This is a genomic window from Amycolatopsis sp. NPDC049159, assembly GCF_040648295.1.
Taxonomy (GTDB): Bacteria; Actinomycetota; Actinomycetes; order Mycobacteriales; family Pseudonocardiaceae; genus Amycolatopsis; species Amycolatopsis pretoriensis_A.
On record NZ_JBEZDL010000004.1, the window covers coordinates 1 to 57,671 of the forward strand.

The following is a 57,671-nucleotide window of genomic DNA, read 5'->3' on the forward strand; positions in this document are numbered from 1 at the left end:
CGGGCCCGCCCCCCCACGTGTTTGTGGCGCGGCTCCCCCGCTCACTTTCACGTGAAAGTGCGGCCCCCAGGTGCGCACTTTCACGTGAAAGTGCGCGGGTTAGGTCGTCACTTTCATAGGGAAAGTGCGGGCTTAGGCCAGTGCGTGGCGGCCGTGGGCACGGGTCTCCGCGCTCTGGTCCAGGAGGCGGGCCGCTACCCGGCCGATCGCCGCGTCCAGCTCGGCCCGGTTGGTCGTTCCCCAGTCGCCGAGGCGGTCGGCCAGCCAGTCGTGCCAGGCCGCGACCACCTTCGCGAACTCCGCTCGGCCGGCGTCGGTCAGCTCCCAGCCCTCACGCGCGTACCGCAGGTGACCCGTCAGCTCCAGGCGGTTGAACGCCGGTTCGAGCACCGGGGCCGGGACGCCGAAGTGGTCGCCGATCGCTTTGAGCGTCGCCGGTTCGCCGCGGCGGTCGCGCAGGTGGACCTGCAGGAGGCACCAGATGCCGCCTTCGTCGAGGTCGCTGCCGGCGCGCTCGACGATCGCCGGGGCCACCTCGCGCCGCTCGCGGAAGAAGAGGGTCGCGACCGCGCGCTCCAGCTCGCGGTCGTCCGTCCGCGCTTCCGGCATCGCGAAGCCGTCGCCGAGGTCCGGGGCCGCCGCGCGGGCGGTGTCGCGCAGCGGGACCTCCTTGAGGAAGAACGCCAGCGCGAACGCGACCAGCCCGACCGGCGCGGCGGCGAGGAACACCACGTGCAGGGAATCGCTGTAGGCCTGGATCACCGGCGCCGACACCCCGGCCGGCAGCGCGTGCAGGGCTGTCGGGACCTGCAGCGCCCGCGGGTCGACACCCGGCGGCAACGAGGCCACCGCCGTGGCCAGGTTCGGCGTCAGCTGGTTCGCGTACACCGTGCCGAAGATCGCCGCGCCGAACGAGCTGCCGATCGACCGCAGGAACGTCACGCCCGAGGTGGCCACGCCGAGGTCGGCGTAGTCGACGGTGTTCTGCACCGCGATGGTCAGCACCTGCATGCCCAGCCCGATCCCGAGGCCGAGCACGGCCATGTACGCCGACGCCTCCCAGAAGCCCGTGTCGGTGTCGAGCCGGGACAGCAGGTAGAGCCCGATCGTCATGCCCGCCGCGCCGGCCAGCGGGAAGATCTTGTACCGCCCGGTCTTGCTCACCGCGTTGCCGGCCGCGATCGAGGCCACGAGCAGCGCCAGCACCATCGGCAGCAGCCGGACGCCGGACGAAGTCGCCGACGTGCCCTGGACGTACTGCATGTACGTCGGCAGGTAGGACAACGCGCCGAGCATGGCGAAGCCGACGACGAAGCTCATGATCCCGGCGACGGTGAACACCGGGTTGCGGAACAGCCGCATCGGCAGCATCGGTTCCTTCGCCCGCAGTTCGGCGAAGACGAACGCGGCGAGCAGCACCACCGAGCCGATCGCCATCCCGACGATCGTCGGCGAGCCCCACGCGTACTGCGTGCCGCCCCAGCTCGTCACCAGGGTCAGGCCGGTCGCGGCGAGGCCGATCAGCAGGATGCCGAGGTAGTCGATGACCGGCTTGACCGCGGCGCGGGCGTTCGGCATCGCCGAGGACGCCACGACCAGCACCACGACGACCAGCGGGATGTTGACGTAGAACGCCCAGCGCCAGGACAGGTGGTCGACGAAGAAGCCGCCGAGCATCGGGCCCGCGACGGTCACCACGCCGAACACCGAGCCGAGCACGCCCTGGTACTTGCCGCGCTCGCGCAGCGGGACGACGTCGGCGATGAGCGCGGTCGAGGTGACCATCAGCCCGCCGCCGCCGAGGCCCTGCACCGCGCGCCAGACGATCAGCCACACCATGCTGTCGGCGAACCCGGCGAAGAACGAGCCGATGCCGAACACGACCACGGACAGCTGGAACATCAGCTTGCGGCCGAAGAGGTCGCCGAGCTTGCCGACGACGACGGTCATGATGGTTTCGGCGAGCAGGTAGGACGTGACGACCCAGGACAGGTGCCCGGCGCCGCCGAGGTCGCCGACGATGGTGGGCAGCGCGGTCCCGACGATGGTCTGGTCCAGCGCGGCGAGCAGCATGCCGAGCAGCACGGCCCCGAAGACGGCGTTGACCCGCCCCTTGCTCAGCGGCGCGGGCGCCGGCTCGTGGGCGACCTCGGCGGTGGCCGTCATCCGCACCCTCCTCGCTCGGCCTCCGAGGCTAGTGCGCGGCGTCCACTGTGGATAGCCACCCGTTCCGGTGACGCAGCACCACTTCGAACGGCTCGAAGCCCTGTGCCCGGTAGAACTCCAGCGCACCGTGGTTGGCCGCGTAGGCCGCGACGGTGACGTCGTTCGCGGCGTTCTCCCTTGCCCAGCCGAGGAAAGCGGCGACCAGCTCGGCGCCGGCGCCGGACCGGCGGTGCTCCGAGGCTACCCGCATGCTCTCCAGCACCGCGCGGACCGCGGTGGGGCGCAGCGGGTCCGGCGGCCGCAGCCGCCCGATCAGGTGCCCGCCGGCGGCGAGCAGGCACAGGCAAGCCGGGTTTTCGACGAGGCTCGCGTAGTAGGCGTGGCCTTCGCGGGCGGGCCAGCCGGTGTCCATGAACGGATCACGGCGGCCGCCGTCCTCGGCGAACAGGGCCGCGGCCGACGCCACGAGCGCGGGGACGTCTCTCGGAGCACACACGGAAACAGTCATCCCGGCACCGTAACCCGGACGATTTTCCCGGTGCACCTCAAGTTTTCGGCAGCAGGCTCTCCAGCGCGAGCTGTTCCAGGTGCCCGGCGGCCGCGGCGCTCCCGCCCGCCGCGTGGAACGACGCCGCCACCGCCTCGGCCGCCCGGCGGTAGGACGGCTCGGTCAGCACTTCCTCGAGCGCCGACGCGATCCGGTCGCGGTCCGCGCGGCCGAAGCGCAGCCGGATACCCGCGCCCGCGGCGACCACCTGGGCCGCCACGATCGGCTGGTCGTCGCGGATCGGGGCGACCACCAGCGGCAGGCCGTGCCACAGCGCTTCGCACACCGTGTTGTGCCCGGCGTGGCACAGCACCGCGTCCACCCGCGGCAGCAGCGGCAGCTGCGGGACCGAGGGCCGCACGAGGACGTTCGGCGGCACCGCGCCGAGCACGCCGCCCGGGTCGGCGATCACCGCGCGGACCGGCATCCCGGCGAACGCTTCGGCCGTCGCGGCCAGGAATCCCGCGCCCGCGCCGGTGTTCGCGGTGCCCAGGGAGACGAGCACGGCCGGGCGGAGCGGGTCGAGCCACTCCCACGGGAAGTCGCTTGTGGACGGCCGGGTGCCGAGAGCCGGTCCGACCAGCCGGACCCGCGGCGGCAGCACGGCCGTGCCCAGCAGTTCGCGGGTGGTGAAGGCGAGCACGCCGTGCGGGGAGAACCGGGGGTCGGCCGTGCCGCGGCCGCCGGCGATCCGGGCGCGCAGGCCGTCGAGCAGCCCGCCGACCCAGTCCGCGACCTTCGGCATGCCGGCGAGCGGGTCGACCAGCTCGGCCGACGTCGTCGCCGAGGTGACCCACGGCAGGCCGTGGGCTTCGGCGAGCAGCCCGCCGGCGAGCGCCTGCTGGTCGGCGACGACGACGTGCGGCTCGAAGGCGTCGAGGGCGGTGGCCACGCCGGGCGCCATCGCGTCGGCGAGCGGGACGAGGAAGTCCTGCCAGAGGAACCGCAGCGCGGCGGGCCCCTTGAGGTCCGGCGGGCGCTCCGGCAGCTCGGCGGGCACCGCGCAGGGGAACACGAGCGCGTCCGGGCCGGCCAGCTGCCACAGCAGCTCGTCGTGGCCCGCCCAGGCGACTTCGTGGCCGCGCGCGGTGAGCTCGGCCGCCACGCCCGCCGCCGGGTTGACGTGCCCGACCAGCGGCGGGACGACGAACAGGAACCGCGCCACTACCGCGCCCGGGCCGGGGCGCGCGAGGTGTCGCGGACCCACTCGAAGACCAGGTCGATCACTTCGGCGGTCCGCTCCACCAGCACCGAGTGGCCCTGGTCGGGCAGCACGGCGCACCGGCAGCGGTCCAGGTTCGCTTCGAAGTCCGGGACCTGGGCGGCGAGGCCCGAGTCGCCGCCGAAGATCGCGAACACCGGGCAGCGCACGGCCGAGAGGTCCGCCGCGATGGTCGCGCTGCGCGGGACGTCCTCGGCGATGGTGGTGGTCTCCAGGATCCGGTGGGCGGCCTTCGACAGCCGCGCGGTGTGCGCGCCGTGGTTCTCCGCGATCCAGCCGATGACCTCGTCGATGGCCAGCCGGGTCTTGGCGTCCGCGAGCCCGTCGGCCATGTGCCGGGTCCACGCCTCGGTCGGCGGTTCGCCCTCGATCGCGATGACGCTCGCGACCCGGTCCGGGCGGGCGGCGGCCAGGCCGAACGCCACCGACGATCCGAAGGAGTTGCCGACGACGTGCACCGGCCGGGTCGCCCCGCAGGCGTCGAGGACCGCGACGAGGTCGTCGACGAACTCCTCCAGCCGGTACCCCGACGCGGGACGCGTGGTGCGGCCGTGGCCCCGCAGGTCGTACATCAGCACGTCGAGCCCGCGCGCGGCGAGGGCCGGGCCGAGCGTGAAGTAGTAGCTGGCCAGGCTGTCGGTGAGCAGGCCGTGGACGCACACCACGAGCGGCGCGTCCCCGTCGAGCGGCGCTTCGGCCGCGAGCCGCTGGACGTGCACGTCCAGCTCGCCCGCCCGGACGCGGCTCACGCGGTGGCCCGCAGCGAGGCGACGGTGTAGCGGACGAGCTCGCCGACGGTCAGCGCGATGATCTCGTCCAGGTCGCGCTCGGCGATGAAGGTCGCGAAGTTGACGCGGTCGCCGTAGTGCTCGCGCAGCTGCCCGGACAGCGCCACCAGGTCGACGCTCTCCAGTTCGAGGTCGTCGTGGAAGGTCGTGTCCATGGTGATCTCGGTGTCGTCGAGGCCGTACTCCTCGAGCAGCTCCCGCAGCATCCCGGCCAGCTGCGCGAGGACGGCGGCCTCGTCCGTTGCGGTGGTCTCGATGCTCATTCCGCGGTCTCCTTCGGGTCTTCGGTCCAGGCGACGACGTAGCGGCGCGGCGGGTGCGCGAGGTCGGCGCAGTGCACGAGGTGGTCCCGCCCGGCGGCGCGGACGGTGAGCTCGGTCGTTCCCGCCGCGACGACCTCGAAGTCGCGGGGCTCGCCGCGCAGGCCGGTGCCGAGCAGCTTCGCGACGGCCTCCTTCGCCGTCCAGAACCGGGCGAACCAGCGTTCCGGGTCACCGGGCAGGCCGGCGAACAGCGCCTGCTCGGCCGCACCCAGCGCGGCGTCCACCGTGGACTCCCGGCGCTTGCCGACCTCCTCGACGTCGATGCCGCACGGCCAGGGCCGGGCGATCGCCACCCCCGCCTCGGCCCGGTGCGCCACCGAGATCGTCAACGGCGGGAGCTCCCGGCCGTAGGCACCGGTGACGAACGGGCGCCCGGCGTCGTCGTTGCCGATCCGCAGCTCGGCCGGGAACATCTCGGGCTCGCCACGCGCCCAGAGGTACTGGCGGACGGCGTCCTTCGCGGCGATGCGGCCGAGCAGCCACTGACGGCGTCCTCGCGGTGGCCGGCTTTCGTAGGCGTCGCGCTCGGCGCCGGCGAGGTAGTTGCGCATGATCAGCTCGCGGGTGGCCAGGTCCGGCCACTGCTCGTGCACCAGCGCCCAGCCGCCGGGCTGCTCGATCGACAGCGTCGAGCGCTCGGGGGTCCGGTCGGCCTGCCGGATGTGCGGGGTGCTGTCGAACCGGCGGTCGCGCCAGCCGGTGAACTCGGCCCACACCTGGCCGTGGTGGACGAGCTGCATGTCGGCTTCGAGGAATTCGCCGGTCAGCCCGGTGATCTTGACCAGGCACTCCAGCCGCTCCCCCGGCGCCGGGTGCGGGCCGTGGAACCGGATTTCGCGCACGGCGACCGGAAAGACGGTGGTGCGTTCGGCCAGCCGGGACATGATCCAGTAACCGAGCACCTGGCCGACGTTGTCCAGCAGCGCGCCGGGCGCGGCGGGCGTGGTCAGCACCGCGCGGACGTGCCGCTCGCCGACGGCGGTCAGCTCGGTGACGCCCTGGAAGCCCGGGCCGTGGAACATCCAGCGGTCGGCGTACAGCTCGGCGGCCGTCGTCCGCGGGACCTGCTCCGCCGACGCGGGGAAGCGCCACGGCGCCGGCGCGTCGGCCGGGTACGCCGGGGCGAGTTCCACGACGGCCTGGGAGTAGCCGTCCAGCGCGGCGAGCACCCGGTCGGTGCCGTGCGGGCGGATCCGGACCCCCACGGTGACGGCCGGGACCGCGGTGATCCACTGCGTGAGCCGGACGTCGTGCACCGCGACCGCGCGGCGGCCGGGCGCGGCCTGCTCGGCGAAGCCCATCAGGTGGTCGATCACCGTGCTCGCCGGGACGACCGGCCAGCGGTCACCGGGGTCGGCCTGCGGCGGCTGCTTGAAGAAGCAGTGGTCGAGCAGGTATGGCATCGCCTCGACCGACACCACGAGCGTCGTGTCCAGCTCCCCCAGTGGCGGCACTTTCACGTGAAAGTGCGGCCCCTGGTCCGCACTTTCACGTGAAAGTGCGGACGCGGCGAGGGCGGTGGACGCCAGCTGGGCCGTGTCGGTCAGCAGGGCGGCGAGTTCCGCGGCGAGCGGGCCCTTCCGGGCCAGGTCGTCCACTGTGGACCGGTGAGCCGGGAGGGCGATGCGCGCGCGGACGCCTTCGTCGAGGGAGATGAGGTGGCCGCCCAGGTCCAGCTTGACCGCCTTCGACGGCGTCCCGCGTTCGCCCGGCAGCCGCGTGAAGTCGATGTCCGCACCGTCGGCCCACAACGCGGTCGCGACCCGCCGCAGCTGCGCGAGGCCGGGCCGGTGCGCCGAGTGCGCCGCCACGGCCAGGTGCTCCTCGCCGTGCAGGGTGTCGCCGACCAGGGAGCCGAGCTGGCCCGCGCCGACCTGGACGAACGCGCGGAACCCGGCGGCGTGCAGGGCCCGCACGAGCGGGCGGAACCGGACCGGTTCCAGCAGGTGCCGCACGAACAGCTCGCGGACGTCCGCTTCGGCGGCCGGGTACTCCGCCACCGTCGTCGCCGACCAGATCGGCAGCCGCGGCGGGTGCAGGGTGAACCGGGCGGCCGCGTCGCGGATCGGGTCCAGGTAGGGCCGGAGCATCGGCGTGTGGAACCCGGACCGGAACGGCAGCACCTGCGCGACGATCCCCGCGTCCCGGAACCGCGTGACGAGCGCGGCCACGGCGGCGGCCGGCCCGCAGACCATGGCCTGGTTGGGCGAGTTGTCGTGGGAGAGGACGACGTCCGTGCGCCCGGCCAGCTCCTCGATCACCTGCGGCGCGGGCGCGCCGATCGCGGCGAAGGCGAGGCCGGGGACGACGAGCGCGTCGGGGTCGAAGCCGGCGAGGAACGCGTCGACCTCGGCCTCGGCGTGCAGGCCGGCGACGGCCATCGCCGTCCACTCCCCCAGGCTGTGCCCGGCGACGGCGTCCGGGACGACGCCGAGACGCCCGAGCGCGGTGTTGAGCAGGCGGCCCAGCTCGAAGACCGCGGTGCCCTGGCGGCCGACGTCGCCGACCTCGACGTCCGCGTGCTGCCACGGGAGCCCGAAGTGGCGGGCGACGTCACCGCAGTTCAGCGTCAGTTCCGATTCCAGGCCCGGGAAGAGGAAGGCGACCTTGCCGCCGCCCGGCCCGAGCAGCGGGCGGTCGGCGAACCAGACGTCGTTGCGGCCCCGCCAGGCCCGGCCGCGGGCGACCGCCTTGCGGGCGAGTGCCAGGCGTTTCTCCGTCGGGTCGACGACGCCGAGCCGGACCGGGCCGTCGCCGGCCACCGGCGTCGCGGGCCGGTCGAGCAGGTCCCGCAGTTCGCCGACCGTCCGGGCGGCCAGGCGCAGCACCCGTTCCGGCTCCCGGACGACGACCGGCGCCGCCCGGCCCGGCGCTTGCTCCAGCACGACGTGGGCGTTGATCCCGCCGAACCCGAACGCGTTGACGCCGGCCCGGCGCACGGCCGCGTCCCAGTCCTTCGCGGTGTCCAAAGGGGAGAAACGAGTGCGCGCGAGGGCGGGGTGCGGGTCGTCGCAGTGCAGGGTGGGCAGCAGGACGCCGTGGTGCACGGCCAGCGCGGCCTTGACGAGCCCGGCGATGCCGGCGGCGGGCATCGTGTGCCCGATCATGGACTTCACCGAGCCGAGAACCGCTTCACCGCGCGCGCCGAACACCTCCGCGAGGGTGGCGAGTTCGGCGGCGTCCCCGGCCGGGGTCGCGGTGCCGTGGGCCTCCAGCAGGCCGATCGACTGCGGGTCGGCGGGGTCGAGCCCGGCCGCGGCCCACGCCTGGCGGACCGCGCGGACCTGGCCGCCGGAGTCGGGGTTGACGAGGCTCGCCGTCCGCCCGTCGGAGGCGACGCCGGTGCCGGTGACCACGGCGTACACGCGGTCGCCGTCGCGCTCGGCGTCGGCGAGGCGCTTGAGCACGACGATGCCGGTGCCCTCGCCGATGAGCACGCCGTCGGCGTCGCGGTGGAACGGCCGGATCCGCTCGCTCGGCGACAACGCGCCGAGCTGGGTGAACACGCTCCAGAACGTGATGTCGTGGCAGTGGTGCACACCGCCGGCGAGGACGACGTCGCAGCGCCCGGTGGCGAGCTCGCGCACCGCGTGGTCGACGGCGATCAGGGAGGACGCGCACGCGGCGTCCACGGTGTACGCCGGGCCGCGCAGGTCGAGGCGGTTGGCCAGCCGCGACGCCGCGAGGTTCGGCACCAGCCCGATCGCGGACTCCGGCGCCTCGGGGCCGAGCTGGTCGGTGAAGGCCTGCCGGACGGCGTCGAGCTTGTCCGCGCCGAGTTCGGGCATCAGCTCGCCGAGCGTGCGGACGAGCTGCGTCACCGTCCGGACGCGCTGGTCGAGCCGGACGAGCCCCGGCGTCAGGTAGCCGCCGCGGCCGAGCACCACGCCGACCTTGGCCCGGTCCGCGGGGAGGCGGTCCGGGCCGCCCGCGTCCGCGACGGCCTGGGCGGCGACGCGGAGCGCGATCAGCTGGTCGGGTTCGGTGGACGGCACCGACGTCGGCATGATCCCGAACCCGGCGACGTCCACTTCGGCCAGTTCGTCGACGAAGCCGCCGCGGCGGCAGTAGACGCGGTCGGCGCGCCGCTCGTCCGGCGCGTAGTGCGTGCCGTCCCACTTCTCCGGCGGCACTTCGGTGATGGCGTCGACGCCGCCGACGAGGTTGCGCCAGTACGCCGCCAGGTCCGGGGCGCCGGGCAGGAGCACCGACATCCCGACGATCGCAACACGCATCCCGGTCACCACCCGGAGGCGGTGTGGACGACGGCGGCGGAGCCGGGGCGGCCCCAGGCCAGCTCTCGCAGCAGGCCGAGGGTGCCTTCCTCGGGGTCGATCAGCGCGATGCCCCGGCGGGCGTAGTCGCGCACCAGCTCCCGCGTGACCATCCCGTCGTGCTCGCCGGCCGGGGCCCACGGTCCCCAGTGGACGGTCACCGCGCGCCCGGCAGGCCACCGCCGCCCGAGGGCTTCGAGCGCGTCGTTGGCGGCGGCGTAGTCGGTCTGGCCCCGGTTGCCGAGCGCGGCGGCGATGCTGCCGAAGAGGACGACGAACTTCGGCTCGTCCGGCAGGTCCGCGGTTGCTTCGAGGAGGGTCCTGGCCCCGTCCGCCTTGGTGCTGTAGACCCGGGTGAAGGACTCCGGCGTCTTGTCCGCGACGAGCTTGTCCTCGATGACGCCGGCCGCGTAGACGATCCCGTCGAGCCGGCCGTGCTCGGCGTGGATCTCCTTGACCGCGCGGTGGACGGCTTCGGCGTCGAGCATGTCGACGGACTGGTAGCGCACCGGGCTGCCGAGGGCTTCGAGTTCCCCGAGGGTCGCCCGGACCTCGCGCTCGCCCATGGTGCGCCGGACGGTCTTCTCGATCTCGGCGGGGTTCCTCAGTCCGTCGCCGATGAGGGCGGCGCGGAGGGCGTTGGCGTCTTTCGCTTGCGGGTGTTCGTCTTCCGCGGTCAGGGCCGTCCGGCCGAGCAGCTCGATCCGGCAGTGCGCCGCCGCGGCCACGGTGGCGGCGAAGCGGGCGGTGATGCCTTTCGCCCCGCCGACGAGGAGGACGACCGACTCGCGGTCGAGCCCGATGGCGGCGGCTTCGGCCACGCCGTCACCCGCGGGTCCGGCGCCGCTGCCGGCGAGGAGCCCGAGGCTCTCTTCGACCGGTTCGATGCCGTGCCTCGCGGTTCCGTTGTGGACGACGACCGGCTCACGGTCCACAGTGGACAGTTCGGCGACGAGGCCGGCGGCGTCCGCGCCTTCGACGACCCGGGTGAGCGTGTCCGGGTACTCGCGGGCGAGGCTGCGGTGGAAGCCGCGGAGGCCCTCCGCGGGCCCGGCGGAGAGCAGCCAGCGGGGGTGGCGGGCGAGGGCGTCCTGGTAGCGCGGGAAGGCGGTGGGCAGGACGGGGTCGAGGAACAGGTACCCGTCGAAGCCCGGTCGGACGTCGTCGCCGGTTTCGGCCTCGGCGCCGTGGCCGGTCAGCGCGGTGCGGACGTCCTCGGCGAACGCGCCGGAACCGACGACCAGGAGCCGGCGGCCCGCGATGTCGGGGGTGCCCGCCGGGGCGAGTTCGACGTCGGTCATGACGTACCGCTTCGGCGCGATGATCACAGGCTCGGGCTCGGCGGCCACCGGCCGGGGTTCGTCGCGACCGGCTTCGCCCAGCAGGTCCGCGATCCCCGCCGCGGTCCGGGCCCTCGCCAGCTCCTCGACGTCGCCGGTGCCCAGCCGGACGGTCAGCTCCCCGGCGATCTCGGCCCGCTTGATCGAGTCCACGCTGAGATCGGCCTCGAGATCGAGATCCGGCTCGATCATGTCCACCGGATACCCCGTCCGCTCCCCGATCACCGCGACCACGGTCTCCAGCACCGAGGTGCCGGCCTCGGGCTGCTGCGGAGTTCCGACCAGGTCGGCGATCGCGGCCGCCGTACGCGCCTTCGCGAACTCCTCCACATCACCGCCGGTGAGCCCGAGCCGGGACGCCAGCTCACCCGCGATCTCCGCCCGCTTGATCGAGTCCACGCTGAGATCGGCCTCGAGATCGAGATCCGGCTCGATCATCTCCACCGGATACCCCGTCCGCTCCCCGATCACCGCGACCACGGTCGCCAGCACCGACCGCTCGGCGGCAGCCACCACCGGCGCCGGGAGCACCTCCGGAACGACTGCGGGAACGACCACCGGTGCGGGCGGCTCGCCGGTGCCGAAGAACCCGAGCAGGACATCGCGCTGGGCGGCGATCATCTCCCGGCTCGTCCGCAGGAAGTCCGCGACCATCGCTTCCGACGTGGGTGCCTCCACCGCCGGCAGGCCCAGCGTGATCCGCGACGCCGGCCGCAGCGCGCCCGCCGGGATCGTGCCGTCCGCGGTCCGGACCAGGTGGCCGTCGACCGTCCACCCCGGGCGCTTCGGGCGCGGGGCCGTCGCCGCGTCGAGCGCGTCCCGGCCGCGGAACAGCCAGCTTGTCTCGACCGGGACCCCGGACACCGCCAGCCGCGCCAGCGCGCCGAGGAAGCCCGGCAGGCCGCGGCGGCCCGGCTGCTCGAAACCGACCGTCCGATGGGGACGGTCGCCGAGGATCGCGCCGACCTGCCCGGCCAGCACCGCACCCGGGCCCGCCTCGACGAACACCCGCGCCCCGGCCGCGTACATCGCTTCGATCTGCTCGACGAACCGCACCGGCGCGCCCAGCTGCGCGGCCAGCTCGCCGCGGATCTCGTCCGGCCCGGCCGGGTAGGGCGCCGCCGTCCGGTTGCCGTACACCGGCACCGACGGCCGGACGACGCCGATCGCGCCCAGCGTGCGGCCGAACGCGTCGCCGGCGGCCGCGACCAGCGGGCTGTGGAACGCGCACGCCACCTGGAGCCGTTTCGCGCCCAGCCCGGCTTCGCGCAGCCGCTCGATCGCCGCCGAGACGTCCGCCGTCGCGCCCGAAATCACCGTCTGCTTCGGGGAATTGTGGTTGGCCAGCACCACCGGCGACGAGCCGAGCACCGACTCGACCTCCGCCGCGGCCGCCGACACCGCCGCCATCGCACCCGGGTCCGCCGCCGGCACCGCGTCGAGGATCGCCCCCGCCCGGGCGTGGCTCGCGTGCAGCAGGCCCTCCGGGGTGAACGCGCCGGCCGCCGCCAGCGCGGTCAGCTCGCCGTAGCTGTGCCCGCCGAGCATGGCGGGCCGCACGCCGGCGCGGGTCAGCAGCCGGAACGCCGCCAGACCGGCGAGGCCGAGCGCGGGCTGGGCGACGCGGGTGTCGGTGACCCGGTCCACCGCGGCCCGGCGCGCGGGCTCGCCGAACACCGCCGGGCCGAAGACGACGCCGGCCGTCGCCGGGTCGAGGCGCAGGTACCGCTGCAGCTCCGGGAACGCGACGAACAGCTCGGCGAACATGCCCGGCCGCTGGCTGCCCTGGCCGGGGAACAGCACCGCCACTTCGCCCGGCGCGGTCCCGTCGCCGCGGAACACCCCGGCCGGCTCCTGCCCGTCGAGTGCCTGGCGCAGCAGGGAAACCAGCTCGTCCACAGTGGACGCGACCATGGCGAGCCGCGCCTGTCGGCCCTCCGCCCGCCGCGAGGTACTCAGTGCCAGGTCCCGCAACCGCCACGGCTCGTGCCCGGCCGGGACGTCCGACGCCAGCGCCAGCAGGTCCCGCACCGCCGCGTCGGTGGCGAAGGTGAACAGCTCCGCCGGCCACTCGTCGGCCGCCTGAGCGGGCGGGACGCTGTCGTGCGCGCCCAGCACCACGTGGAAGTTGGTCCCGCCGAAGCCGAACGCGCTGACCCCGGCGATCCGCTCGGCGGCCGGTGCCGCCCACGGCTGCGCGGCCGACTGGAACACGAACGGGCTGGTCTCGGCCTCCCAGGCCGGGTTCGGCGCCGAGATGTGCAGCGTCGGCGGTTTGACGCCGGTGTGCAGCGCGAGCGCGGTCTTGATCAGCCCGGCCAGGCCCGCCGCGCACTTGGTGTGCCCGATCTGCGACTTCACCGAGCCGATCGTGCAGCCGCCCGGCGCGGCGCCGGCCTCGGTGAACACCTTCGTCAGCGTGGCCAGCTCGGTCCGGTCGCCGACGACGGTGCCGGTGCCGTGCGCCTCGACCAGCCCGACGCTCGCGGGCGAGACGCCGGCGTTGCGGTACGCCCTGGTCAGCGCGGCGTGCTGGCCCTCCGGCCGGGGCGCGGTCAGCCCGAGCGCCCGCCCGTCGGAAGCCGCGCCGACGCCCTTGATCACCGCGTACACCCGGTCGCCGTCGCGTTCGGCGTCCGCCAGCCGCTTGAGCGCGACGCACGCGACGCCTTCGCCGAGTGCGATGCCGTCGGCCGCGCTGTCGAACGTCGCCGAGCGCCCGGTCGGCGAGAGCGCGTGCGCCGAGGCGAACAGGAGGTAGTCGTTGATGCCGTTGTGCAGGTCCGCGCCGCCGCAGAGGACGAGGTCGCTGGTGCCCGCGGTCAGCTCCTTGCAGGCGACGTCGACCGCGGTCAGCGACGACGCGCACGCCGCGTCGACGGTGTAGTTCGCGCCGCCGAGGTCGAGCCGGTTGGCGATCCGGCCCGCGATGACGTTGGCCAGCACCCCCGGGAAGGAGTCTTCGGTGATCTTCGGCAGCTGTTCGTCCAAGTCGGACGGCAGTTCGCCCACGTAGGCCGGCAGCACGGTCCGCAGCGACATCGCGTTCGACAGGTCGCTGCCCGCCTCGGCGCCGAACACCACCGACGTGCGCGAGCGGTCGAACGCGCGGTGCTCGTAACCGGCGTCCACCAGCGCGCGGTGCGCGGCCTCCAGGGCCAGCAGCTGCACGGGTTCGATGCTCGCCAGCGACGACGGCGGGATGCCGTAGCGCAGCGGGTCGAAGCCGATCTCCGGCAGGAACCCGCCCCAGCGCGACGGCGACTTCCCGCCCCGTCCCTCCGGGTCGTAGTACAGCGACGGGTCCCACCGCTGCGGCGGGACTTCGGTGACGGCGTCCACTCCGGACAGCACGTTCGCCCAGAACGACGCCAGGTCGGGCGCCTGCGGGAACAGGCACGCCATCCCGACGATCGCGATGTCGAGGGGCTCGGGTGCGGCGGGTTCCGTTGACGTGAAACCGAAAGCGGCGGCTCGCTCGCGCAGGAACGCGTCCGCGCCTTCGCCCACCGCGCGGTGCAGGTCGGCGATCGTGGTGACGGCCGAGCGCAGCACGGCGACTTCGCCTGCCATGAACATGCCTTCGGCGAGCTGCCGGTCCTCGCCGACGTCCCGCAGTTCGGCGCCGACGCGCTCGATGCCCTTGCTCGCCAGGCGGAGGCGGCCGACGTTGAGCGTCTCCAGCTGTTCCCACGCGTCGCGGCTCGGCACCCCGCGCTCGGCGAGGTCCGCCTTGATCGCCGCGTACTCCTCGGTGAACGGGCTGCGAACGCAGCGGGTGGCGTGCCCCGGCGCGGTTTCCAGCAGGTCGGTGTGCCCGGCGGCCAGCAGCTGCCGCTGGAACCCGGGCAGCACCGCGCCCGCTTCGACGGCTTCGCGCGTGAACAGGTACGCGGTGCCCATCAGCACCCCGATCGCCGCACCCCGCGCCGCCACCGGCCGGGCGAGCGCGGCCACCATCGCGGCCGAGCGCTCGTCGTGGACGCCGCCGGCGAACAGCAGCTGCAGCTGCCCGGCCGCGTCCGGGGTGCCGGCGAGGAAGTCGCCGAGGACGCCGAGCTGCGCTTCCCACAGGGGAAAGCTGGTGCGGGGCCCGACGTGGCCGCCGCATTCCGAGCCTTCGAAGACGAACTTGCGCGCCCCGGCTTCGAGGAACTGCTTCAGCAGCCCGGGCGAGGGCACGTGCAGGAACGTCGAGATGCCGGCGTCCTCGAGTGCCGCGGCCTGCGCCGGGCGCCCGCCCGCGATGATCGCGTGGGTCGGCCGCACGGCCCGGATCACCTCGAGCTGCGCGGTTTTGACGTCGTCGGCGGCGAACCCCAGCACGCCGACACCCCAGGGCGCGTCACCGACGGTGTCGCGGGTGCGTTCCAGGACGTCGCGGGTCTGGTCGGCGCCGGACAGGGCCAGCGCGATGAACGGCAGCGCCCCGCCCGCGGCGACCTCGGCGGCGAAGGCGGGCTGGTCGCTGACCCGGGTCATCGGGCCCTGCGCGATCGGCAGCGCCGTGCCGAACGCGCGGCCGCCCGCACTGCCCGGCCCCAGCACCGCCGTTTCCCCGCGCAACGCTTCTTCGACGGCGTCGGCGACGCCGCGCACCGCCGCCGTCACCGTGCCCCAGCGGTCGCGGAACCGCGTGGCGAGGAAGACGTCCTGCCCGGCTTCGAGCGGTTCGGCGCCGCGGCGGGCGAGCACGCGGACGCCGTCGACGACGGTCGTCTCCGACCCGTCGAGCCCGGCCAGCCCGGCGGTCAGCCGCGACGGCAGTTCGGCTTCCGGCAACAGGGCGAGCTGCGTGTCGAGCACGACGCCGGCGGCACCACCGGCGATCGCGGCCGCGGCGGTGTGCGGCCCGATCCCGCCCGCGGCCCACACTCCGACGTCCAGCGCGTCGTCGGCGAGCAGGGCTTGGAGCAGCACGAACGTGCTCAGTTCGCCGGTCCGGCCGCCGCATTCGTGGCCGCGGGCGATCAGGCCGTGCGCGCCGCCCTCGACCGCCCGCGCGGCCGACGCCCGGGACGTGACCTCGGCCAGTACCCGGCGGCCCGGGAAGTCCCGCGCTTCGCACTCGGCGTCTTCGGTCAGCAGGACCGTGGTGACGGCTTCGGGCAGTTCCGCGCCCGGCGGCGGCCCCGCGAGCCGGACCCCGAACGCTCCGATGCCCCATTCGCCCAGCAGCGCCAGCTCTTCCGCGCGGGCGGCGTGCCCGCCGGTCAGGTCGAGCACGCCGAGCCCGCCCCCGCGCGCGACGGCCGCGACCCCGCGCGCCGACGGCCACCGCAGCGGCGACACGGCGACGACCGGCCCGGCCGGCGCGGAGTCGTCTATCGAGAGACGCATGGGAACTCCCGCTCCAACGAAAGGGGGCATGGGCAACGGGGAGTACTTAAGCGGGTTCGGTGCACATCGTCAACAACCCACCACGATTTCATCGCCGCGGTTCAGAAAATTCGGGATGGACCAGGCGGGCGGTGCAAGAATTTAACGCCGCTGTCATGTTACCCGCGGTCCGGGATGCGGGACCCGATTGCCGCGGGCGGCCTCCGGACCGGTTCGCCGGGCGGCCCACCGGAAGCACGCCGCCAGACGGCGCAAGCCATCCCGCCTGGTGGACGCGTGCGATTGCCCACATCGGACCACTCCGACCGGCGGGTCCGGCGTTTCGACCGAGTCACCGCGGTGTATCGGAAACGGAATACCGACCGTCCGGTATCCCTTTCTCGGCAACCACACTCCGCGTCAATTGCAAGAAGGCTGACCGGAATTTGTCGATGCTATTCCTGGCGTTCGAACGAATGCAGTGAAGAATGCTCGATCCAATTCCGGGACCCCGGGGAGTCCACTGTGGATTCGGCACCCGGCCGGATTCCCGGTGCTCACGCGATCGCGATCGAACCTCCCGAAGCCGTCAGCCGGCCCGACACCGTCTCCCGGCCGCGCGACCGGCGGTATTCGGGCGAACACCATCGGTGCTCCGCTCGGCGCCCACGGGACGGCGGTGATCGCAATCTTCCCCCGTCGCGTTACAAATTTTCCCTGAGAAAAGCTGAAGACATTTCGCATACTCATCGGTAACAGTGGACACATCGTCTAGACTTGGACGAACTGTCCAGCGATGGAGGTGCTGTGGACTACTGGTACACCGACGACCGCTCGGGAACGCGGTACCCGGGCGACCCGCTGCGGTGGCGCGGGGACGACGGCGCCCCGCTCACCGTCGCCCCGCTGGCCGGGCTCGGCCCCGGCGACGTCGACACCGGGGTCCGGTCGCTCTGGCGGTACCGGGCCGCGCTGCCCGGCGACCTCCGCCCGGTCTCGCTGGGCGAAGGCTGCACCCCGCTGGTCACGCCGGACTGGGGTGGCACCGGCGTCCGGTTCAAGCTCGAGTGGTTCAGCCCGACCGGCAGCTTCAAGGACCGCGGCTCCAGCGTCATGGTCTCCGCACTGGCCGGCGCCGGGGTGAAGGAGCTCCTCGAAGACAGCTCCGGCAACGGCGGCTCGTCGGTCGCGGCCTACAGCGCCGCGGCGGGGATCGCGGCCACGGTCCTCGCCCCCGAGGGCACCTCGGCCGCCAAGGTCCTGCAGACCCAGGCGTACGGCGCGACCGTCGAACTGGTGCCCGGCACCCGGGACGACACCGCCGCCGAAGCCGTCCGGCGCTCGGCCGCCACGACCTACGCCAGCCACAACTGGCACCCCTTCTTCCTGCAGGGCACCAAGACCCTCGCCTACGAACTGTGGGAAGACCTCGGGTTCCGCGCGCCCGACGCCGTCGTCACGGTCGCCGGCGCGGGCAGCATCGTGCTCGGCTGCGACCTGGGGTTCGGCGAGCTCCTGGCCGCCGGTTCGATCGCGAAGCGCCCCCGGCTGCTCGTCGCGCAGCCGCGGAACTGCTCCCCCATCGACGCCGCCGTCCACGACCGGCCGCCACCGCCGTTCGCCCCGACCGTCGCCGAGGGCACCGCGATCCGGCAGCCGGTGCGCCTGCCGGAGGTGGTCGCGGCGATCCGGCGCTCGGGCGGTGACACGGCCGCGATCGACGAGGGCGCCATCGCCGCGGCCGCCCGCCGCCTGGCCTCGCTCGGCCTCTACGCCGAGCCGACCAGCGCGACCGCCGCCGCGGCCGTCGACGTGTTCCGCGACCGCGGCGCGATCCGGCCGGGCGAGACCACCGTCGTCGTGCTCACCGGTTCCGGCTTGAAGGCGCCCGGCAAGCTGCGGGAGCTGATCGGGTGACCGAGGACGAACTGCTCCTGCGCGAGGCCGAGAAGATCGCCCACGCGGTCGGCCGGATGTTCCCCGGCCTGTGCGAAGTGGTGCTGCACGACCTGCGCGACCCGGCCCACGCCGTCCGGGCGATCGAGGGCGGGCTGTCCGGACGCGCGGTCGGCGATCCGGCCACCGAGCTGGGCCTGGCGCGGATCGCCGACCCGGGCTTCCCGGACGTCCTCCAGAACTACCCGAACCGCTTCCCCGACGGCCGCCCGGCGAAGAGCACGTCGATCGGCCTCCGCAACTCGGCCGGCGAGTACGTCGCGGCGTTGTGCCTCAACCTCGACGTGTCCCTGCTCGGCTCGGCGGCCCAGGCCCTCACCCGCCTGACCGGCACCGCCGAGCCCGCGCCGCTGACCGAGAGCCTGCGCGCCCGCACGGGTGACGAACTCCGCACGCTGGTGGAAAACTACGCGGCCGAGCGCGGCCACACCCCGCGCAGCCTCCCGCCGACGGGGAAGAAGGACCTCGTCCGGTCGGTCAAGGAGCGCGGGTTCCTGGAGCTGAAGAACGCGGTGCCGGCGTTGACCGACCTGCTCGGGATCTCGCGAGCCACCGTCTACAACTACCTGCGCTGACTCAGAAGACCGACCAGCCGGTCAGCGTCGTGAACCGGTCCAGCGCCGACACCCCCGCCACCGAGTTGCCGCGCGCGTCCAGGCCCGGGCTCCACACGCACACCGCGCAGCGGCCCGGGACGATCGCGACGATGCCGCCGCCCACGCCGCTCTTGCCGGGGAGGCCGACGCGGTAGGCGAACTCGCCCGCCGCGTCGTACGTGCCGCACGTCAGCATCACCGCGTTGACCCGCTTGGCCGCGCTCTGGCCGAGCAGGCGGGTGCCGTCGTTGCGGATGCCGTGGCGGGCCAGGAACAACGCCGACCGCGCGACGTCCGCGCAGCTCATCGCGATCGAGCACTGGCGGACGTACTGGTCCAGCACCGACGGCACCGGGTGCCGCATGTTGCCGTAGGAAGCCATGAAGTACGCGAGGGCGCGGTTGCGGTCGGCGTGCCCCGCTTCCGACGCCGCCACTTCGGCGTCGACGTCGATTCCGGGGCGGCCACTCTCCTCGCGCAGGAATGCGAGCAACGCTTCGACCGCGTCGCCGTGCTGCGCGAGTTCGTCGGTCACCACCAGCGCGCCCGCGTTGATGAACGGGTTGCGCGGGATGCCGTCCTCGTGTTCCAGCTGCACGAGCGAATTGAACGGGTCGCCCGACGGTTCGCGGCCGACGCGCGTCCACACACCGTCGCCGCGGGAAAGCGTCAAAGCGAGCGTGAACACTTTGGACATGCTCTGCACCGAAAACGGGTGCAGCCAGTCGCCGACGCCGTGCAGCGCACCGTCCACTTCGGCCACCGCCATGCCGAACCGACCCGGCTCGACCCTGGCCAGCGCGGGGATGTAGTCCGCGACGGCGCCGCGGCCGACGTCGGACGCGACGTCGCCGGCGATCCGGTCAAGCAGCGCCGCGAGGTCCACCGCCGTAGCGTAGAAGGCCCGCGGTTCTGGGCGCGCGGCACCCCTGTCAAATCGAAACCGGGTAATAGCGGGAAAACCGCGCGGTGATCTCCGGCACACCTTAAGTCTTCCTTAGGCCGCTTGGTGACTTGCCGCACAAGCTCTAGCGTCCGGGAACCATGGATTCCTCGCTCCTCACCGAAAAAGGTGAAAGCTACTCGAAAGCGCTGGGCAACCGCCAAGTGCAGATGATCGCCATCGGCGGCGCGATCGGCGTCGGGCTCTTCCTCGGCGCCGGCGGCAAGCTCCACCAGGTCGGCCCGTCGCTGGTCTTCTCCTACGCGATCTGCGGGGTGGCCGCCTACTTCGTGATGCGCGCGCTCGGCGAGCTGGTCCTGCACGAGCCCAGCTCCGGCAGCTTCGTCACCTACGCGCGGAAGTTCATCGGACCGTGGGCCGGGTTCGTCTCGGGCTGGATGTACTGGGTGAACTGGGCGATGACCGGCATCGCGGAGATCACCGCGGTGGCGATCTACGTGCACAAGTGGCTGCCGGACGTCCCGCAGTGGATCACCGCCCTGGTCGCCCTCGGCGTGCTGATCGCGGTGAACCTGCTTTCGGTGAAGCTGTTCGGCGAGCTGGAGTTCTGGTTCTCGGTGGTCAAGGTGCTGGCCATCGTCGTCTTCCTGATCACCGCGATCGGGCTCGTGCTCACCAGCGCGGACATCGGCGGCGCGCCGGCCGGCCCGCACAACCTGACCGGCCACGGTGGACTCTTCCCGGCCGGGATCGGGATCGCGCTGATGACGTTGCAGGCGGTCATCTTCGCCTATTCGGCCATCGAGGTCGTCGGTATCGCGGCCGGCGAGACCAAGGACGCCCGCAAGGTGCTGCCGAAGGCGATCAACGGCGTCGTGTGGCGGATCGGCGTCTTCTACGTCGGATCCGTGCTGATGCTGGCGATGTTGCTGCCCTGGCCGTTCTACAACGGCGACGAGAGCCCGTTCGTCACGGTCTTCAGCAGGCTCGGGATCCCGGGTATCGGCGACGTGATGAACGCGGTCGTGCTCACCGCGGCGCTGTCCAGCGTCAACTCCGGGCTCTACTCCACCGGCCGGATCCTGCGGTCGCTGGCCGAGAAGGGCGAGGCGCCGTCGTTCGTCAGCCGGATGAGCGGCCGCCACGTGCCCTACGGCGGCATCCTGTTCACCTCGGTCGCCTACCTGCTCGGCGTGGTGCTGAACTACCTGGTGCCGAAGGACGCGTTCGACATCGCCATCGCGATCGCCTCGCTCGGCGTGATCACGACGTGGGCCACGCTCGTCTTCTGCCAGCTGCGCCTGCGCCAGGCCGCGCTGCGCGGCGAGCTGGAACGGCCGTCGTACCGGATGCCGTGGGCGCCGTACTCGGGATGGGCGACGCTCGGGTTCCTGGTGCTGGTCGTGGTGCTGATGGGCTTCTCCGACGGCGCCGAGAAGATCGCGTTCTACTCGATCCCGGTGTTGGCCGTGGTGCTCGCGGTGGGCTGGCGGTTCGTCTCGAAGCGGCGCGAACGCACCCCGGCCGGCTAGCGGCCCGGCCGCGGGCGGGCATACTCGAGCGGTGTCCACGAGCAGCACCGAACCCCGGCGGGTGACGATCCACGACGTCGCCCGCTCGGCCGGGGTCTCCCGGCAGACGGTGTCGCGCGCGCTGAACGACAAGGCCGAGATCGACGGCTCGACCAAGCAGCGCGTCCTCGACGCCGCCCGGGAGCTCGGGTACCGCCCGAGCCGCTTCGCCCGCGGCCTGGTCCGGCAGGACACCACCACGATCGGCCTGGTGGTGCCGGACCTGCTCAACCCCTTCTTCACCGAGGTCGCCTCCGGCGCGCTCGAGGCGGCCCGCGCCCGCGGCTGGCACGTCGTCGTCTACGACACCGCCGGCGACGCCGAGCAGGAACTCGCCACGCTGCGGGTGATCGGCACGCAGGTGGACGCGGTGGTCGGCTACTTCAGCCGGTCCGACGCGGACCTCGACCGCTTCACCCCCGGCATCCCGGTGGTGCTGCTCGGCCGCGAGCCGCACGTCGCGCGGTTCAGCGGCATCGCGATCGACGGCGAGGACGGCGTCCGGGAAGCCGTCGCCCACCTGGTCGGGCGCGGGCACCGGCGGATCGGGATGCTCGACCACGACGGCCGCCCCGAGCCGAGCGTCCGCCAGCTCTGGTTCCGCCGGGCCGTCGCCGAGCACGGCATCGCGCCGGCGCCCGGGTGGATCGTGCGCACTCCCCAGAGCGTCGACGGCGGGGGTGCCGCGCTCGCCACCCTGCTCGCCGCGCACCCCGACGTCACCGCCGTGTTCGCCTTCAACGACGTCATCGCCATCGGTGCCCTGCGCGAGGCCCGCCGGTTCGGCCTGCGCGTGCCCGCCGACCTCGCGGTGATCGGCTTCGACGGGCTCGCGCTCGGCACGCTCGTCGAGCCGGAGCTCTCCAGCGTCGCCCTCGACACCCGCGCGCTCGGCGCCCTCGCCGTCGAGCAGGCCGCCCGGCTCGTGACCGGTGCCGCACCCTTCGAACCCGGCGAGCTGATCGTCCGCGCCGCCCTCCACCTGCGCGAATCCGCCTGATCCCTTGACACGCCGACGCGGCGCCACGCACACTTCCGACCGTCCCGTGAACGTTCACGGGAGCGTTCACGGACCCGGTGCGAGGGGACTCATGTCGTACGTCGAAGACCCGGGCCCCGGCCGCGGGGCGGTCCCGCCGCGCGCGGCCTTCACCTCCGACGCGCCGTCGTTGCCGCTGAACGGCACCTGGCGGTTCCGGCTCTCGCCGAGCCTGGCGGCCGCTCCCCCGGACGTCGCCGATCCCGAGTTCGACGACGCCGCGTGGGACGAGCTGCCGGTGCCGTCGCTGTGGCAGCTGCACGGCCACGGCGAGCCCGCCTACACGAACGTGCACTACCCGTTCCCGGTCGACCCGCCGCACGTCCCGTCGGACAACCCGACCGGCGACCACCGGCTGCGCTTCGACCTGCCGCACGCCTGGCCGGCCGGGCCCGCGCTGCTGCGCTTCGACGGGATCGACTCGTGCGGCCGGATCTGGCTCAACGGCACCGAACTCGGCGTCACGAAGGGCAGCCGGCTTCCGTCGGAGTTCGAGGTCGGGCCGCTGCTGCGGCCTAGCGGCAACGTCCTGGTGGTGCGCGTGCACCAGTGGTCGGCGGGCAGCTACCTCGAGGACCAGGACATGTGGTGGCTGTCCGGGATCTTCCGGGCGGTCACGCTGCTGTCGCGCCCGCCCGGCGGGATCGGCGACTTCTGGGTCCGCGCCGACTACGACCACACGACCGGGCTGGGTACCGTCCGGGTCGAGACCGGCGCCGACGTCGTGCTGGACATCCCGGCCCTCGGCGTCGCCGGGCACCCGGCCGCGGAGCCGCTGGAGCTGCCCGTCGAGCCGTGGAGCGCCGAGTCGCCCCGGTTGTACGCGGGCACGTTGTCCACCGTGGCCGAACGAGTGCCGGTGCGGATCGGCTTCCGGACGGTGTCCGTCGAGAACGGACAGCTCAAGGTCAACGGACGGCGGCTGCTCCTGCGCGGGGTGAACCGGCACGAGCACGACCCCCGCACCGGACGGGTCGTCTCGCCGGAGACGGCGCTGGCCGACGTCCTGCTGATGAAGCGGCACAACGTGAACGCCGTCCGGACCAGCCACTACCCGCCGGACCCGGCGTTCCTCGAGCTGTGCGACGAGTACGGCCTGTGGGTGATCGACGAGTGCGACCTGGAGACCCACGGTTTCGGCCCGCTGGGCTGGGACCGCAACCCCGGCTCCGAGCCGATGTGGGCGGACGCCTGCCTCGACCGGATGCGGCGCACGGTGGAGCGGGACAAGAACCGGCCCAGCGTGATCCTCTGGTCGCTGGGGAACGAAAGCCACACCGGGGACAACCTGGCGCGGATGGCGGAGTGGGTGCGCCACCGCGACCCGACCCGGCCGGTGCACTACGAGGGCGACCACGAGTGCTCCTACGTGGACGTCCACAGCAGGATGTACGCGACACCCGGCGAAGTCGACCGGATCGGCCGCCGCGAAGACGACAACGAGCGGCGTCGGGACCTGCCGTTCCTCCTCTGCGAGTACGCGCACGCGATGGGCAACGGGCCGGGCGGGCTGCTGGAGTACCGCGAGCTGTTCGAGAAGTACCCCAACTGCCAGGGCGGCTTCGTCTGGGAGTGGATCGACCACGGCATCGCCGTCCCGGGCCACTTCGCCTACGGCGGCGACTTCGGCGAGCTCATCCACGACGGCAACTTCGTCATCGACGGCCTGCTCTTCCCGGACCGGACGCCGTCGCCGGGTCTGACGGAGTTCGCGAAGGTCATCGAGCCGGTACGCATCTCGGCCGATCCCGCCGGCATCCGCGTGGCGAACCACTACGACTTCGCCTCGACCGGGCACCTCGACTTCACGTGGCTCCTGGAAGAGGAGGGGACCGCTGTCGCGCAGGGAGTTCTCGCCGTGCCTACTGTCCTTTCCGGACAGACGACATCGGTGCCGCTTCCGTCGCTGCCCGCCACTTCCGGCGAGTCTTGGCTGACGGTCTCGGCAACGCTGGCTTCGGCGACGGCGTGGGCGCCGGCCGGGCACGTCGTCGGCTGGGGCCAGCTCCCGGTGTCGGCCGCCCCGGCCCGGCCGGCGCCGCCGGTGCGGGGACCGGTGTTCCGCACGGCCGGGCAGCTCCTCCTCGGCGCCGGCGAGTTCGACGCCGTAACGGGCGTGCTGACCGCGCTGGGCGGACACTCGCTCCACGGGCCGCGGCTCGACGTCTGGCGCGCGACCACCGACAACGACCGCGGTTCCGCACCCGGGCCGTCGGAAGCTTCGCAGTGGCTCGAGGCGGGGCTGCACCGGATGCAGCACCGGGTCATCGAGGTCGACGCCGACGGGGACGAACTCGTGGTGCGCACCCGGGTCGCCCCGCCGGCGCAGGCGTTCGGGCTGTTCGCGGACTACACGTGGACGGCGTTCGACGGCGGTCTGCGGCTGCGCGTCGACGTGACCCCCGACGGTCCCGTGCCGGCCACACTCCCCCGGCTGGGCCTGGCGATGGCGCTCCCGGGCACGTTCGGCTCGGCGGAGTGGTTCGGCGGCGGCCCCGGCGAGGCGTACCCGGACAGCTGCCAGGCGGTGCGGATCGGGCGGTTTTCGAGCAGCGTCGACGGCCTGCAGACGCCGTACGTCTTCCCCCAGGAGAACGGCAACCGCACGGCGGTGCGCTGGGCGGGTTTCACGGCTCCGGACGGCACGGGCCTGCGCGTCGACGGCGAGCGGGAGTTCGGCTTCACGGCCCGCCGCTGGACGGCCGCGGCCCTGGAAGCGGCGCGGCACACCGACGAGCTGGTGTCCGGTTCGCTGGTGCACCTGACGCTGGACGTGGCCCAGCACGGCCTCGGCACGGCGGCCTGCGGGCCCGGGGTCCTGCCGCGGTACCGGCTCGAGCCGAGGAAGACGTCGTTCGCGCTGACGCTGCGGCCCGTGGCGGGTGGTGTCGCAAATTGAGACCCCGGGACGCGCCCGGATGCGGTGTCGTTGGGGGATGTCCGCTTCCACGACAACCCCTTCGAGCGCCCGCCGGCTGGCCACCCCGGGTGCGCTGGGCCTGGCCGACCTCGTCGCGATCTTCGACGACCTCCAGTTCACCCTCAAGTGCTGCGAACGGCTCGTCGCGGAACTGGCCCATCCCCGCGTCGATCCGGTGCTCGTCGAGGCGCTGTGGGTGTCGGCGCTCAACTCCTACGCCCGCTGCTTCCGCACCGGCGACCGCGGCATGGGCCTGACGGTGGCCGACGTCGAAGCCACGGAGGTGCCGGGCGAGGTCGCCGAGTGGCACGCGCTGCTCGGCCGGATCCGGGACTTCTCGCTCGACGGGGCGGTCAACCCGCGCGAGACCTACTCGGTGGGCGTCTCACAATCCCCGGACGGAGCGGCGTCCGGCGTGGTCATCACGTCGGCCGCGCGGCCGCTGGTGGACGACGTCACGGTCCGCCAGACCGGTCGGCTGGCCTTCGAGCTGAGCCGGCTGGTGGACGAGCGGATCAAGGAACACCAGCGGAAAGTGTTCGAGGCGGCTTCGAAGCTGACCTCCGTACAGCTCGCGGCGTTGCCCGCCATCGAGGTCACGTCTCAATAAGTCTCATTAATGCGTCTCATTATTCGGCGCCGGGCAGGTGCCGGTAGATCGTGGCGCGGGAGACGCCCAGCGCCGTCGCGATGTCGGCCGGAGCGTGCCCGGCGTCGTAGAGGCGCCGGGCCGCCTCGATCGTCTCGGGGCTCATCACCGTCGGCCGGCCGCGACGGCCGCGGGGGCGGTCCTCGGGCCCGGCCGCCGCGTACAGCCGGTCGACGCCGTCGAGGACCGCGGCGCGCAGCTCGGCTACCGGGGCGTCGGCGAACAGCACCACCGGGTCGCTGAGCATCGCGATCGCCTGTGCGGCTCGGACCCGCCCCGCGAGGTCCGCGTCCGGGCCCGCCACCAGGTGGTTCGCCTTGAGCATCCCGTCGCGGAAGCGCTCGAACACCGTCTTCGACGCGGTCAGCCCGAGGTCGCGCAGGTTCATCCGCAGCAGGTAGCGGTGGCCGAGCCAGACGCCGAGGAGACCTTCGATCGCCGCCGCGCGCGGGTCGGCGGCGTCCGCGGCCTTCACCATGGCCGCTTCGAGGTCGTCCAGGAGCGGTTCGGCGAGCGCCGTGACGATGTCGGCCTTGCCGGGGAAGTGGTACAGCACCGCGGTTTTGGTGACGCCGACGCGTTCGGCCAGCTCCCGCACCGATGTCGCGTGGAAGCCGCGCTCGGAGAACTCCTCGAGCGCGGCGCGCAGGATCCGGGCGCGGGTGTCGTCGGTCATCGCCCGAGCCTAGCTCCTTGCCTGACCGCCGGACAGGAGCGTACGGTCGGAACTGACCGATGGTCAGGACCTTGATGGGGGTAGCACCATGACCGAACAAACCGCACTGATCTCCGGCGCGGGCGTCGCCGGGCCGACGCTGGCGTACTGGCTGGCCCGCGCAGGCTTCCGGCCGACCGTGGTCGAGCGCGCCGCCGGGCTCCGCTCGAGCGGCAGCCCGGTCGACGTCCGCGGGCCGGCGTCACGCGTCGCCGAGCGGATGGGCATCACGGCGAAGCTGCGCGAGGCGAGCACCGACGCGACGGCGCTGAAGTTCGTCGACGACGCGGGACGACGCACCGGCCGGGTCGCACTGGGCGGCGACGGCGGCATCGAACTGCCCCGCACCGACCTCGCGGCGATCCTGCACGAGGCCGCCGCCGAAGACGCCGAGTTCGTCTTCCACGACTCGATCACCGAACTGCGCCAGGACGGCGGCGGGGTGGACGTCACGTTCGAGCGGGGTGCGCCGCGGCGCTTCGACCTGGTGATCGGCGCGGACGGCCTCCACTCGAACGTGCGGCGGCTGGCGTTCGGGCCGGAGCACGCGTTCGTCGAGCACATGGGCGTGTACATCGCGACGCTGCCGCTGGCGGAGCCGCCGGCCGACCGGACGGAGCTGGTGATGTACAACTCGCCGGGCCGCGCGGTGGCGGTCCACCCGTCCCGCGGTCACGGCATCGCGGCCTTCATGTTCCGCGGTGACGCCGTGCCGGGCTTCGACCACCGGGATTCGGCGCTGCACAAGCGCATGCTCGCGGAGGCGTACGAGGGTGCCGGCTGGCGGGTGCCGGAGCTGCTGGAGCGCGTGCGCGAGGCGGACGACCTGTACCTGGACTCGGTGAGCCGGGTCCGGATGGACACCTGGGCGGCGGGCCGGATCGTCCTGGCGGGCGACGCGGCATCGTGCGTGTCGTTGTTCGGCGACGGTTCGACGTTGGCGATGGCGGGCGCGGACACGCTGGCCGAGGAGCTGGGCCGGACTCCGGGCGACGCGGTGTCGGCGTTCCGCCGGTACGAGGCCGCGCACCGCAAGCTGGTGGAACCCAAGCAGCGCAACGTCTCCACGGCGGCGGCCCTGCTGATCCCGGCCACGCGGCGCGGCTTGGCAGCCCGCAACTTCGGCACGCGGCTGCTGCCCCTGGTCACGGCGGCCCGGAAGCTGGTGCCGGCCCGGGCGGCCTGAGCCCGACACCTCCGACGCCGGACCGGCGGCTGCCGACCCGGCGGACGCTGGGTCAGCGACGCCGGCTCCGACGCTGGTCCAGCAGCCTGCGGCCCGCCTGACACTGGACCGGCAGCCCGCGACCCACCCAACACTCGGCCGGCAGCCCGCGACCCACCCAACACCGGACCGACAGCCCGCGGGCCGGTCCACTCGCGGGCCATCGGACCGGCAGCCGCCAGCCGGTCCGCCGGCTTGGCCTCGCCCGCGCAACGCCAAGCCGGCGGCCCGTCACAGGCGCCCCGCCGGCCAGCGGCAGACGCGGGTTGAGCGTGGATCCGGCCTGCCGCACGGCCCGCACGGCGACTGCCGGCCTGCTCCGGTTCCGGCGGAGCAGCCCAGCCTCACCGACCAGCCCCAGCCAGGCTCCACCGCGGTCAAGTCCGCAGCATCGGCGGGTACAGCAGCTCCGCCCTCCCCCGCCGGTACAGCTGCGCCGGCCGGCCACCATCGCGGGTCGTCGTGCGGCCGGTCGGGGTCAGCAGACCCTCCGTCCCCGTCACCTTCCGGTGGAAGTTCCGCGGATCCAGCCGCGTGTCCCAAACCAGCTCGTACACCCGCCGCAGCTCGGCCACCGTGAACTCGGCAGCACAGAACGCCGTGCCCAGCGGGGAATACTCCAGCTTCGCCCGGGCCCGCTCGAGACCGTCCGCCAGGATGCGGTCGTGGTCGAACGCCAGCCGCTCGGCCGCCAGCGATCGGACCGGGGCCCACCGGGCCTCCGCCGCGTCCGTTCCGGCGAGCGGAGTCGGCAGGTCCGGCGCCAACGCCAGGTAAGCGATGGTGATCACGCGCATCCGCGGATCCCGGTCCGGTGCCCCGTACCCCGCCAGCTGTTCGATGTGGACGGTCCCCGCCGCCAGCCCGGTCTCCTCCGCCAGCTCCCGCCGCGCCGCGTCCGACAGGTCCTCGTCGGCGCGGACGAACCCGCCCGGCAGCGCCCATTCCCCTTCGTACGGCGGGACTCCCCGGCGCACCACCAGCGCGCACAGCTCGTCCCCGGTCAGGGTGAGCACGACGAGGTCCACGGTGACGGCGAACGGAGGGTGACCCATGCCACCACCCTACCTCTTAATCGTCATCTTGACGATTACACCCGCGACCCCATATCGTCACCACGACGATAAGAGGAGGTCCCCATGGCCGACATCGACCGCCGCTTCGGGTTCCGGCACCTGCGGGGTGCGCCCACCGTGCACATCCGGCACTTCCGCCGCGGCCAGCTCGCCCACGACGGCGTCGGGCTGTCGTTCTGGTACCGGCCGCTCACCGCGGTCGTCTCGGAGGTGCCGGTCGACGACCGGGAGCTGCCGCTGCTGTTCCACGCCCGCACGGCCGACTACCAGGACGTCACCGTCCAGCTCGCGCTCACCTTCCGGATCGAGGACCCGACGCTCGCCGCGCAGCGGATCGACTTCTCCATCGACCCGGACACCGGACGCTGGCGGGGCGATCCGCTCGCGCAGATCAGCGGGCTGCTCACCGAGAACGTCCAGCAGTACGCCGTCGAGGTCCTGACGCGCACGCCGCTGGAAACCGCGCTGGTCGACGGCGTCCAGGCGGTCCGCGACCGGATCCGCGCCGGGCTCGCCGAGGAGGACACCCGGCTCGCGCAGACCGGCTCGGCGGTCGTCGACGTCCGCGTCGTCGCCATCCGCGCCGAGCCGGAAGTCGAGAAGGCGCTGCAGACGACCGCGCGGGAGAAGGTGCAGCAGGAGGCCGACCGGGCGACCTACGAGCGGCGCGCCCTCGCCGTCGAACGCGAGCGCGCCATCGGCGAAAACGAGCTGCAGAACCAGATCGAGCTGGCCCGGCGTGAGGAGCAGCTGCTCGCCCAGCGCGGTGCGAACGCCCGCCGGCAGGCCGAAGAGGCCGCGGCGGCGAACCGGATCGAGACCGAGGCGCAGGCGTTGCGCCGGGAACGCCTGACGCAGGTCGAGGCCGACGGCAAACGAGCGCTCGGCGAGGCCGAAGCCGCGGGTGAGGCCGCCCGGCTGGCGGCGTACCGCGACCTGCCCGAAGGCGTGCTCACCGGGCTCGCGCTCAAGGAGCTGGCCGGGAACCTGCCGAAGATCGACAGCCTCACGGTCACCCCGGACCTGCTCGCCCCGCTGCTGACCAAGCTGGGCGTGCGGTCGTGAGCCTCGCCCCGCGCGTCGTGCTCGTGCACCGGCGCACCGAACTCGACGAGCTGCTGGCCCGGCACGGCACGCGCGGCCAGGCGGAGTTCTTCCTGCGTACGCGCGGCCGAGACCTCGCCGAGGTGACCGAGGCGGACGCCGCCCTGCGCGCCGCGCTCAAGACGGCGTCGGCGGCCATCCCGCTGGACTGGCGGCGCGGCGAGGTCGAACGCGCGGACCTGGACCGGTTCCTGTTCACGCCGGAGGACGTCGTCGTGGTGGTCGGCCAGGACGGCCTGATCGCCAACGTGGCCAAGTACCTCGACGGGCAGCCGGTGATCGGGGTGACGCCGGGCCGGCCCGGTGTCCTCGTCAAGCACCCGCCGGCCGCGGTCGCGGAGCTCGTGCGCGCCACCGGCGACGTCGAGCACCGGACGATGGCCGAGCTCACCGCGGACGACGGCCAGCGGCTGCTGGCGCTCAACGAGATCTACCTCGGGCACGCCGGGCACCAGACGGCCCGCTACCGGCTGGGGGTCGGTGGCGGGCCGCTGGAACGCCAGGCGTCGTCGGGGATCCTCGTCGGGACCGGCACCGGGGCGACCGGCTGGTGCGGCTCGGTGTGGCGCGAACGCCACAGCGGGCTGCGCCTGCCCGGTCCCGGCGAGGCCCGGCTGGTCTGGTTCGTGCGCGAGGCGTGGCCGTCGCCGTCGACCGGCACCGAGCACACCGAAGGCGAGCTGACCGGGACGCCGCTGACGGTCGAAGTCGAATCCGACCGCCTGGTCGCGTTCGGCGACGGTCTCGAAACCGACATGGTCGCCCTCACCCGCGGCCAGACCGCGACGTTCGTCCCGGCCGCGAAGACTGTCCACTTGGTCCGGTGACCGGCCGGGACACGATGCGGCAACGTTGTCACATTCCCGGGCTCCGGCCGTCAGAATGACGTCCTCGCCGAAGATCGAAGTGCGAAGGTGGCCGGATGACGTGGCTCGTGTGGGTGCTCGGCGCGGTGGTGCTCGCCGCCGCCGGGGCCGGGGTCGTCGCGCTGCCGTGGTGGCGGAACCGGGACCTGCGCCGGCGGACCGCCTGGTCGGCCGCGCGGGCGGCGATCGACGCCGCCGCCGTCAGCCGGGACGCGGCGGCCGTGCCCCATCCGGAAGCCGAGCAGCTGCTGACGCGGGCCGAGACGATCGCGGCCGCCCGCGGCGGCGATCGAGCGGCCCGGGCGGCCGAAAACCACGCGCGCCGCGCCGACGCGCTGTGGCGGGAGGCGGCCCGTGGCTGACCGGATTCGCTGGGTCCTGCTCGCCGCGGCCGTCGCCGTGCTGGTGACGTTCCTCCTGGTGCAGAAGCAGAGCACCGACGTCAGCTACGGCCAGGCACCGGCGGCGAAGGACCCGATCCCCGAAGGCTCGGCGGGCGAGCTGAGCGGCGCGACCCTCCCGTCGGCCGAACAGCTCACCGCGATGGTCGGCGCCGCGCCGGTCGTGCGGCTCCCGAGTGCGATCGCGACCTGGGACGACCAGGCCGTGCGGGCCGCGGCCGGCGGCCCCGGCTACCGGATCCTCGTCGTGCCGCCCGGGCTGAAGAAGGCGGACGCGCAGCGGGTGCACGAGGTCGAAGCCGCGACCGTCCGCATCGTCGGCACCGAGGTCAGCGGCGGGATCTACCAGGCTTCGGCCGACCGCGCGAGCGAGTGGATCCACCAGTTCGCCACCGGGGACGTCACCGGGTCGCTGACCACCCTGATCGCCCGCCTGAACCACCGGCCCGAGCCGCCGGACCAGCCCGCCATCGCCCGGCACGACCCGACGGCCGGGGAGCTGACCGCCGTCACCACCGCCCTGCGCGGCACCGGCCGGTACCTCGCCCCGGGCGCCACGCTGAACGACGCTCCCGCGACCACCTCCGCGTTCCCCGGCGCGCAGCCGCTGTACGTGGCGCTGCCGCGGCAGCCGGCCGGACAGCCGCTCGTCCACTTCGGACCGGCGCTGGCGAAGGAGTTCCCCGGCCGGCCGATCGTCGCCGTGTACGGCCAGTGGATCGAGTACGACGGCCCGTCGGCCGCCGCGTTCTCCGAGGTCGTGACGGCCAGCTTCTACGGCCAGTTCGCCGACCGGCTCAGCGAGTACGCCTACCCGCAGCGCAACGTGCTGGGCGCGTGGCTCGACCGCGTCACGGCCATCCGCTACGCCGGGCTGTTCGACCGCCCGCTCCCCTATACCCCGTTCGACCCGCTCCGGGTCACGCTGCCCGCGCTGCCGTGGCTGTTCGCCGCCTGCGCGGTCGGGTTCCTCGCGCTCTCGGCCCGCCGGGTGGTGCACCGGGACCGGCCGGCCACGACGGGTGTGCCCGCGCGCCTGGCCGGGCTGACCGCGCTCGCCGTCGAGGTCTCCGGGCTCACCGACGGCGCCTCGGCGGCGGCACTGAGCCGCGGGATCACCCAGCTGACGGCGGCCGGGGAAGCGTTCACCGAGAAGCTTCCGGACCGGCACGTGCACAGCCTGCTCGACGCGGCCGAGTCCGATTTGGACACCACCGCCGACCTCATCGGCCGCCCGGACTACCGGCCGGCCGCGTTCTTGCGGGGGAGGTTCGCGTGACCCGGTTCTTCCGTTCGGCGTTCGGGATCGCGGTGCTCGGCTGCCTCGTGCTCGCGGGGTGGGCGGTGTGGTCGGCGGGCGTGTTCGACGGCCCGGTCGCCCGGCAGCTGCGCTCGGCGTCGGTGTACGCCGCGCCCGGGGTCACCCTCGACCGGCCGGCCGCCGAGCGCGTGATCGGCAACCGGCGGCTGGTGGTCGCGTTCCTCGAACCGGGCGCGGACCTGAGCGACGCGTGCGACAGCCTGGGCAGCGCGGCCGACGGCACCCTCGCCGTGATGCTCGGCCGGGACGGCGAGGACTACGAGAAGTACGGGTGCTCGCGGCTGCCCGGCCGCGACGACGAGAACTTCGGCAAGGCGTTCGTCGCGGAGTCGATGATCGGCAACGGCATCGACGCCTTCGCCGACCGGCCCGTCGAAGCGCTGAAGGTGCTGGTCGTCAACTACGACCTGCTCGTGCGCTCCGGCGCGATCCCCGACGGCGGCCGCACGGTCAGCCCGTCGCTGCCGCGGTACCTGATCGCCGCCGCCGCGGCCGGGGCCGTGCTCCTGGGCTCGTCGGCGCTCTACCTCACCGCGCGCCGGGCCACCCGGACCGCGGTGGCGCGGCGCGAACGCCGGGACGCCGAAGCGGACGAGCGGACCGAACTGGCGGCGGCCGCGGCCGTGCTGGCCCAGGAGATCATCGACTTGGACGCCCGCTACGCCCGCCAGACCGGCAAGAGCAAGTTCGCGCGGAACTACCGGACCCTCGTCGCGGCCTACGCGAAGCTCCTGCCGGACCTCGGCCGGGACACCCCGGAGCTGCGGGCCCGGGTCGAGAAGCTGCTGACCCGGGCCCGCGAGCTGGCCGCTCAGGTGCCGTAGCGGGACTTGACGATCGACGGCGTGTCGAGGTTGCGGCCCGCGTCCATGTTCTGCGCCAGCCGGAGGTACTGGCCTTCGGCCCACATCAGCGGGCCCGCGCTGCCGGTCGGGCGGCCGAGCCCGAAGCACCCGGCGTCGCCGCGGTCCCAGACCTGTTCGGGCACGAAGTACCCGTCGTTGGCCGAGTCCGCCATGGACTTGAGGTACACCGCCGCCGAACGGCCGTTGGCGAGTTCGTACTGGCCCCGCTCCCCCGACAGCACCGGCCAAAGCCGGCCGAACCGCTGGTTTCCGCCCGCCGGCCAGCCACTGCAGTTCGCGGTGCTCTCGCCGTAGTTGTCGTGCGGGTAGCGGTGGAAGTAGACGTCGCCGTTGGGCAGCGTCACCTGCATCGGCGCGTTGCCGTCGGAGGCCGCCGCGGTCGGGGCGACCGAGTTCGCGATCGTGGTGTCGCCGGCCGGGCGGATGCCGAGGCGCACCAAGTCGAGGAAGCCGAAGTCGGTCACGTCGTGTTCGTAGAAGCAGCCTTCGTCGAAGCAGATCGCCGCGCCGTCGTTGGGGTTCCCCGCCCGGTCGAGGCGTTCGTAGTAGGTGTGGCCGCCCCAATAGCCGGACGTCGTCACCGTCCAGCCGGCCAGGGAGTTGCGCCAGGAGTCCGCTGTGGACTCCCACGAGGTCGCGCTCGCGGTGTCGCCGTTGGCCCGGGCGATGGCGCCCGCGGCGATCAGGCCGGCGACTTCGGCCGCGATCGACGACGGCGACTTGCCGTACTGCTCCTCCCACCGCTCGGTGGTGTCGGGGCCGGTCGAGACGATGTGGTTCGCCGTCGTCTTGACCTTGGCGTAGGTCGAGGCGTCGGTGAGACCGGTCAGCCACGCGAGCAGGATCGCGTCGGCGTCCTGGTCGAGCTGTTCGCAGCAGCCGAGCTGCTGGGCGCTCGCGCCGGCGACCCCGGAGACCGGGCTGTAGCGCGGGAACGAACCCGCCGGGTACGTCGTGCCGTCCCCGGCGGTCGGGCTGCCGATCCACTGGGAGTTCCAGAGGAACTGCGCCATCCGCTTGGCCTGGGCGCTGTCGCCGGCGGCCAGCAGACCGGTCGCCTGCTGGTAGAGGTCGCGGCCCCAGACGCGGTGGTAGCCGTCGTTGAGGTGGTCGCCGTTGGTGAAGTTGCCCCACGGCGTCGCCAGGCCGGCGACGCTCGCGCCCGGGTGCTGCTTGTCCTCGGCGGTCTTCAGCGCCATCGCGGCGACGTAGTAGGCGCGCCGCCGTTGCGTGTCACCGGAGACGCTGGCCGGGGCGGGTTTCAGGCTGCCGACGTAGGAGTTCCAGCCGCTGCGGTAGGACGCCGAGACGCCGGCGAACCCGCTGCTCAGCGACCCGCTCGCGGCCGAGGTCGCGGCCGCCGGGGTGGCACCGAAGCCGAGCGCGACGGTGAACGTCGTGTCGCTGCCGACCGGGATCTGCCCACATTGGACGACGTTGCCGGTGCCGGAGACGTTGTCGAACTGGTTGTTCAGGTTCTTGTCGGCGCGCAGGTCGGTCAGGCAGTCGCTGCCCGCGCCGGTGTAGCCGTTGTCGTGCGCGGTGAAGCCGGTCGAGACGCGCAGGGCCTGGACCACCGTGGTGGCCGAGCCGCCGAACAGCGTCTCGGTGCCACTGGCGAGCAGGCCGCTGCCGTCCCACCAGGCGTTGTCGTTCGCGCCGCCGCCCGCCATCGACGGGTTGGCCAGCAGGTAGAGCCGGTAGCTGCCGCCGTCGAGGGACTGGAACCGGGTGTTCGTGATCAGGGTGGCGCGGGCCGGGTCGGTCACGTAGTCGGTGGTGATCCGGTACTTCCCGCTCTTGGCGGTGTTGGTGACGGTGTACTGCAGCGCCTTCTCGTCGGGCATCGTGACGACGTGGTTCGTGGCGTCGCGTTCCAGGTCGACGAAGGTCGAGCCGTCGGTGACGACGTACTGCACGTCCTGCGTGTTCGGGACGTCGGCGCGGGGGTAGAAGACCTCGGACGTGACGCCGTCGGCGACGGTGAACCACACCGGGCTGCCGGCCGTCGTCGAGGTACCCAGCGCGGACTTGTTGCCGGTCGCCCAGGACGCCCCGCCGCCGCAGCAGTCGGTCGCGGTGCCGCTGGCCAGCGCCGTGCCCTGGCCGAGCCCGGCGAGCAGGACCCCTGCTCCGGCGCAGGCCAGGACCGCTTTCCACCTGATCATTTCCGACCTCCGACGGCGTTGTCGTCAATATGTTGCGAGCGGCAACATATTGAGCCACCAGCAGGTGACAAGCAATGTCCGATCGGGCTGAACCGATCCAGCCCTCCGCCGGACGGCCCAGCGCCAGACTAGTGCTACCCGAGATTTGTTACCATTGGAACCATGGTGACGAAGACTCCGGTCAGCCCGGCGGCGGAGACCCGCGAGCGGATCCTCAAGGCGGCGGCCGAGCTGCTGGCGGCGGAGGGCCGCGACGGGCTCTCGACCCGCGCGGTCAGCGCGGCCGCCGGTGTCCAGCCACCCGCGCTGTACCGGCTCTTCGGCGACAAGGACGGCCTGCTCGACGCGGTCGCCGCGTACGGGTTCGACGAGTACCTGACCAGCAAGCGCGCGCTGGGCTCGACCGGCGACCCGGTCGAGGACCTGCGGCGCGGCTGGGACCTGCACCAGGAGTTCGGGCTGTCCCGCCCGGAGTTCTACGTGCTCATGTACGGCGACGCCCGCCCGGGCCGCACCTCCCCCGCCGCGCGCGAAGCCGAAGGGATGCTGCGCGAGATCATCGAACGGGTCGCGGCGGCGGGCCGGCTGCGGGTCAGCGTCGAACGCGCGGCCCGGCTCGTGCACGCGACCGGCATGGGAGTCGTGCTCTCGCTGATCGCGACCCCGGAGGCGGACCGCGACCGCGAGCTTTCGGCGACGGCGCGGGAAACGGTGCTGAGCCGCATCCTCACCGACACCGCGGAACCGGCGTCGTCCGGCCTGCCCGAACGGGCGATCGCCCTGCGCGCCGGGCTCGGCGGCACCACCGCGCTCACCGACGCCGAGCGGGTGCTGCTCGCCGAGTGGCTGGACCGCATCGCCGACGCCTGAGCCTCACCGGCCCAGGTGGTCCGCCCCCACCCGGCGGGCCAGGCGGCGCAGCAGCGGTCCCGCCTCCGCCATGCAGCGGGCCGGGTCCGGCTCCAGGTCCGTCAACGCGTACGCCGCCGCGATCCCGGCCCCCGCCAGCTCGGACGCCGACAGCTTGCAGCGCCCGGAGACCGCGACGCACGGGATCCCCGCGGCCGCCGCGGCCCGCGCGACCCCGGCGGGAGCCTTGCCCGACAGCGTCTGGTGATCCAGTGACCCCTCACCGGTGATCACCAGCGAAGCTCCGGCCAACGCCGACTCGAAGCCCAGCAAGTCCAGCAGCAGCGAGATCCCCGGCCGCATCCGCGCGCCCAGCACCGCCATCGCGGCGAACCCCACTCCCCCGGCCGCTCCGGCACCGGGCCTCGAGGCGAACTCCGGACCCGCGATCGACGCCCAGTGCCGCAACGCCGAATCGAGCGCTTCGACGTCCGCGGGGGAAGCGCCTTTCTGGGGTCCGTAGACGAACGCCGCGCCACTCGGCCCGTACAGCGGATTGTCCACATCGCTCGCCAGCTCGATGTCCACTTCGGACAGACCGGACAAGTCCAGTGAGGACAGCCGGGCCAACGCCGCGCCACCGGAAGGGAGTTCGCGGCCGGCGTCGTCCAGCAGCCGGGCACCCAGCGCGGTCAGCAGGCCCGCGCCGCCGTCGGTGCACGCGCTGCCGCCGACGCCGAGCACGATCCGGCGGCAGCCCGCGGCCACCGCCGCCGCGATGACGTCCCCCGTTCCCGCGCTCGTCGCCGTGAGCGGCGCGGGCGCCCCGGGCAGCCGGTGCAGCCCGGACGCCTCGGCCAGCTCGACGACCGCGGTGTCCCCGCGGACCGCGTACGACGCCGTCAGCGGCGCCCCCGTCGGTCCGCGGGCCGGGACGCGCACCCGCTCGTACCCGGCGGCGACGGCGGCGTCGACCGTGCCGTCGCCGCCGTCCGCCACCGGCAGGGTCTCCACCGTGACCGACGGGTGGCCGTCGGCGAGGCCCGCGGCCACCGCCGACGCCACCTCGGCCGCGGTCAGCGACCCCTTGAACTTGTCCGGCGCGACGAGGACTTTCACGCGCTCGCCTTGTACGCCCGCCAGTCGCCGACGTCGGTGATGTCCCGCAGGGCGACGTGCGAGGTGTACGGCCGCCGCAGCAGCATGGCGAACGCCGAACTGCCGTCGGTCAGCTCCACCACGCCGAGCTCCAGCTCGTGCGGTTCGGACGGCAGCACCTTGTCGCGCAGGTCGTCGAGCGAAACGTCGTAGACCTCGCCGACCACCTCCGCACCGCCGTGCGACACCGGGTACAGCGCCGGGCACTGCTCGCCGACGGCGTAGAACCGGTACTTCGCCGCGGTCCGCGCGGTGCCCACGAACGGTGAGCCGTCCAGGAGGTGGTGCAGCGGTTCGCCGCGCATGGCGCCGCCGTTGAAGAACATCAGGGCCACGGGATTTCTCCTTAGCGGAAGAGGGCTTCGACGCCGTCGACGGCGAAGTACACCGCGAACACCAGCGCCAGCACGGAAAGCAGCCAGCCGGCCTCGCGCCACTTGCCGCGGCCGATCTTGATGAGCACGAACGCGATCAGGCCGGCGCCGACGCCGTTGGTGATCGAGTAGGTGAACGGGATCAGGGCCGCGGTCAGGAACACCGGGATCGTGTAGTCGGGGTCGTTCCACGGGATGGTGCGGCACTGCGCGACCATCATGCCGCCGATGACGACCAGCGCGGGCGCCGCGGCCTGCGCCGGCACCACGCCGGCGAGCGGGGTGAACAGCAGCGTCCCGGCGAACAGCAGCCCGGTGACGACGCTCGCCAGCCCGGTCCGGGCGCCTTCGCCGACGCCGGCCGCGGACTCCAGGAACACCGTGTTCGGCGACGAGCCGGTGACCCCGCCCGCGATCGCGCCCGCGCCGTCGACCAGCAGGATCCGGCCCATCCGCGGGACCTTGCCGTTCTTCGACAGCCCGGCCTCGTCCGAGACGCTGGTGATCGTGCCCATGGCGTCGAAGAACCCGGACAGCACCAGCGTGAACAGGAACACCGTGGCCGCGAGCGCGCCCGCCGAGGCGAACCCGCCGAACAGGTCGATGTGGCCGAACAGCCCGAAGTCCGGTGCGGCGACGACGTGGTCGGGCAGCGCCGGGGTGGTGAGGCCCCAGCCGCCGACGCCGAACCCCTCGTGCAGCACGACGGCGAGCACGGTGGACACCCCGATGCTGATCAGCACCGCGCCCGGGACCTTGCGGGCCATCAGCACGATCATCAGCAGCAGGCCGAAGCAGAACACGACGATCGGCCAGCCGTGCAGGTGCCCGCTCGCCCCGAGGCGCACCGGGACCGTGGTCTGCGCCGCGTCCGGCACCCGGGTCACGAACCCGGCGCTGACCAGCCCGACCAGGGCGATGTAGAGCCCGATCCCCACGGTGATCGCCATCTTGAGCGGCCTGGGGATGGCGTTCATGATCCGTTCGCGGACGCCGCTGACCGCCATCAGCACGATGCACACGCCTTCGAGCACGACCAGCCCGAACGCCTGCGCCCACGTCATCGACGGCGCCATCTGGAAGGCGACGATGCCGTTGATGCCGAGGCCGGCGGCCAGCGCGAGGGGCGCGTTGCCGACGAGTCCCATGAGGACGGTCATCACGGCGGCGGCGAGCGCCGTCGCGGTGGTCACCTGCGCGGCGGAGAGCCGGGCGCCGGTGATGTCGGCGGAGGCGCCGAGGATGAGCGGGTTGAGCAGCACGATGTAGGCCATCGCGACGAACGTCGTGACGCCGCCGCGGACTTCACGGCCGAGGGTGCTCTGCCGGGCCCGCAGCTCGAACAGCCTGTCGAGCAGGGATCGGCGCTGCGGTGGTTCGGGTACTCCGTCGACCACTGGTGCGGTGACTTCGGTCTGGGTCATGCGTCCTGCCCTTGCCGGTGGGTGTGCTCGGCCAGGCCGAGGCACAGCACCGTGCCTGGGCGAGCGGGACGTTCGATTCGGTTGTGCTCCGGTCAGCTGGCCTTGTGGGTCAGTAGTCGGTGCGGTCGGCCTTGTCGAGCCAAGCCGCGAAGGGGGCGAAACCGTCCTTTGCGGACAGTTGCGTGACGGGGACCGTCCAGGTGTCGCGGGGACGGTCGAAGAGTTCGTAGAAGGCGCGGTCGTCGAAGCCGGCCTTGGCCGCGTCGTCGCGGTCGGCGGCGAAGAGGACCTTGCCGACGCGCGCCCACAGCGCCGAGGACAGGCACATCGGGCACGGCTCGCAGCTGGACACGAGCACGCAGCCGTCGAGCTTGAACGTGCCGAGTGCCTGGCAGGCCGCCCGGATCGCGACGACCTCGGCGTGCGCGGTCGGGTCGAGGTTGGCGGTGACGCGGTTGACGCCGGTCGAGACGATCTCGCCGTCCTTCACGATCAGCGCGCCGAAGGGGCCGCCGCCGTTCGCGACGTTGGTCTCCGCGATGCGGACGGCTTCGTCGAGCCATTCGGTCTCGGCGGAAATCGACGTGGTCATCTCAGGCTCCAGTGATGTGTTCGGGGCGGATGGGGACGCGCGGCAGCTCAAAGCCGGTGGCCGCGCGGATGGCGTTGGCGATCGCGGGGGTCGCCGAGATGGTCGGTGGTTCGCCGACGCCGCGGACGCCGTAGGGCGCGTGCGGGTCGGGCCGCTCGAGGACGTCGACGCGCATCGGCGGCATGTCGAGGATCGTCGGGATGAGGTAGTCGGTGAACGACGGGTTCCGCACCTTGCCGCCCTCGACCAGGATCTCCTCCATCACGGCGAGGCCGAGGCCCTGGGCCGAGCCGCCCTGGATCTGGGCGACGACGGCGTCGGGGTTCATCGCCTTGCCGACGTCCTGGGCGCAGTCGAGCTGCACGACCTTGACCAGGCCGAGATCGAGGTCGACGTCGACCACCGCGCGGTGGGCCGAGAAGCCGTACTGCACGTGGGCGTCACCCTGCCCGGTCTCCGGGTCCAGCGGGTAGGTGGGGCGGTGGTGGAACTCGCGGGTCTCCTCGATCGCGGCGTCGCCGAGCAGCTCGGCCAGGTCCGCGACGACTTCGCCGTCGGCCGCGACGACCTTCCCGCCCACCAGGGACATCCCTTCGGCGGACACGCCGAGCCGCGCGTACACCGCTTCGGCGACCGCGCGGCAGGCGTTGCGGACCGCGCCCCCGGTGACGTAGGTCTGGCGTGACGCCGAACTGGACCCGGCGTCACCGACGCTCGTGTCGGCCGGGTGCACGCTGACCCGCGTCAGGCCCAGCTCGGTGCGCGCGATCTGCTGCTGCAGGGTGACGAGTCCTTGCCCGACCTCGGCCGCGGCGGTGTGCACCATCGCGACCGCTTCGCCGCCGAGCACCTCCAGGCGGACGCGGGCGGTCGAGTAGTCGTCGAGCCCTTCGGCGTAGGAGATGTTCTTGATCGTGACGCCGTAGCCGACCCCGCGGACGACGCCTTCGCCGTGCGTGGTGTTGGACGCGCCGCCGGGCAGCTCGCGGATGTCGCGTTCGCCGGCCGGCTCGGGCGGCAGCGGCAGGTCGCGCACCCGCTGGACCAGCTCGGCGACCGGCGCCGGGAAGTCCACCACCTGGCCGGTGACCACAGTGGACCCTTCGCTCAGCGCGTTGCGGATCCGCAGTTCCGCTGGGTCCAGGTCCAAAGCGGACGCCAGTTTGTCCATCTGGGACTCGTAGGCGTAGGTCGGCTGGACCGCGCCGAGGCCGCGCATCGCGCCGCAGGTCGGGTTGTTGGTGTAAACGCCCCAACCCTCGATGTGCGCGTTCGGCACGTCGTAGGGACCGACGCTCAGGGTGGTGCCGTTGCCGACCACGACCGGGGTCTTGGACGCGTACGCGCCGCCGTCGAAGTACATCCGCGCCTTGACGTAGACGAGCTTGCCGTCGCGGGTGGCACCGTGCTCGTAGTACATCTTCGCCGGGTGGCGGTGGACGTGCCCGAAGAACGACTCCAGGCGGTTGTAGCTCATCTTCACCGGACGCCCGGTGCGCAGCGCGAGCATGCACGAGTGGATCTGCATGGACAGGTCCTCGCGGCCACCGAAGGCGCCGCCGACACCGGACAGCGTCAGCCGCACCTTCTCCAGCGGCAGGCCGAGGGCCTTGGCCGTCTGGCGCTGGTCGACGTGCAGCCACTGGGTGGCCAGGTAGAGGTCGACGCCGCCGTCCTCGGCCGGCACGGCGAGCCCGGACTCCGGGCCGAGGAACGCTTGGTCCTGCATGCCGATTTCGTAGACGCCCGAGACCACGACGTCCGCGGTCGCGGCCGGGTCGCCCTTGACGATCCGCTGGTGGCGGACCAGGTTCCCGTCCGCGTGCAGCTTCGGCAGGGTGTCGTCGTGCGCGGCCCGCTCGGGGTCGGTGATCGGCTCGAGGACGTCGTACTCGACGACGATCTCCTTGAGCGCCTGCCGCGCGATCTCCGGGTGGTCGGCGGCCAGGATGGCGATCGGCTCGCCCTGGTAGCGGACCAGGTCCGCGGCCAGCGCGGGGGTGTCCTGGTACTTGAGGCCGTAGACGTTCTCACCGGGTACGTCCTCGTGCGTGAGCACCGCGTGCACGCCGGGCTGGGCGAGTGCGCGGGAGACGTCGAGGCGGACGATCCGGGCGTGCGGGTGCGGGCTGCGCAGCGTGGCGCCCCACAGCATGTCCTCGTGCCACAGGTCCGAGGAGTAGGCGAACTCGCCGCGGACCTTGAGCGTGCCGTCCGGGCGCAGCGGGCTCTCGCCGATGCCACCGGCGATCGTGTCGTGCAGTTCCTGCGGCGAACGGGCCGGGGCGCTCATCGGACGGCCTTCTTCGCGGCGGCGTCGCGGACGGCGTCGAGGATCTTCTCGTACCCGGTGCAGCGGCAGAGGTTCCCGGCGAGGGCCTCGCGGATCTCGACGTCGCTCGGGTCCGGGACCCGCTCGATCAGGTCGTGCGCCGCGACCAGCAGGCCGGGCGTGCAGAACCCGCACTGGACGGCGCCGCGCTCGACGAACGACTCCTGGACCGGGTCGAGCTCGTCCCCCTCGGCCAGGCCCTCGACGGTGACGACGTCGCGGCCCTCGGCCTGCCCGGCCGCGACCAGGCAGGCGCACGCCGGGACGCCGTCGAGGTAGACCGTGCACGAACCGCATTCGCCCTGCTCACAGGCGTTCTTCGAGCCGGGGAGACCGAGCCGCTCGCGCAGCACGTAGAGCAGGCTCTCGCCTTCCCAGACGTTGTCCGCCCGGCGGTGCTCGCCGTTGACGGTGACGTTCACGCGCACTTCGCGCTCCCTTCGCAGTATTCGGTCCAGGCCCAGGTCAGCGTCCGCCGCGCCATGACCCCCAGTGCGTGGCGCCGGTAGGCCGCGCTGCCCCGGACGTCGTCGATCGGCGAGGCGGCCGCGGCGACCAGGTCGCCGAAGCGGCGCTTGACCGAGTCGTTCAGCGCCTTCGGGGCGTCCCAGTCCAGCTCGCCGGCCAGGAACTCCTCGGCTTCGACCGCCCGGCGCGGGGTGGGCGCGGCCGAGCCGACGCCGGTGCCGACCCGCCGGTCGGCCGGGTGCAGGGCCAGCCCGAACGCGGCGACCGCGATGACCATGGCGTTGCGCGTGCCGATCTTGCTGAACTGCTGGGGCCCGGTGGCCGGCTCCAGCAGCACCGCGGTGATCAGCTCGTCTTCGGCCAGGACGTTGCGCTTGACCCCCAGGTAGAAGTCCTTCGCCGCGACGACCCGGGTGCCGCGGACCGAGGCGATTTCGACCTCGGCACCGGCCGCCAGCAACGCCGGGTGGGCATCACCCGCGGGCGAAGCCGCGCCCAGATTGCCGCCCACGGAACCGCGGTTGCGGATCTGCGGGGACCCCACGGTCCGCGCGGCCATCGCCAGGCCGGGCAGCTGCGTGCCCAGTTCGGCGATGATCCGGGTGTAGGGCACGGCCGCGCCGATGCGGATCCGGCCGCCGTCGGTGCCGTGCTCGTGGAGCTCGGCGACGCGGCCGAGGTCGAGCAGGGCGCCGGGACGGCGGTGGTCGAAGTTGATCTCGACCATCACGTCCGTGCCGCCGGCGATCGGGACCGCACCGGGGTTCGCGGCACGCGCGGCGAGCGCGTCGGCCAGCGAGGCGGGTCGGAGGAATTCCACTGTGGACGTCCTTTCGGGGCTGCTTCGTGAAGGAGTACACACGCTCGGGTGTGGCCGGGACCACGGCAAAACCCCTGAAAGGCGGGTGAATTTACCGCCCGCGTTTGTACTTTCCGACAACCGCCTGATCCAGGGCGCGGAAAGGCCGCCGCACGAGGTCAGGGTCTCGCGCGGCGGCCGTGGTCACGCGGGTGTTACGCGGGTTCGAACTCGCGGACGGCGTCGAGGGCGGCACCCATGGCGGCGTTGCCCTCGCGTTCGATCATGATCTCCACCAGGACCGGGCGGCTGGTGCGCTCGGCCTCCTTGCGCGCCCACTCCAGCGACGTCCGGATCTCCCCCGGCTCGTGCACGCGGGTGCCGGAGCAGCCGTAGGCCTCCATGATCTTGACGTTGTCCGTGCCGTTCGCGTCGTAGTGGATGTCGACCTCGAAGTTCATGTCGTACCCGGTCTCGGCCTGGCGGATCAGGCCGAGGTACTCGTTGTTCAGCATGATCAGCACGAACCCGACGTCGTACTGGGCGGCCACCGCCAGCTCCTCGACGAGGAACTGGAACGAGTAGTCGCCGACCACGCCGACGACCTCGGCTCCGGGCCGCGCCTTCTTCACCCCGATCGCGGCGGGGATCTCCCAGCCGAGCGGGCCGGCCTGGCCGCACACCTGGTAGTGGCGCGGCTTGTGCGCCTGCTGGAACTGACCCGACCAGATCTGGTAGAGCCCGATCGCGGTGACGAAGTACGTGTCCTCGCCGAAGGTTTCGTTGATCTCCTTGAACACCCGCGGCGCCTTGATCGGCAGGGCGTCGAAGTCGTCGCGGCGGGGAAGCGCTTCCTTGAGCTCCGCGATGCGGCCGACCCACTCACGCCTCCGCGGGATTTCCCGCTTCTCCAGCGCCGCCAGCAGCGCGTCGAGGAACTCCCGCGTGTCCGAGACGATCCCGAGGTCGGGCCCGAACACCTTGCCCAGCTGCGTCGGCTCGATGTCGACGTGGATGAACTTCCGCTCCCCCCGGTACACCGACAGCTCGCCGGTGTGCCGGTCGCCGAACCGCGCGCCCAGCGCCAGCACCAGGTCCGACTCCAGGAAGGCCGCGTTCGCCCAGCGCTGCGACGTCTGGATGCCCGCCATCCCGGCGAACAGCTCGTGGCCCTCGGGGAAGCTGCCCTTGCCCATCAGCGTCACCTGCACCGGCACGTCCAGGCGCTCGGCCGCGGCGCGCAGCTGCTCGCTCGCCTCGCCGAGGACGACTCCGCCACCGGCCAGGATGATCGGGCGTTCGGCGGCCAGGAGCATTTCGAGGGCCCGCTCGACCCGCGCGGCCGCGGGCTTCACGGCGGTCACCGGCAGCGGCGAGTCGATCGACGAGTCCCACTCGATGTCCTGCTTCTGGACGTCGATCGGCAGGTCGATGAGCACCGGGCCGGGCCGGCCGGACCGGGCGACCCGGAAGGCCTCGCGGAAGATCCACGGCAGCTGCGCGGCTTCCTTGACCTGCACCGCCCACTTGGTGACCGGCTTGGCGATCTCGACGATGTCGACCGCCTGGAAGGCTTCCTGGTGCAGCTTCGTCGTGGCCGCCTGGCCGGTGATGCAGATCATCGGGATCGAGTCCGCGTGCGCGGTGTAGAGCCCGGTGATCATGTTGGTCCCGGCCGGGCCGGACGTGCCGATGGCGACGCCGACGTTGCCGTTCGTCCTCGCCCAGCCGTCGGCCATGTGCGTCGCGCCTTCTTCGTGGCGGACGATCAGGTGCTCGATCGCCCGGCCTTGCAGGGCGTTATACAGCGGGAGGATCGCGGCGCCGGGGCAGCCGAAGACGGTGTCGACGCCTTCGCTCTCCAGGACGTCGACGACCGCCTGCATCGCGGGGATTCTGGGCATGTCACACCTCCGCCGGGACGCGGCCCGACAACTGTTCGGCGACCTTCAGCAAGGCCGAGTGGTCCAGGGAGCCGTACCCCATGGCGCGGCCGGCGGCGACGAGCTGGGCGACCAGCCCGGTGAGCGGGAGCGCGACGTCGGCCTGCCGGGCGGCGGCCAGCGCGATCCCCATGTCCTTGTGGTGCAGGTCGATCCGGAACCCCGGCGCGAACTGGCGGTCCACCATGGACCTGCGCTTGAGCTCGAGGATCCGGCTGCCCGCCAGTCCCCCGGCGAGCACGTCGAGGCCGGTGGCGGCGTCCACACCGGACGCTTCGAGCAGCACGATCGCTTCGGCGACGAGCCCGTAGATCCCGCCGACGACGAGCTGGTTCGCGGCCTTGACGACCTGGCCGGCGCCGTGCGGGCCGACGTGCACGACGGTCTTGCCGACGGCGCCGAGCACCGGCTTGGCGGCCTCGAAGTCGTCCTCTGAACCACCGACCATGATGGACAGCGACGCCTGCTCGGCGCCCGCCTGGCCACCCGAGACGGGAGCGTCGAGCACGCGGATCTTCTTGTCCCGCGCGGCTTCGGCGACCGCGATCGACGTCTCGGGCCGGATGGTGCTCATGTCGATCAGCAGCGCGCCGGGCCCGGCGGCGTCGAGGACGCCACCGGCGGTCAGCACGACCTCCTCGACCTGCGGGTGGTTCGGCAGCATCGTGATCACGACGTCCGCGCCGGCCACCGCGTCGGCGACACCGGTCGCGGCGCGCCCGCCGGCGGCCGCGAGCTTCTCCCCCGCCGCCGCGTGGACGTCGTAGCCGGCGACGTCGTGCCCGGCCGCGACCAGGTGCGCGGCCATCGGGGCGCCCATCACGCCCAGTCCGATGAATCCCAGTTTCATGCTCGTCCCCTTCGGGTGATCGGCAGCCAGTCCAGTGACGCGAGGGTGTCGGGCTCCGGGACGTACTCGATCCCGACGAACCCGTCGTAGCCGGCGTCCTGCAGCTTCGCGAGGTGTCCCTCGATGTCCAGCGAGCCGGTGCCGGGCTGGTGGCGCCCGGGCGCGTCGGCGATCTGCACGTGCCCGATCCGGGCGATGTGCGTCGTCGGCAGCGCGTCCAGGTCGTCGCCGTTGACTGCCAGGTGGTACAGGTCGGCCAGCAGCCGCACGTTGTCGCGCCCGAGGTCGTCGAGCACGGCCACGGCGTCCGCGGCGGTCTTGAGCGGGTAGCGGTCCGCGCCGGAGAGCGGTTCGAGGACCAGCTGCGCACCGATCTTCGCGGCGGCTTCCGCGGCGCCGGCGAGGTGCACCAGGGCCAGGTCGTCCTGCTTGACGGGGTCTTCGCCGTCCAGCCGGTTGCCGTAGAGCGCGTTGAAGCTGCGGCAACCGGTGCGTTCGGCGATGTCCAGCGCGACAACGAGGCTGTCGGCGAACTCGGCTTCGCGGCCGAGCCAGGAGACCAGGCCCCGCTCCCCCGCCGCCATGTCCCCGGCGTAGAAGTTCAGCCCGCGCAGCCGGACGCCGTCCAGGCTCTTCACGAAGGCGTCCACCTCGTCCCGCGCGGGTACGGCGGCCTCGAACGGCCACCAGTACTCGACGTCGGTGAAGCCCGCCGCCCGCGCGGCCGCCGCGCGCTCGAGGAGGGGGACCTCCTTGAACAGCAGCGACAGGTTGACGACGTACGGCAGGGAGTGCTCGGGCATCGCTACCTCAAATTTCGCTATCCGGAATTTTTCTTTCGCATATCGAGAATAGCTGCCGGACAGGTCCGAGGTCAACGCTCGCGTCGGCGACCGCTCGTTACGCTGGCGCCGAACCACAGGGGGAAAGACCGTGACCGGAACGCGTGCCGCGGTCGTCGAGAAACTCGAGCGGGCGGCCGCCGACCCGCGGCTGCGCGACTCGTTCGGCGCCGGCCACCACCGCTACCGGCTGAACGCGGTCCTGCCCGAGCACGAGGTCGCGGCGTTCGAGGCGGCGCACGGCATCCGCTTGCCCGAGAGCTACCGCGCGTTCCTGCTCGAGGTCGGCGACGGTGGTGCGGGCCCGGGTTACGGGCTGCTCCGGCTCGCCGACGCCTACGCGGAGGTGTCCGGCTCGTTCCCCGGGCACCTCCGCGCACCGAGCCCGTTCCGGCCGGGCCAGTGGTACGAGAACGAGTGGTGGGACGCCTTCTGGGGGCCGCACGACCGGCCCGACCCGGTCCAGGGCACGCTCGCGGTCGTCCACCACGGCTGCACCGGGTACACGCACCTCGTCGTGTCCGGCCCGGGCCGCGGGCGGCTGGTCAACCTCGACCTCAACGGTGTGCCCGCCCCGTACGTCCTGGAGGACGAGAGCTTCCTCGTGTGGTACCACCGCTGGCTCGACGAGTCGCTGGCCGGGTGCTCCGTGTCGGCGTTCGGCCACAAGCTCCCCGGTCGCGAAGCCGCCCTGCTCACCGTCCTCAATGAAGATCCGGATCTGCGACGGCGAGCCAAGGCCGCGTATTCGGTGGCCTGCTTGCCCTCGACCGGCCAGGAGGCGGCCGTGGCGTTCGCCGCCGCGTCCGCCGATCCGGATGCCCGGGTGCGCGTGGCGGCACTGGCGGCCGCCCGGGCGGTGAAGGCGGCGGTGGCCCCCGCCGCCCGCGCCACGCTGACCGACTCCGACCCCGCCGTACGGGCCGAAGCGATCCACGTCCTCGCCGCGCTGGGCGTCCCGGATCTCGCCGCCCGGGCCCGGGCGCTCCTCGCCGACCCCGACCCCGGCGTGGCCTGGCAGACGATGCGGGCGTTGACCGCTTCCGGCGAACTCCTCGTCACGGACCTGGCACCCCTGCTCGCCCGGCCCGATCCGGGCACCCGCGCGTCCGCCGCCTGGCACCTCGTCGATGCCGGCGGGGACGCGACAGCGCTGCTGGAGTCGGCGCTGGACGACGAGGACCCCCACGTGCGGATCCAGGCCGTGCAGACCGTGGACCGCCGGAACGAACGTTCCCTCCTCCGGGCGTTGCGCCGCCGCAAGGCCGTCGAGCGGCACCCCACCGTGCTCCTCAACCTCGACCGCGTTACTTCGGCGTGGTCCTAACGGTTCTGGACGTGCTGCCAGCCGAACCGGCCCTTGATGCAGAGGTTGCCGTGCGTCACCGAGCTCTCGTGCGGTGAAGTCACCTTCACGATCTCGTTGTCCTGGACGTGCAGCGTCAGGTTGCAGCCGACGCCGCAGAACGTGCAGACCGTCGTCGTCGCCGTCTGGCGGGACTCGTCCCAGGTGCCGTCCTCGCGCTTGTCGTACTCGCGTTTGAAGCTGAGCGCCCCGGTCGGGCACACCTCCACGCAGTTGCCGCAGTAGACGCACGCGCTCTCGGGGAGCGGGTTCGAGAACTCCGTCGAGATCCGCGCGTCGAAACCCCGGCCCGCCACGGTGATCGCGAACGAGTTCTGCCACTGCTCGCCGCACGCGTCGACGCACTTGTAGCAGAGGATGCACTTCCCGTAGTCCCGCACGTACAGCTCGTTGTCCACAATGGCCGGCTGGGCGACCGTCGCCGCGTCCGGGCCGAAGCGGTCCGGGTCCGCACCCGTTTCCGCCAGCCACTCCGCGACGCCGGGCGTGGTCGAGAGGTCGGTCGCGGAGGCCAGCAGTTCGAGGACGACCTTGCGGCTGGTGCGCGTCCGCTCGGAGCCGGTGTGCACGACCATGCCCGGTTCGGCCTTGCGGGAGCACGACGGCACCAGCGTCCGCGAGCCCTCGACCTCCACCATGCAGACGCGGCAGGCGTTCGCCGGTTCGAGGGTGTCGCCGTAGCACAGCGTCGGGATGTCCGTGCCCGTCGCCGTGCACGCGTCGAGGATCGTCGAGCCCTCGGGAACGCGGACGGTCCGGCCGTCCACAGTGAACTCGACGAGCCGTCGCGGGATCCCGATGTCCACGATGGTCATCCCAGTTCCCCCAGCCGGTCGATCGCGGATTCGATGGCGTTCCACGCGGTCTGGCCCAGACCGCAGATCGACGAGTCCCGCATCACCCCGCCCACCTCGCGCAGCAGCGCCCGTTCGTCCGAGCCCGCCGCCAGGTAGCGGTGGATCGCCTTCTCCTGCCGGACCGTCCCGATCCGGCACGGGACGCACTGCCCGCACGACTCGTCGCGGAAGAACTCCGCGATCCGCAGCAGGAAGCCACCGAGGTCGGCCAGGTCGTCGAGGACCAGGACGACGCCCGAGCCGAGCGTCGTCTTCGCCGCCCGCGCGTCCTCCATGGTCAGCGGCAGGTCCAGCTCGTCGGGCCGGACGAACCCGCCCGCCGCGCCGCCGAGCAGGATCGCGCGCAGCGACCGGCCTTCGGGCACGCCCCCGGCCAGGGCGAGCAGCTCCCGCAGGGTCGTGCCGAACGGCACTTCGTAGACGCCGGGGCGTTCGACGTTGCCGGACAGGCAGAACAGCTTCGGCCCCGCCGAGGCCTCGGTGCCGATCGCCCGGTAGGCGGCCGCGCCCCCGGTGAGGATCAGCGGCACGTTCACCAGGGTCTCGACGTTGTTGACGACCGTCGGCTTGCCGAAGAGCCCCTTCTCGACGGGGAACGGCGGCTTCGTGCGGGGCTCGCCGCGGAAGCCCTCGATGGAGTTGAAGATCGCCGTCTCTTCGCCGCAGATGTACGCGCCGGCGCCGCGGCGGATCTCGATGTCGAACGAGAACCCGGGGTGCCCCATGATGTCCGTGCCGAGGAAGCCGCGTTCCCGGCAAACCGCCACTGCGTTGCGCAGCAACCGCAGCGCTCGCGGGTATTCGCCGCGCAGGTACACGTAGCCCCGCCGGGCGCCGATCGCGAACGCGGCGATCGTCATCGCCTCCACCAGCGCGAACGGGTCGCCTTCGAGCAGCACCCGGTCCTTGAACGTGCCGGGTTCGCTCTCGTCGGCGTTGCACACCAGGTAGTGCGGCCCGGCGGGCTGCGCGGCCGTGGCGGCCCACTTGCGCCCGGTCGGGAACGCCGCCCCGCCGCGGCCGAGCAAGCCGGCGTCGGTGACCTCGCGCAGCACCGCGGCCTCCCCCATCCGCAGGGCGTTCCGCAGTGCCGCGTAGCCCCCGGTCGCGCGGTAGCCGTCCAAACTGGACGGATCGACGACGCCGACGCGGCGCAGCAGCCGGAGGCCGTCCTTCTGGTGGATCAGCGGCGGCGAACCGTCCGAAGCGGACGGTTCGCGCTGGGCGGCCAGCACGGCCGACGCCCCGGTGGCCGGGGCGACCAGCTCGGTGGTGGCCGGGTCGCCGGCCTGGAACGTCAGCGCCGCGGGGGCCCGTTCGCACACGCCGAGGCACGGACCGCGCAGCCACGTGACCCCGCCGCGCGCCTTCCCCGCGGCGCCGACGTGCTCGGTGAGGACGTCGCACACCGTCTCCGCGCCCTTGACCCGGCACGCCAGGTCGGTGCACACGTGCACGACCCGCTCCGGGCGTTCCTCGAGCGCGAACAGCGAGTAGAAGCTGGCGACGCCGTACGCGTCGGCGGGCGGCACGTGCAGCGTCTCGCAGATCAGGTTCAGCGCGCCCCGGCTGAGCCAGCCGACCCGGTCGTTGACCGCGTGCAGCGCGGGCAGCAGCTGGTCGCGGCCGCCGCCCGCGAACCCGGCGACCGCTTCCTCCTCTTCACGCGACGCGACGGCGTCCAGGAGCTTGAGGTCCACTTCAGACTCCCGGCTCGGAGAGCTTGTCGACGCGGATGGCCGCGGCCTTGTACTCCGCGGTCCCGGCGATCGGGCAGGTCGCCTCGATGGTGATGACGTTGACGTCGACCTCGTCCGGGAAGTGGAAGGTCATGAACGCCAGCCCCGGCTTCAGGCCCTTGTCGAGCCGGACGGGCGCGACGATTTCCCCGCGCCGCGAAGAGATCCGGACCAGCTCGTCGGGTCCGACCCCCAGTGATCGCGCGTCCTCCGGGCACAGGTCGAGGGTCTCGCCCTGCCGCAGCGGCGACGGGAACCCGCCCGACTGGACGCCGGTGTTGTAGGAGTCCAGCCGCCGCCCGGTGGTGAGCCGGATCGGGAACTCCTCGGACAGCAGGTCGACCGGCGGGCTGTGCTCGAGCACGGTGAACGGCGCCAGCCGGCCGCGCTCGGCCGGGTCCTCGGCCCACAGCCGCCCGTGCAGGAACGTCGGTTCCAGGGTGTCCTCGGAGAAGCACGGCCACTGGATCCCGCCGAGTTCTTCGAGGCGTGCGTACGACATCCCGGCGTGCATCGGCGAGAGCGAGCGCAGCTCGTCCCAGACCTCTTCGCCGCCGGTGTAGTGCCAGTCGTGGCCGAGCCGGCGGGCCAGCTCCGACAGCAGCTCGATGTCGTCGCGCGCGCCTTCCGGCGGTTCGAGGGCCTTGCGGACGCGTTGGACCCGCCGTTCGGAGTTGGTGAACGTGCCGTCGCTTTCGCACCAGGCCGCCGACGCCGGCAGCACGACGTCGGCCAGCTGCGCGGTCTTGGTGAGGAAGATGTCCTGCACCACGAGCTGGTCGACGTTGGCCAGCCGCTTGATCGTGTGCTCGCAGTCCGCTTCGGACTGGACCGGGTTCTCGCCGATGATGTACACGCAGGTCAGGTCGCCGCGTTCCATCGCGTCGAGCATCTGCGTGAGGTTGAGGCCCTGGTGCGGCGGGATGGCCGAGCCCCAGGCCGCGTCGAACTTCGCGCGGACGCCGGCGTCGAGGACGTCCTGGAAGCCGGGCAGCCGGTCCGGGATGGCACCCATGTCGCCGCCGCCCTGGACGTTGTTCTGCCCGCGCAACGGGTTCAGCCCGGCCCCGTAGCGGCCCACCTGACCGGCCAGCAGGGACAGGTTGATCAGCGACAGGACGTTGTCGGTGCCGTTGTGGTGCTCGGTGATCCCGAGCGTCCACGACAGCTGGCCGCGATCGGCCCGGGCGTAGGTGTGGGCGAGCTCCTCGATCAGCTCGGCCGGCACGCCGGTGGTCTTCTCGGCGACCTCCAGGGTCCACGGCTCGACCGACGCGGCGAATTCTTCGAACCCTTCGGTGGCCCGCTCGATGAACGCACGATTCGCCAGTCCGGAGTGGATGATCTCCCGCGCGATCGCGTGCGCGAGCGGGATGTCGGTGCCGACCTCCAGCTGCAGCTGCCGGTGCGCCCAGCTCGCGGTGCTCGTCCGGCGCGGGTCGACGACGAAGAGCTTCGCTCCCTTGTGGACGGCCTTGAGCACGTGCTGGAAGAAGATCGGGTGCGCCTCGCGCGGGTTGCCGCCCCAGATCACGATGACGTCGGCGTCCTCGATCTCCTGGTACGACGACGTCCCGCCGCCGCTGTCGAACACCCGCGCCAGGCCGGCCACGCTCGGCGCGTGGCACGTGCGGTTGCACGAGTCGACGTTGTTCGTGCCGATCACCGCGCGGGTGAACTTCTGCGCGACGAAGTTCATCTCGTTGGTCGCGCGGGCGCACGAGAACATCCCGAACGCCTCGGGCCCCTTGGCTTCGAGGGTCCGGCGGATCCCGGCGGCGGCCCGGTCGAGGGCCTCCTCCCAGGTCGCCGGCCGCAGGACGCCGGAGTCTCGCACGAGTGGCCGGGTGAGCCGGACGTACGGCTCGGTGTTCTTGCGCTTCACGGGGTACCTCCGGTTCAGTGCGACCCGACGGGGACGGGCGTCGTGCTGGTGTGGCCGAGCAGGCCGATGGCGGCGTGGACGTGGCGCAGCGCCGGCGCGGGGACGCCGGTCAGCGCCGCCAGCTCGACGACGGCGCCGATGATCGCGTCGGTCTCGAGCGGCTTGCCGGCTTCGAGGTCCTGCAGCATCGACGTCTTGTGGTGGCCGACGCGCCAGGCGCCGTCGATGCGCTTCTCGACCGAGACCTGCGGGTCGCTGCCCGCGGCGCGGGCGATGGCGAGGGTTTCGGTCATCATCGTGGCGACGAGCGCGCGCGTGTCGTCGTGCTCGCACATCTGCGCCATGGTCGCCCGGGTCAGTGCGGACAGCGGGTTGAAGGCGACGTTGCCCATCAGCTTGACCCAGATGTCGGTGCGCAGGTCGGGTTCGACCGGCGCCTTGAGCCCGCCGGCGATCATCGCCGCGCTGAGCACCTTGCAGCGCGCGGAGATCTCGCCGTCCGGCTCGCCGAGGGAGAACCGGGTGCCTTCGAGGTGCCGGATCACGCCCGGCTCCTCGATGACCGTCGAGCAGTAGACGACGCAGCCGATGGCGCGACGCAGCTCGAGCACCTCGGTCACCGAGCCGCCGGGGTCGACGGCCTCGACCCGCCGTCCTTCGAGCGGGTGACCGGTGAGGCCGTGGAAGTACCACCACGGGATGCCGTTCTGCGCGGCCACGATCGCCGTCTCGGGACCGAGCAGCGGTGCGAGCAGCGGCCCGCACGAGGCGTAGGAGTTGGCCTTGAGGCCCAGGAAGACGAAGTCGACCCCGCCGACTTCGGCCGGATCGTCCGTGACGTGGGGGTGCGCGGTGAAGTCGCCGCGCGGGCTGAGCACGCGGACGCCGTGCTCGCGCATCGCCGCGAGGTGGGCCCGCCGGGCGATCAGGTGCACCTCGGTCCCGCCGCGGTGCAGCGCGGCCCCGACGTAGGCACCGATCGCCCCGGCCCCGAGAACAGCCACCTTCATGATGTGCCTCCCGCTTCGGTCGAGCACGTTATTGCATACAGTATCCTGGATCCACGGCGCTGACCAGGGGTGCACTCCTCGCGGGGAAAACTCCCCAGCGGGTGAGAGTCTGGGATTTTGCATACCAAAACCTGTATCCTGATCGCAGAAGATCGCTTTCCTCTCCCCTTCGAGGTGTCCCGTGAGCCAGCCCGCATCCCCGCTTCCAGAGCGCGGCCCGTCCGGCCGCCGCACGGCCAAGGGCTCGCTCAGCTCGACCGCCGCCAAGCGCGTCGAACGGCCCGCGCCGCTGCGGCAGGTCGTCTACGAAGCCCTCGCCGAGCTGATCATCAACCGCACCCTCGAACCCGGGCAGCACCTGGTCGAAGCCGACCTGGCGGAGTACCTGGGCGTCAGCAGGCAGCCCGTCCGCGAAGCCCTGCAGCGGTTGCAGAGCGAGGGCTGGGTCGACCTCCGCCCGGCGCAGGGTGCGTTCGTGCACCTGCCGACCGACGAGGAGGCCGACCAGCTGCTGAGCGTCCGCAGCGTGCTGGAGACGCACTCCGCGAAGCTCGCCGCCGGCAACGCCACCCCGCAGGACGTCCGGCGCCTGTGGGACCTGCAGCAGGTCGGCGTCCAGGCCCTGCACGCCGACGACACCGAAGGCCTGGTCGCGGCCAACGCCGCCCTCCACGCGTTCATCACGCAGCTGTCGGGGAACGCCGTGCTGGCGGAACTGATCGGCCTGGTCGACCGCCGGGTCCGCTGGTACTACACGCCGATCGCCCGGCCCCGCGGCCGCGACGCGTGGAACGAGCACGACGAGCTGATCCACGCGATCTCCGACGGGGACACCGAAGCCGCGGAGCAGATCATGGCCAAGCACACCGAACGGACGCGCCAGGCCTACCACGAACGCCCGGAGGCTCCCCGGTCCTGATGGCCGCGGGACCGGGGAGCGAACCGGTGCTCAGCCGCCGGCGGCGGCTGAAGGCCGCGCCACCAGCTCGGTTTCGGCGAGCTGGTGGCGCGGCCGGCCGGGCTGGCGCAGGAAGAGCGTCAGCACCGCCGAAAGGAGCGCGATGCACCCGGCGAGGACGTACGCTCCCGTGTAACCCCACGCGCTGATGACGCCCGCGGCGAGCCCGCCGCCGCCGACGCCGCCCACGAGCTTCGCGCTGTAGACCAGGCCGTAGTTCGACGCGTTGTTGTTTTCGCCGAAGTAGTCCGGCACGAGCGCCGCGAACAGCGGGTAGAACGCCCCGCCGCCGAACCCGGTCAGGAACGCGAACACCATGAACAGGAACAGGTTGTGCGTGTTCCCGGCGTACAGCACGCCGAACTGCGCGCCGGCCGCGATGACCAGCACCACGGTGAGCGTCTGCCGTCGCCCGATCCTGTCCGACGCCCAGCCGACGACCGCGCGGCCGGTGCCGTTCACGATCGCCAGCACGCCGGCCGAGGAAGCCGCGACGAACGCGCCGAAGTGGCTTTCCTTGGCGAAGGGCACCTGGAAGTTGATGCCGAACAGCGAGACCCCGCCGATGATCACCAGGCACACCCACATCAGCGGGAGCATGCCGGTCCGGATCGCCTCGACCGGGGTGAACTGCCGGACCGCCGGCGGGTTCTTGGCGAGGCTCTTGACCCCGGACTTGTTCTTCGCCCAGGTGAGCGGGTCGATCTCCTTCGGCCACCAGCTCTTCGGCGGGTCCTTGAACAGGAACCCGCAGACGCCGACGACGATCAGCATGTAGAGACCGATCCCGTCCAGCACCCCGGTGACGTTCTCGTGCCCGAGGAACGCGCTGAACAGGTAGATGAACGGCACCGAACCGTAGGCGAAGCCGCCGTTGACGAACCCGGTCCGCGCGCCGCGCTTCTCCGGGTACCACTTGCCGACCATGTTGATGCAGGTCGCGTACACGAGCCCGGCGCCGGTGCCGCCGAGCACCGAGTAGCCGATGAACGCCACCGTCAGGTTCCCGCTGTGCGCGATGGTGAAGTAGCCGATGCCGCTGCACACCGCGCCGGCCAGCATGGCCGTCTTCGCCGAGACGATGTTCTTCTCCCGGAGCCGTCCGGCCGGGAACGCCACCCCGGCCTGGAACACCGCCCAGATGCTCGCCAGCCAGAACGCGTCCGACAGCGTCCAGCCGTACTTCTCCTCCAGGGTGCCTTCGACGGCCCCCCAGCCGTACTCGAACACGCTGACCGCCATCATGGCGATCCAGGGCAGCCAGACCATGAAGCTCCGGGAGCGCCCCATGATGTCGTGCGGTGACTCCCCTACCCGGTAGGTTCTGCCGTTCTCGTCAACTATCTCCCGGTAAGTGGCTGCAGTCATGGAAGTTCTCCTTCGTCATCGTCGACTCAGGTTCGAAAGCAGGCCCGCGGCCCGTGCCCAGCGGTACTTCGCGCCGAGCACCGCCACCGGCTTCTCGGTCGTGTACGGATACGCCACGATGCCGTGGTCGTACAGGTGATCGCTCGCCTCCTCGACTTCGACGTCCCCCGACAGCGACGCGACGACGGGCTTGTGGGTGCCCTTCGCCCGGTACTCTCCGACCACTTCGGACACCAGTTCGGCGAACACCATCGGCGGGGTGACGATGGCGTGCCAGTAGCCGAGGATCAGCGCGTGGATCCGGTCGTCCGCCAGGCCCAGCGCGATCGTGTCGCGGTAGGTCGAGGGCGGTTCGCCGCCGGTGATGTCCACCGGGTTGCCCGCGGCGCCGAACGGCGGGATGAACTCGCGGAACGCCGTGTCGAGGTCCGGCGGGATCGTCATCAGCTGCAGCCCGTTGTCGACGCAGGCGTCCGACAGCAGCACGCCCGAACCGCCGGCCCCGGTGATGATGACGACGTTCTCGCCCTTCGGCGTGGGCAGCAGCGGGATGCCGCGGGCGTACTCGAGCATGTCGTTGAGGCCGGGCGCCCGCACCACGCCGCTCTGGCGCAGGATGTCGTCGTAGACCTTGTCGTCGCCGGCCAGCGCGCCGGTGTGCGAACTGGCCGCCTTGGCGCCTTCCGACGTCCGGCCGGCCTTGAGCACGACAACCGGCTTGCGGCGCGAGACCCGCTTCGCCGTCTCCGCGAACGCCCGCCCGTCCTTGAGGTCCTCCAGGTGCATGGCGATGAGCTCGGTGTTCTCGTCGTGCTCGAAGAACGTGAGCAGGTCGTCCTCGTCGATGTCGGCCTTGTTGCCCACGCCGACGATCGAGGAGACGCCCATCTTCGCCGAGCGGCTGAAGCCGAGGATCGCCATCCCGATGCCGCCGCTCTGGGATGACAGCGCCACACCGCCCTTGACGTCGTACGGGGTGCAGAACGTCGCCGACAGGTTCTCCGGCGTGTAGTAGTAACCGTAGATGTTGGGACCGAGGACGCGCACGCCGTGCTTGCGCGCGATCGCGACGACCTGGTCCTGCAGCTCGATGTTGCCGGTCTCGCCGAAGCCGGACGGGATGAGGATCGCGCCGGCGACACCTTTCTTGCCGGCTTCTTCCAGCGCCGCGGGCACGAACTTGGCCGGGATGGCGAAGACCGCGACGTCGACGTCGCCGGGTACGTCGGCGATGCTGGCGTAGGCCTTGCGGTCGAGGATCTCGGCGGCCTTCGGGTTGATCGGGTGGATCTCCCCCGCGTAGCCGCCGCCGACCAGGTTCTTCATCACCGAGTTGCCGATCTTCCCGGCCTCGGCGGACGCACCGATCACCGCGATCGACGCCGGCTTCATGATCCGGGTCATCGACGCCAGGATCTCCTCCTGGGTGAACCGCTGCGGCTCCTTCGCCGCGTCCGGGTCGACCAGGATGCGGACGTCGACCGCGGTCGCCCCGCGCGCG

Annotated in this window: 42 protein-coding genes (1 of these 42 running past the window's edge); 15 read left to right on the plus strand and 27 right to left on the minus strand. The window is 72.7% G+C overall.

Translation table 11 applies throughout. The features are described from left to right. Positions 1-132: 132 nt before the first annotated feature. From AB0B33_RS09010 to AB0B33_RS09040, 7 genes are read right to left on the minus strand one after another with little or no spacing between them, the layout of a single operon-like run. Positions 133-2,166, minus strand: a complete 2,034-nt coding sequence (locus AB0B33_RS09010) for an MDR family MFS transporter (protein ID WP_360768660.1) — start codon at positions 2,164-2,166, stop codon at positions 133-135. 28 nt (positions 2,167-2,194) lie between these two features. After that, positions 2,195-2,674 carry a GNAT family N-acetyltransferase gene (locus tag AB0B33_RS09015; protein ID WP_360768663.1) on the minus strand — a complete coding sequence of 160 codons (480 nt, stop codon included), beginning with the start codon at positions 2,672-2,674 and terminating at the stop codon, positions 2,195-2,197. Positions 2,675-2,711: 37 nt separating this feature from the next. Beyond that, on the minus strand, positions 2,712-3,878 hold the full coding sequence (locus AB0B33_RS09020; RefSeq protein ID WP_360768666.1) for a nucleotide disphospho-sugar-binding domain-containing protein: 1,167 nt from the start codon (positions 3,876-3,878) through the stop codon (positions 2,712-2,714). Then, entirely contained in the window at positions 3,878-4,684 is an 807-nt protein-coding gene (locus AB0B33_RS09025; RefSeq protein WP_247023420.1) for an alpha/beta fold hydrolase, read from the minus strand. Before AB0B33_RS09025 ends, AB0B33_RS09020 begins: the two co-directional genes overlap by 1 nt. Next, positions 4,681-4,986, minus strand: a complete 306-nt coding sequence (locus AB0B33_RS09030) for a phosphopantetheine-binding protein (protein ID WP_247023421.1) — start codon at positions 4,984-4,986, stop codon at positions 4,681-4,683. Before AB0B33_RS09030 ends, AB0B33_RS09025 begins: the two co-directional genes overlap by 4 nt. Then, a complete protein-coding gene (locus AB0B33_RS09035; protein ID WP_360768670.1) occupies positions 4,983-9,281 on the minus strand; it encodes a beta-ketoacyl synthase N-terminal-like domain-containing protein in 4,299 nt (1,432 codons plus the stop codon). The genes AB0B33_RS09030 and AB0B33_RS09035 overlap by 4 nt, the downstream gene beginning before the upstream one ends. 5 nt (positions 9,282-9,286) lie before the next feature. Further along, positions 9,287-16,000, minus strand: coding sequence for an SDR family NAD(P)-dependent oxidoreductase (locus AB0B33_RS09040; RefSeq protein WP_360768672.1), 6,714 nt, complete (start codon positions 15,998-16,000; stop codon positions 9,287-9,289). Between the two features lie 756 nt (positions 16,001-16,756). On the opposite strand from AB0B33_RS09040, the gene AB0B33_RS09045 reads away from it, so the two are divergent. Together AB0B33_RS09045 and AB0B33_RS09050 are read left to right on the plus strand one after the other, a co-directional pair. Then, positions 16,757-17,896: a pyridoxal-phosphate dependent enzyme gene (locus AB0B33_RS09045; protein ID WP_360768675.1), complete on the plus strand. Its 1,140-nt coding sequence runs from the start codon at positions 16,757-16,759 to the stop codon at positions 17,894-17,896. Next, positions 17,893-18,510, plus strand: coding sequence for a PAS domain-containing protein (locus AB0B33_RS09050; protein ID WP_360768678.1), 618 nt, complete (start codon positions 17,893-17,895; stop codon positions 18,508-18,510). Before AB0B33_RS09045 ends, AB0B33_RS09050 begins: the two co-directional genes overlap by 4 nt. 1 nt (position 18,511) lies before the next feature. On the opposite strand, the gene AB0B33_RS09055 is transcribed toward AB0B33_RS09050, so the two are convergent. Next, positions 18,512-19,417: a glutaminase gene (locus AB0B33_RS09055; RefSeq protein WP_360768681.1), complete on the minus strand. Its 906-nt coding sequence runs from the start codon at positions 19,415-19,417 to the stop codon at positions 18,512-18,514. Between the two features lie 158 nt (positions 19,418-19,575). Between AB0B33_RS09055 and AB0B33_RS09060 the strand changes: the two genes are divergently transcribed. From AB0B33_RS09060 to AB0B33_RS09075, 4 genes are all read left to right on the plus strand, one after another. Next, positions 19,576-20,967 (plus strand): amino acid permease, encoded by a 1,392-nt coding sequence (locus tag AB0B33_RS09060; protein WP_360768684.1) that lies wholly within the window; start codon positions 19,576-19,578, stop codon positions 20,965-20,967. Positions 20,968-20,998: 31 nt separating this feature from the next. Further along, positions 20,999-22,006, plus strand: a complete 1,008-nt coding sequence (locus tag AB0B33_RS09065; protein ID WP_247023427.1) for a LacI family DNA-binding transcriptional regulator — start codon at positions 20,999-21,001, stop codon at positions 22,004-22,006. A 91-nt stretch (positions 22,007-22,097) separates the two neighbouring features. Then, positions 22,098-24,944, plus strand: a complete 2,847-nt coding sequence (locus AB0B33_RS09070) for a glycoside hydrolase family 2 TIM barrel-domain containing protein (RefSeq protein ID WP_360768687.1) — start codon at positions 22,098-22,100, stop codon at positions 24,942-24,944. A 37-nt stretch (positions 24,945-24,981) separates the two neighbouring features. Next, the gene (locus AB0B33_RS09075; protein ID WP_360768690.1) at positions 24,982-25,575 is read left to right on the plus strand and encodes a hypothetical protein; all 594 of its coding nucleotides are present in this window, start codon (positions 24,982-24,984) and stop codon (positions 25,573-25,575) included. Between the two features lie 19 nt (positions 25,576-25,594). Here AB0B33_RS09075 and AB0B33_RS09080 read toward each other — a convergent pair whose 3' ends face one another. Further along, entirely contained in the window at positions 25,595-26,290 is a 696-nt protein-coding gene (locus AB0B33_RS09080; RefSeq protein ID WP_360768692.1) for a TetR family transcriptional regulator, read from the minus strand. An 88-nt stretch (positions 26,291-26,378) separates the two neighbouring features. Here AB0B33_RS09080 and AB0B33_RS09085 point away from each other — a divergent pair, with 88 nt between their 5' ends. Then, positions 26,379-27,515, plus strand: a complete 1,137-nt coding sequence (locus AB0B33_RS09085; RefSeq protein ID WP_360768695.1) for an FAD-dependent monooxygenase — start codon at positions 26,379-26,381, stop codon at positions 27,513-27,515. A gap of 416 nt (positions 27,516-27,931) precedes the next feature. On the opposite strand, the gene AB0B33_RS09090 is transcribed toward AB0B33_RS09085, so the two are convergent. Then, on the minus strand, positions 27,932-28,609 hold the full coding sequence (locus AB0B33_RS09090; RefSeq protein WP_360768698.1) for an NUDIX domain-containing protein: 678 nt from the start codon (positions 28,607-28,609) through the stop codon (positions 27,932-27,934). 84 nt (positions 28,610-28,693) lie between these two features. On the opposite strand from AB0B33_RS09090, the gene AB0B33_RS09095 reads away from it, so the two are divergent. The 5 genes from AB0B33_RS09095 (at position 28,694) to AB0B33_RS09115 (ending at position 33,146) form a co-directional block, all read left to right on the plus strand. After that, positions 28,694-29,695, plus strand: a complete 1,002-nt coding sequence (locus AB0B33_RS09095; RefSeq protein WP_247023432.1) for an SPFH domain-containing protein — start codon at positions 28,694-28,696, stop codon at positions 29,693-29,695. Then, positions 29,692-30,561 (plus strand): hypothetical protein, encoded by an 870-nt coding sequence (locus AB0B33_RS09100; protein WP_360768701.1) that lies wholly within the window; start codon positions 29,692-29,694, stop codon positions 30,559-30,561. The genes AB0B33_RS09095 and AB0B33_RS09100 overlap by 4 nt, the downstream gene beginning before the upstream one ends. 95 nt (positions 30,562-30,656) lie before the next feature. Next, the gene (locus AB0B33_RS09105; protein WP_360768704.1) at positions 30,657-30,962 is read left to right on the plus strand and encodes a DUF6403 family protein; all 306 of its coding nucleotides are present in this window, start codon (positions 30,657-30,659) and stop codon (positions 30,960-30,962) included. After that, positions 30,955-32,280 carry a hypothetical protein gene (locus tag AB0B33_RS09110; RefSeq protein WP_360768707.1) on the plus strand — a complete coding sequence of 442 codons (1,326 nt, stop codon included), beginning with the start codon at positions 30,955-30,957 and terminating at the stop codon, positions 32,278-32,280. The genes AB0B33_RS09105 and AB0B33_RS09110 overlap by 8 nt, the downstream gene beginning before the upstream one ends. Further along, entirely contained in the window at positions 32,277-33,146 is an 870-nt protein-coding gene (locus AB0B33_RS09115) for a hypothetical protein (RefSeq protein WP_360768709.1), read from the plus strand. Before AB0B33_RS09110 ends, AB0B33_RS09115 begins: the two co-directional genes overlap by 4 nt. Here AB0B33_RS09115 and AB0B33_RS09120 read toward each other — a convergent pair. Continuing rightward, entirely contained in the window at positions 33,134-35,356 is a 2,223-nt protein-coding gene (locus AB0B33_RS09120) for a glycoside hydrolase family 15 protein (RefSeq protein ID WP_360768712.1), read from the minus strand. The two genes, AB0B33_RS09115 and AB0B33_RS09120, sit on opposite strands and share 13 nt — an antisense overlap. Before the next feature lie 162 nt (positions 35,357-35,518). On the opposite strand from AB0B33_RS09120, the gene AB0B33_RS09125 reads away from it, so the two are divergent. Next, on the plus strand, positions 35,519-36,226 hold the full coding sequence (locus tag AB0B33_RS09125) for a TetR/AcrR family transcriptional regulator (RefSeq protein WP_360768715.1): 708 nt from the start codon (positions 35,519-35,521) through the stop codon (positions 36,224-36,226). 3 nt (positions 36,227-36,229) lie between these two features. On the opposite strand, the gene AB0B33_RS09130 is transcribed toward AB0B33_RS09125, so the two are convergent. The 10 genes from AB0B33_RS09130 to AB0B33_RS09175 form a co-directional block, all read right to left on the minus strand. Next, positions 36,230-37,324 carry a glycerate kinase gene (locus AB0B33_RS09130; RefSeq protein ID WP_360768718.1) on the minus strand — a complete coding sequence of 365 codons (1,095 nt, stop codon included), beginning with the start codon at positions 37,322-37,324 and terminating at the stop codon, positions 36,230-36,232. Beyond that, entirely contained in the window at positions 37,321-37,698 is a 378-nt protein-coding gene (locus tag AB0B33_RS09135) for a gamma-glutamylcyclotransferase (RefSeq protein ID WP_360768722.1), read from the minus strand. Before AB0B33_RS09135 ends, AB0B33_RS09130 begins: the two co-directional genes overlap by 4 nt. A gap of 11 nt (positions 37,699-37,709) precedes the next feature. Next, the gene (locus AB0B33_RS09140; RefSeq protein WP_360768725.1) at positions 37,710-39,161 is read right to left on the minus strand and encodes an NCS2 family permease; all 1,452 of its coding nucleotides are present in this window, start codon (positions 39,159-39,161) and stop codon (positions 37,710-37,712) included. Positions 39,162-39,270: 109 nt separating this feature from the next. Next, positions 39,271-39,753 carry a nucleoside deaminase gene (locus tag AB0B33_RS09145; protein WP_360768727.1) on the minus strand — a complete coding sequence of 161 codons (483 nt, stop codon included), beginning with the start codon at positions 39,751-39,753 and terminating at the stop codon, positions 39,271-39,273. A gap of 1 nt (position 39,754) precedes the next feature. After that, positions 39,755-42,046 carry a xanthine dehydrogenase subunit D gene (gene pucD, locus AB0B33_RS09150; protein WP_360768730.1) on the minus strand — a complete coding sequence of 764 codons (2,292 nt, stop codon included), beginning with the start codon at positions 42,044-42,046 and terminating at the stop codon, positions 39,755-39,757. After that, positions 42,043-42,513: a (2Fe-2S)-binding protein gene (locus AB0B33_RS09155; protein WP_247023444.1), complete on the minus strand. Its 471-nt coding sequence runs from the start codon at positions 42,511-42,513 to the stop codon at positions 42,043-42,045. Before AB0B33_RS09155 ends, pucD begins: the two co-directional genes overlap by 4 nt. Beyond that, positions 42,504-43,373 carry an FAD binding domain-containing protein gene (locus AB0B33_RS09160; protein ID WP_360768733.1) on the minus strand — a complete coding sequence of 290 codons (870 nt, stop codon included), beginning with the start codon at positions 43,371-43,373 and terminating at the stop codon, positions 42,504-42,506. The genes AB0B33_RS09155 and AB0B33_RS09160 overlap by 10 nt, the downstream gene beginning before the upstream one ends. A gap of 194 nt (positions 43,374-43,567) precedes the next feature. Then, a complete protein-coding gene (gene gcl / locus AB0B33_RS09165; protein WP_360768736.1) occupies positions 43,568-45,256 on the minus strand; it encodes a glyoxylate carboligase in 1,689 nt (562 codons plus the stop codon). Between the two features lies 1 nt (position 45,257). Further along, positions 45,258-46,145 carry an NAD(P)-binding domain-containing protein gene (locus tag AB0B33_RS09170; RefSeq protein WP_360768739.1) on the minus strand — a complete coding sequence of 296 codons (888 nt, stop codon included), beginning with the start codon at positions 46,143-46,145 and terminating at the stop codon, positions 45,258-45,260. Next, positions 46,142-46,948 carry a TIM barrel protein gene (locus AB0B33_RS09175; protein ID WP_360768742.1) on the minus strand — a complete coding sequence of 269 codons (807 nt, stop codon included), beginning with the start codon at positions 46,946-46,948 and terminating at the stop codon, positions 46,142-46,144. The genes AB0B33_RS09170 and AB0B33_RS09175 overlap by 4 nt, the downstream gene beginning before the upstream one ends. Positions 46,949-47,078: 130 nt before the next feature. Between AB0B33_RS09175 and AB0B33_RS09180 the strand changes: the two genes are divergently transcribed. Next, on the plus strand, positions 47,079-48,314 hold the full coding sequence (locus AB0B33_RS09180) for a HEAT repeat domain-containing protein (RefSeq protein ID WP_360768745.1): 1,236 nt from the start codon (positions 47,079-47,081) through the stop codon (positions 48,312-48,314). Here the strand turns inward: AB0B33_RS09180 and AB0B33_RS09185 are convergent. Genes AB0B33_RS09185 through AB0B33_RS09200 form a run of 4 tightly spaced genes read right to left on the minus strand, consistent with a single transcriptional unit; the run spans position 48,311 to position 53,844 of the window. Beyond that, entirely contained in the window at positions 48,311-49,168 is an 858-nt protein-coding gene (locus tag AB0B33_RS09185; RefSeq protein WP_360768748.1) for a 2Fe-2S iron-sulfur cluster-binding protein, read from the minus strand. The two genes, AB0B33_RS09180 and AB0B33_RS09185, sit on opposite strands and share 4 nt — an antisense overlap. Next, positions 49,165-50,910, minus strand: coding sequence for an NAD(P)H-dependent oxidoreductase subunit E (locus AB0B33_RS09190; protein ID WP_360768751.1), 1,746 nt, complete (start codon positions 50,908-50,910; stop codon positions 49,165-49,167). Before AB0B33_RS09190 ends, AB0B33_RS09185 begins: the two co-directional genes overlap by 4 nt. 1 nt (position 50,911) lies before the next feature. Next, positions 50,912-52,834 carry a molybdopterin-dependent oxidoreductase gene (locus AB0B33_RS09195; RefSeq protein WP_360768754.1) on the minus strand — a complete coding sequence of 641 codons (1,923 nt, stop codon included), beginning with the start codon at positions 52,832-52,834 and terminating at the stop codon, positions 50,912-50,914. A gap of 14 nt (positions 52,835-52,848) precedes the next feature. Then, positions 52,849-53,844, minus strand: a complete 996-nt coding sequence (locus AB0B33_RS09200) for a 2-dehydropantoate 2-reductase (RefSeq protein ID WP_360768756.1) — start codon at positions 53,842-53,844, stop codon at positions 52,849-52,851. A gap of 181 nt (positions 53,845-54,025) precedes the next feature. Between AB0B33_RS09200 and AB0B33_RS09205 the strand changes: the two genes are divergently transcribed. Beyond that, the gene (locus AB0B33_RS09205; protein WP_281506294.1) at positions 54,026-54,763 is read left to right on the plus strand and encodes a GntR family transcriptional regulator; all 738 of its coding nucleotides are present in this window, start codon (positions 54,026-54,028) and stop codon (positions 54,761-54,763) included. Between the two features lie 30 nt (positions 54,764-54,793). Here AB0B33_RS09205 and AB0B33_RS09210 read toward each other — a convergent pair whose 3' ends face one another. Both AB0B33_RS09210 and AB0B33_RS09215 read right to left on the minus strand, forming a co-directional pair. Then, entirely contained in the window at positions 54,794-56,170 is a 1,377-nt protein-coding gene (locus AB0B33_RS09210; RefSeq protein WP_360768760.1) for an OFA family MFS transporter, read from the minus strand. Between the two features lie 15 nt (positions 56,171-56,185). Beyond that, positions 56,186-57,671, minus strand: the 3' portion of a protein-coding gene (locus tag AB0B33_RS09215; protein ID WP_360768763.1) for an acetate--CoA ligase family protein. It continues 659 nt past the right edge of the window; 1,486 of the gene's 2,145 nt are visible here — the last part of the coding sequence; its start codon lies off the right edge, out of view — the gene reads right to left on this strand; it ends in the stop codon at positions 56,186-56,188.

Coding starts and splice junctions, on each gene's coding strand:
- AB0B33_RS09010 (WP_360768660.1), bottom strand. CDS start 2,166: ATGACGGCCACCGCCGAGGTCGCCCACGAGCCGGCGCCCGCGCCGCTG.
- AB0B33_RS09015 (WP_360768663.1), bottom strand. CDS start 2,674: ATGACTGTTTCCGTGTGTGCTCCGAGAGACGTCCCCGCGCTCGTGGCG.
- AB0B33_RS09030 (WP_247023421.1), bottom strand. CDS start 4,986: ATGAGCATCGAGACCACCGCAACGGACGAGGCCGCCGTCCTCGCGCAG.
- AB0B33_RS09035 (WP_360768670.1), bottom strand. CDS start 9,281: ATGCGTGTTGCGATCGTCGGGATGTCGGTGCTCCTGCCCGGCGCCCCG.
- AB0B33_RS09040 (WP_360768672.1), bottom strand. CDS start 16,000: ATGCGTCTCTCGATAGACGACTCCGCGCCGGCCGGGCCGGTCGTCGCC.
- AB0B33_RS09060 (WP_360768684.1), top strand. CDS start 19,576: ATGGATTCCTCGCTCCTCACCGAAAAAGGTGAAAGCTACTCGAAAGCG.
- AB0B33_RS09070 (WP_360768687.1), top strand. CDS start 22,098: ATGTCGTACGTCGAAGACCCGGGCCCCGGCCGCGGGGCGGTCCCGCCG.
- AB0B33_RS09075 (WP_360768690.1), top strand. CDS start 24,982: ATGTCCGCTTCCACGACAACCCCTTCGAGCGCCCGCCGGCTGGCCACC.
- AB0B33_RS09080 (WP_360768692.1), bottom strand. CDS start 26,290: ATGACCGACGACACCCGCGCCCGGATCCTGCGCGCCGCGCTCGAGGAG.
- AB0B33_RS09085 (WP_360768695.1), top strand. CDS start 26,379: ATGACCGAACAAACCGCACTGATCTCCGGCGCGGGCGTCGCCGGGCCG.
- AB0B33_RS09090 (WP_360768698.1), bottom strand. CDS start 28,609: ATGGGTCACCCTCCGTTCGCCGTCACCGTGGACCTCGTCGTGCTCACC.
- AB0B33_RS09095 (WP_247023432.1), top strand. CDS start 28,694: ATGGCCGACATCGACCGCCGCTTCGGGTTCCGGCACCTGCGGGGTGCG.
- AB0B33_RS09105 (WP_360768704.1), top strand. CDS start 30,657: ATGACGTGGCTCGTGTGGGTGCTCGGCGCGGTGGTGCTCGCCGCCGCC.
- AB0B33_RS09120 (WP_360768712.1), bottom strand. CDS start 35,356: ATGATCAGGTGGAAAGCGGTCCTGGCCTGCGCCGGAGCAGGGGTCCTG.
- AB0B33_RS09125 (WP_360768715.1), top strand. CDS start 35,519: ATGGTGACGAAGACTCCGGTCAGCCCGGCGGCGGAGACCCGCGAGCGG.
- AB0B33_RS09140 (WP_360768725.1), bottom strand. CDS start 39,161: ATGACCCAGACCGAAGTCACCGCACCAGTGGTCGACGGAGTACCCGAA.
- AB0B33_RS09145 (WP_360768727.1), bottom strand. CDS start 39,753: ATGACCACGTCGATTTCCGCCGAGACCGAATGGCTCGACGAAGCCGTC.
- pucD (WP_360768730.1), bottom strand. CDS start 42,046: ATGAGCGCCCCGGCCCGTTCGCCGCAGGAACTGCACGACACGATCGCC.
- gcl (WP_360768736.1), bottom strand. CDS start 45,256: ATGCCCAGAATCCCCGCGATGCAGGCGGTCGTCGACGTCCTGGAGAGC.
- AB0B33_RS09170 (WP_360768739.1), bottom strand. CDS start 46,145: ATGAAACTGGGATTCATCGGACTGGGCGTGATGGGCGCCCCGATGGCC.
- AB0B33_RS09175 (WP_360768742.1), bottom strand. CDS start 46,948: ATGCCCGAGCACTCCCTGCCGTACGTCGTCAACCTGTCGCTGCTGTTC.
- AB0B33_RS09185 (WP_360768748.1), bottom strand. CDS start 49,168: ATGACCATCGTGGACATCGGGATCCCGCGACGGCTCGTCGAGTTCACT.
- AB0B33_RS09200 (WP_360768756.1), bottom strand. CDS start 53,844: ATGAAGGTGGCTGTTCTCGGGGCCGGGGCGATCGGTGCCTACGTCGGG.
- AB0B33_RS09210 (WP_360768760.1), bottom strand. CDS start 56,170: ATGACTGCAGCCACTTACCGGGAGATAGTTGACGAGAACGGCAGAACC.